Raw genomic sequence first — 57,671 nt, forward strand, 5'->3', positions numbered from 1 at the left:
GTGAAGGCAACTATTACGCCGATGCCGATACCTTATCAGAAATCGAAGCCAACAATCAAGTGGTGTTCCGCTATGCCGACAATCCTAATGGTTCCTTGAATGACATCGCCGGCTTGACCAACAAAGCAGGGAATGTCTTAGGGATGATGCCGCACCCAGAACGTGCAGTGGAAGCATTGCTTGGTGGCACTGATGGATTAGGCGTCTTTCAATCATTGATCGCTGCGACGAAAGGAGCTGCCCATGCTGCAAACTGAACTCACACCAGAACAGATCCGTGACCAAAAGCCATATTTGCAACTCGGCTTGACTGAAGCAGAATACAATTTATTCGCTGAACGGTTAGGCCGTTTGCCCAACTACACGGAAATGGGTTTACAATCCGGCATGTGGAGCGAACATTGTTCTTATAAATACTCCAAACCGATTCTAAAAACTTTCTGGACGAAAAACGATCGCGTGTTGATGGGCCCTGGTGAAGGTGCCGGCGTCATTCGCATTGGTGAAGGCAAAGCGGTGGTGTTCAAAGCGGAATCGCACAACCACCCAAGTGCCGTAGAACCTTATGAAGGGGCCGCGACTGGGATTGGTGGCATCATTCGCGACATTTTCTCCATTGGCGCTAAGCCTGTTGCTAGCCTGGATGCCTTAGCTTTCGGGGATGAATTCGATGCCCACAACAAGAATTTGATCGATCAAGTCGTCGCTGGCATCGGCGGTTATGGGAATGCGATCGGCATCCCAACTGTTGCCGGTGAAGTGCAATTCGACCCTGGCTATCAGAAAAATCCCTTAGTCAATGCCATGACTGTCGGTGTGATGGATGAAAAAGACATTCAAAAAGGCAAAGCCGCAGGGGTCGGCAACGCGATCATTTATGTCGGTGCAAAAACTGGACGTGACGGCATCAATGGCGCGTCGTTTGCTTCAGCAGAATTCTCTGATGCTGAAGACGCTGATCGCTCTGCCGTTCAAGTCGGCGATCCTTTCATGGAGAAATTGTTGACTGACGCGTGCTTGGAAGTCACCCATGATCACAAAGATGCATTAGTCGGGATCCAAGATATGGGGGCTGCCGGTTTAGTTTCCAGTTCTGCGGAAATGGCGTCTAAAGCCGGCTACGGCATGACAATGGATCTGGACTTGATCCCGCAACGTGAACCTGGGATGACGCCTTTTGAAATTATGTTGAGTGAATCCCAAGAGCGGATGTTGTTATGTATCCGCGCCGGTCACGAACAAGAGATCCTCGATTTATTCAAAGGCTATGATCTGGATGCTGTGGTGTGTGGTCGCGTTGAAGATGGCCATCAATATCGCTTGTTGCATCATGGCGAGGTGGTTTGTGATATTCCGGTCAGCTTGTTGACAGATGATGTCCCAACGTATACGACCGTGCCTGAAAAGCCTGAACGGTTAAAAAATCCTGCCCCTGATTTTGAACCGGTGATCGAAGATTTAGCAGCGACCTACAAACAATTGCTGGCGATGCCAAACATTGCGTCCAAACGTTCGCTGTACCGCCGTTATGACGCGCAAGTCCAAACCAACACGGTGATCGCACCTGGTGGGGATGCTGGCGTGATCCGCGTCCGCGACACCCACAAAGCCTTAGCGATGACTGCAGATTCTAACGGTCGCTTGCTGGCGTTAGATCCTGAAATCGGCGGCGCCATCACCGTTGCCGAAGCGGCACGTAATCTCGTGGCCACTGGTGCGGAACCGCTAGGCATTACCGATTGCTTGAACTACGGCGATCCTTCCAAACCTGAAGTGTATTACGAATTACAACAATCTGCCAAAGGCATCGTCGCTGCCACCAAGAAATTTAATACGCCAGTGATCTCCGGTAACGTCAGCTTGTATAACGAAACTGATCATCACGGGATTCACCCGACGCCAATGATCGGGATGGTGGGATTGATCGAAGACCTCACTGCCATTACCACCGTTGATTTCAAACAAGCAGGCGACATTGTCTATTTGGCCGGCAACACCGGCGATGATTACAACGGTTCAAGCTTACAATATTTGCAAACTGGTGCTTATGCAGGTCGATTGACTGGCTTTGATCTTGAAGCTGAAAAGCAAACCCAAGATCTCGTCTTGACTTTGATCCGTGAACACCTGGTCAATGCCGCCCATGATTTATCAGATGGTGGCTTAGCCGCAGCAATCGTGGAAATGGGTGCTAAACGCGAGCTCGGCTTGATTGCAGATACGACGCTGACCACCACACAATTGTTCAGTGAGACGCAAGGGCGCTTCTTGTTGACGGTAAAACCTGAAGATCAAGCTGCTTTTGAAGCCATCGCCAAAGATCAAGCCGTGCAACTCGGGGTTGTTTCCACTGGTGATTTTGATTTGAAATTAGCAGATGGCGAGCTTAACACTCAAATGTCGCAATTGACCACCATCTACTCGGAGGCCTTAGCATGTGCGCTGAAGTAAAATCGTTAAATGAAGAATGCGGGGTGTTTGGCGTTTGGGGTGACCCGCACGCTAACGTTTTAACGCATCTGGGCTTACACACTTTACAACACCGCGGCCAAGAAGGCGCTGGGATCGTTGGACTGACAGACCATGGTTTGCATCGTCACTATGGTTTCGGTTTGGTGTCTGAAGTGTTTGCTGATCCTGAATCCGTCCGCGCCCTTGCTGGGACTGCGGCGTTAGGCCATGTGCGTTATGCCACAGCCGGCGGGCGCATTTTGGAAAATATTCAACCGTTATTGTTCCGGTTCTCACATGAATCGATTGCCTTGGCACATAACGGGAATTTGACCAATGCGTTAAGTTTGCGCGATCACCTTGAACAAAGCGGCGCGATCTTCCAATCGACTTCTGATACTGAAGTGTTGATGCACTTGATCCGCCGTTCAAAAGCCGCAACGTTTAAAGGGCAAATGATCGACGCCCTCAACCAAGTGCACGGTGGGTTTGCCTTTGAAGTGTTAACGGAACATGCGTTATACGCCGCTGTTGATCCCAATGGCTTCCGCCCGTTAGTGGTCGGCAAGTTACCTAGTGGTGGCTTTGTGATCTGCTCAGAAACTGCAGCGTTGAATGCCGTCGGTGCTGAATTTGTCCAAGATGTGCAACCAGGGCAATTGATTGTGATCGATGATGCCGGCTTACACGCTGAACAATACACCAATGACACCCAACTGGCAGTGTGCTCGATGGAATACATTTACTTCGCGCGTCCAGATTCTGAAATTCACGGTGTTTCCGTCCATGAAGCCCGCGTGAAAATGGGTGAACGCCTTGCCCAAGAACAACCTGCCGACGCTGATATCGTCGTCGGCGTTCCCAATTCTAGTTTGTCAGCGGCGTTAGGTTATGCGCGTGCTTCTGGCATTCCTTATGAAATGGGTTTGATCAAGTCGCAATACATTGCGCGGACCTTTATTCAACCAACGCAAGCATTACGGGAACGTAGCGTGCGCATGAAGTTGTCACCCGTTAAAGCCGTGGTAGCAGGCAAGCGGATCGTGTTAGTCGATGATTCGATTGTCCGTGGCACCACTGCCATTCAACTGGTGCAACTGCTTAAAGATGCTGGGGCCAAAGAAGTGCATTTGCGCATCGCCAGCCCGCCATTGCGCTTCCCATGTTTTTACGGCATCGATATTCAAACGACTCGTGAATTAATGGCTGCCAACCACAGTATTTGTGAAATGCGTGACTTGCTTGGCGCTGATTCATTAGCCTTTTTATCAGTTGATGGCTTGGAACAATCAGTTGGGTTACAAACCGATGCGCCTAATGGTGGCTTATGCGTCGCGTACTTTACCGGGGTTTACCCGACTAAGCTCGATGATTATGAAAAAACGTTGCATCAAGAGTTGTCTAAGCTTCAAATCAATATTGCGGAGGTTTCAGCATGAGTTTTGATTATAAAAGCGCTGGTGTCGATGTTGACGCTGGTAACGCATTGGTGCATCGCATCGCCCCAGTCGCTAAAGCCACGCAAAATGCGAATGTCTTAGGCGATCTCGGCGGGTTTGCCGCAGCGTATCGCTTACCTGAAATTTCACAGCCGACGTTAGTGTCTGCCACTGATGGCGTGGGGACGAAGTTGTTGCTGGCGTTGCAATGTGATCAACATGACACCATCGGCATCGATTTAGTTGCGATGGTGGCTAACGACTTGCTGGCTGATGGTGCCAAGCCGCTGTTTTTCCTCGATTACTTGGCATGTGATCAACTAGATGTCGATCAAGTTGAAACCATTGTTAAAGGCATCGCTTATGGTTGTGAAATGGCCGGCATGAGTTTGATCGGTGGGGAAACTGCTGAAATGCCTGGCATGTATCCTCAACATCACTACGATCTGGCAGGGTTTGCTGTTGGCTTAGCGTCTGAAGATAAACTGTTGCCTCAAGGGGTCAAAGCAGGCGATAAGTTGATCGGTTTGCCAAGCTCTGGGGTCCATTCCAACGGTTTCTCATTAGTTCGTCGCTTACTTGCAGAAACAAACCTCGCTTCGATGCCGTTAGCTGATGGCACTGAGATCACCACTGCCTTGTTGGCACCGACCCGCATTTACGTCAAAACGGTCTTGCCGTTGATTCAAGCAGGGTTGATCCATGGCGCTGCTCATATCACTGGTGGCGGTTTTGAAGACAATGTCCCACGGATGTTGCCGAAGCACTTGGCAGCAGCATTTGATGTCGAGGCTTGGCAATGGCCTGAATTATTTACTCGTTTGCAAGAAGCCGGCGATTTGAGCCTTGAAACCATGCGTCGAACCTTTAATTGCGGCATCGGCATGGTGTTAGCAGTTGATCCTGCAGATGTTGACACTGTCCTTGCCCAAAATCCTCACAGCAAAGTGATCGGAGAGGTTATCCAACGCGATCAAGAGGCTGTGGTTTGGAGATCATGATGAAACAAATCGTTGTTTTTGCCTCAGGAAGTGGCACCAATTTTCAAGCGTTACATGATTTTTTCAAAGCCTCGACTCAAGTCAACATTGCGTTATTGGTATGTGATCATGCCGATGCGTATGTGTTGCAGCGCGCGGCTTTAGCTGGTGTGCCAACGTTAGTGGTCAACTTCCGCGACTATGCAAGCAAAGCAGAAGCCGAACAGTCAATACTGGACAAGTTGCCAACATGTGATTTAATTGTCTTAGCAGGGTATATGCGTATCATTGGCAAAACGTTACTGGCGGCTTTTCCCAATCGGATCGTCAACTTACATCCGGCATTGTTGCCGAGTTTTCCCGGTCGGACTGGGATTCAAGATGCTTACGATTATGGAGTCAAAGTCACTGGCGTCACCGTCCATTATGTCGATGCTGGTATTGATTCTGGGCAGATCATCGCCCAAGAGCCGGTGCGCATAAAATCTGGCGAATCAGTTGAGGAACTTGAAGCGCGGATCCATGCTGTGGAGCATGAACTACTGCCCCAAACAGTTGCCGCCTTACTCAAATAAAAAGGAGCGAATAGCGTGAAACGTGCATTGTTAAGTGTGTCAGATAAAAGTGGTTTAGTGGAATTTGCCAAAGGTTTGGTTGACCGAGGCTTTGAACTGGTATCGACTGGTGGGACCCACAAAGTCCTTGAAGATGCCGGTTTATCCGTTACGGCAGTAGATGCTGTGACCGGTTTTCCTGAAATGTTAGATGGTCGTGTGAAGACGTTGCATCCCAAGATTCACGCTGGGATCCTTGCCCGTCGCGATTTACCTGAACACATGGCCGCTTTAAAAGAACATGACATCACCCCAGTGGACGTGGTGTGTGTGAACTTGTATCCTTTTGCCGAAACCATCAAAAAAGCTGGCGTCACCCGCGCTGAAGCCATCGAACAAATCGATATCGGTGGACCTTCTGCCTTGCGCGCTGCGGCGAAAAACAGCGATTCTGTTTGGGCAGTGGTCGATCCTGCAGACTACGATGCGGTATTAGCTGGGATCGACGCTGACGATGCTGATCTCCGTCAACAATTAGCAGCGAAGATCTTTGCCACTACTGCGGCATATGACGCACAAATCGCGGCATACTTGAATCCTGAACCATTCCCAGAAAGCTTCACTCCAACCTACACGAAGCGTCAAGCTTTGCGTTACGGCGAGAATTCTCATCAACAAGCCGCGTTCTACGCTGCTCCTGATGCGCCTGCCTCAAGTCTGGCCAATGCCAAGCAACTGCATGGTAAGGAGTTATCTTACAACAACTTCAAAGATGCAGATGCTGCACTCACCATGGTCAACGAATTCAAGAAACCAACAGTGGTGGCGGTTAAGCATATGAACCCTTGTGGCATCGGCCAAGCTGACACCATCGAAGGCGCTTGGGACAAAGCCTACGCTGCCGACTCCATGTCCATTTTTGGTGGGATCATCGCCTTGAACCGCAATGTCGACTTAGCGACTGCGGAAAAGATGCACGCCTTGTTCTTGGAAATCATTATGGCGCCAAGCTACGATGATGATGCTTATGAAGTGTTGGCCAAGAAGAAGAACTTGCGGATCTTGATCGTACCGTTAGCAGAAGCGACTGAAGTCCCGCACATCGAATCTGTTTCCTTAGTTGGTGGCTTGTTGCGCCAAACTAGCGACGACGCGGTCGAAACGGCGGATGATTTAACCGTTGTGACTGACGTGAAGCCAACTGAAGCGCAAATCGAATCATTGCTGTTTGCCCAACAAGTGGTCAAGCATGTGAAGTCAAACGCCATTGTCATCGCTAAAGACGGTCAAACGCTAGGCATCGGCGCTGGTCAAATGAATCGCATCGGTTCCGTTGAAATTGCCTTAAAGCAAGCGCAAGAAAATCCTGAATTTGCTGGGGCAGTGATGGCGTCTGATGCCTTCTTCCCAATGGACGATTGTGTGGACTATGCCGCTAAGCATGGCATTCATGCGATCATCCAACCAGGTGGTTCGATCAAAGATAAAGATTCCATCGCTATGGCCAACAAATATGGGATCGCGATGGTCACGACCGGCGTTCGGCATTTCCGTCATTAATAGGAGGGTAGTATGGTCAGTGTGTTGGTGATCGGCAATGGGGCGCGGGAAAGTGCCTTGGGCCAAGCTTTTTTGAAATCTGACGCTGTCGATAAAGTCTTTGTGGCGCCAGGCAACGCCGGCATGACTTTGCTCGGGTTGACTGTGTTACCATTAGGGGACGATGATTTTTCCAATTTGATCCAATTTGCCAAAACCCATGTTGCCTTAACCTTTGTCGGCCCTGAAGCCCCATTAGCAGCAGGGATCGTTGATGCCTTTCAAAAAGCTGACTTACCAGTGTTTGGTCCAACGCAAAAACTTGCCCAACTGGAATCGAGCAAGCAATTTGCGAAAGCCTTCATGCAGCGGCATCACTTACCCACTGCCAAAGCTGAAGTGGTCCATAGTCAAGCTGAAGCGTTAAAGGTGTTAGGGGATTATGGCGCGCCGATCGTGATCAAAGCTGATGGTCTCGCTGCCGGCAAAGGCGTCACTGTTGCTAAAACTGCAGAAGCGGCGACCAGTGCGATCACCAATTTATACGCGGATCATCCTAACGCCCCAGTGGTGATTGAAGAATGTTTGACTGGGCAAGAAGCCTCAGTGTTAGCGTTGTTCAATGGCATGTCCCAAGTGGCGTTTCCACTAGCGCAAGATCACAAACGTCGCTTTGACGATGACCTTGGACCAAATACTGGTGGGATGGGCGCGATCAGCCCGGCACCACAATTTACCGCCGAAGAACAACAACAAGCCCAAGCGTTGATCGATCAAACCTTAGCGGGGATGGTGGTTGACGGCTTGTATGGTAACGGGGTGTTATACATCGGGTTGATGTTTACCCCTGATGGGCCTAAAATTCTGGAATACAACTTGCGCTTCGGCGATCCTGAAACCCAAGTTTTGTTGCCACAAGTTAAAAATGACTTTTATCAATTGGTCACTGACTTACTTGCAGGACACGCCGATGATCTGCAACTTGATGGTCAAACTTATTGCGGCGTCGTCGCTGCAAACCCAGGTTATCCGACTGATTCGAGTCAGCACCTTCCATTGATCGTCCCTGATGACACCCAACGCGATTATTGGTATCCAGCAGGGGTGCGTCAAGGGACCAATGGTTTAGAATCCACTGGCGGTCGCATTTTCACAGTGGTGGGGCAAGGCACTGACTTGCAAGCGGCGCAAACACAAGCGTATGCGCGGTTGAAGCCATTGGCAGGCGATCTTGCCAGTCGTTCAGACATCGGCTTCCACGCCTTGGATTAAATCAAAAACTAGCTACCACATCTTGTGGTGGCTAGTTTTTATTTTCCATATCTGGCCCATTTGTGGTATGATTGGCCTATTGAATGGCGTGGAGGTCGTGTTGAAAATGCATTTGGATGGTCAAAGTTTACAAAAAGCGGCAAAATTACCGAACAACCCTTATCCCAAGGAATGGTTAGCCGATGATCTGTCATTAGGTTATGTGGCAGATTATAAACCGTTTAACTTTGTCGATGGTGAAGGGGTGCGGTGTAGTTTGTATGTGTCTGGGTGTAAGTTCAACTGCCCAGGTTGTTACAACAAAGTCGCTCAAAACTTCCATTATGGCCATCCTTATACGCAAGCCTTAGAAGATCAAATCATCAAAGACTTGAGTCAACCTTATGTTCAAGGCTTGACGCTGCTGGGTGGGGAACCTTTTTTAAATACCCAAGTATGCATGAAGTTGGTTAAACGCATTCGTCAAGAGTTTGGCCATGATAAAGATATTTGGTCATGGACTGGCTACAAGTGGGATGAATTACTGGCAGATTCCGATGATAAGTTGGAATTGCTCAACTTGATCGATATTTTAGTCGATGGGCGATTCTTGGAAGCACAAAAAGATTTAACTTTGCAGTTCCGTGGTTCTGCCAATCAACGGATCATTGATGTCCCAGCTAGCTTAGCGGCTGGAGAAGTGAAGATCTGGGCTGGGTTAGTGAAATAAATCCTTGTTTTAACGCGAAAAACACTGGACTGGTGAGCCCCTCAGTCCAGTGTTTTTTTGAATCAAATTAAGGTTTTGGCAAATCGAGTTTTTCCCACTCAGTGCCAACAGCTAGTTTGGCAAACCCAATGGCGTTGACTTGATCATTAAAGTCATAATTGTCTTTGGCGTCGATTTTCGTGATGCCTAATGGATCAGAGACGGGGATGTCGCCGGCATGGGTGAGGATATATTGGCCGCTTAGCCCGCCTGAAAGCCATAAACTGCAAGTGAGGGTGTTAGTGGTGACAATCATTAACGTATTGTAGATCAGCCCTGGATGCACCCCCAGGCCGACTTTAGAGGAATTGTAATCATAAGGCGCAATCCCGACAACCAGTGCAGTGGGATGTAGCACTAGATCTTTAGTGTGGGCTTGATGCAACGTCAACACGCCATCATCTAAATGTGCAGTGATCCCATTCATCGCGACTTGCGTCAATTTCCCAAGGCCAGTGTGATCTGGCAAGCGCTTGTCCCCAATGGTCAAGGCATATAACTGAATCGCCCGATGATCGAGGAATTGAATCTCTGTTGGAGCCGGTAAGGCCATGACAGTTGCGTGTTGCCAATCATCCAGTTTGTGATCGAACATGTGAATTTGCCTCCAATACATTTGCTTTTACAAACAAAAGTATACGCTTTCTTTAACGTGTTGCGGCACTGTTGAGCCAAACGTTAGAAAAAGCCCGCTGAACGTCAAAAAAAGGACTTTCAATTGTTGAAAGTCCCTTTTGCATGGCATCAGCGGGATAGCGGTTGTTCGGTTAAATTGCTGGCACTTTGCCCATAATATTGTAAATGTGGGAAGTGAATGGTGACTGCGGTGCCGACATTAGGTTTTGCGGTGATCGATAAGTGATGGCCTAACCGTTGTGACAATTGATCAGCGAGATATAACCCTAAGCCTGTGGACTTTGATTCAGCGTTGCGGCCGTTGGTGCCGGTGAAGCCTTTTTCAAACACGCGATGGAGTTCGTCTTCTGCGATCCCAATGCCAGAATCAGCGACTGTTAACGTCACTTCATCATGGGCTTCAGCGATCGTGGCAGTGATTTTGCCCCCGGCAGGCGTGTATTTCAACGCATTAGAGAATAGCTGCATCAGAATAAATCGCAACCATTTGGCATCTGTCGTGACCACTTGATCATCCCCATCGAGTTCAAACTGCAAGTGGCCGGCGATAAAGGCATTGCGGTTGTCGACGACCACATCATTGATCACTTGTTTGAGGGGATAGTCATTGAGCAAGTAATCTTTGGAGAATGAATCAAGCCGTGAGTAATACATCACTTGTTCCACATAATGATCCATGCGATCCAGTTGTAAACTCAATTGTGACAACACATCTTCTGGTGCGTCGTCTTCTAGGCTGTCAACCAATAAGTTACTTGCGGCAAGCGGCACTTTGATTTCATGGACCCATGAGTCGATGAAGGCTTGTTGATCGCGTTGGGTATTGATGACATTAGAAATTGCGTGACGATGCGTTTGCAGCATTTGATTTAAGGCTTTGGCGATCAAGCTTTGCGCACGGCTGCCAGTTTCAGGCATCGGCCAGTCGAGCGCTTCTTCACCTGCTTTAAGCCGCGTTTGCCACTGGGACAACCAACGCTGTTGTTTTTTGAAATCAAGCCACAACAAACCGGCGTAAAACAAGGTGACCAAAAGCGCGATGTAGATCAGGGTATCAAGATGGACCAAATGTTTGGGATCTAGCCATAAGCCGCCGCATAGTAACAATAAGCCTAACACATAGGCCAGCAAGTGTAAGCGATGATCATATAAATAATCTCGTAATCGCATAATGTCCTCTTAATTGATGATGTAACCTGTTCCGACACGCGTTTCAATATAGTCGGGTAAACCGGCATCGGTGATTTTTTTGCGGAGGCGATTGATATTGACGGTCAACGTGTTGTCATCGACGAACCGCGCATCTTGCCACAGTGCTTTAAGCAAGTGTTCGCGCGATACCACATGGCCATGCGAGCGCAATAAGATCTGCAACAGCTTGTATTCGTTTTTTGATAAGTTGATCGGGGTGTCATTCACCAAAGCGGCACTGTTTTCAATATCAAGGGTCAACCCGTTGTGCGATAAAGTTTGGCTTTGGCCATCAGTGTAGTTGTACGTGCGGCGCAACAAGGCGTTGATTTTAGCGATCAATACTTCCATGGCAAAAGGCTTATTGACAAAATCATCAGCCCCTAAGTTCATGGCCATGACCATATCCATGTTGGTGTTGCGACTGGAAATGAAGATCACCGGCACTTGAGAATTTGCGCGGATCTGTTGTACCCAATGGTAGCCGTCGTATACGGGTAAATTAATATCCAATAACACCAGATGCGGCTGTTCTTCAACAAATTGATCATAAACGTGTGAAAAATCTGTCACTTTCACCGCGCTGAGTTGCCATTTCCGCAAGGCTTGTGCGATCAGCGTGGCAATCGTTTGGTCATCTTCAACGATCATGATTTTAAACATGGCGCCCTCCATTAAATGAATTCATTACATTAATTGTACCAGATGCCAACTTGGACACAAGTTTGGTATGATGAAAGAGTACTGGAGGTGGACAGCATGCGAATGGTCAAAGTCGATCATTTAACCAAAATTTATGGACACCGATTCAATCGGGTAACGGCGCTGAATGATTTAAGCTTCGGGGTGGATGCTGGTGAATTTGTCGGGATCATGGGGCCTAGTGGTGCCGGTAAATCGACGTTGTTGAATATATTGGCCACGATGGATACGCCCACGGCTGGTGGGGTATGGATCGATAAAACGGATCTCAGCGACATGTCCAAAGCGCAAAGTGCCACTTTTCGCCGCGACCAACTCGGATTTATTTTTCAAGACTTCGACTTGCTCGATGACTTGCCGGTGTCGGCAAACATCACGCTACCATTGACCTTTGTGCCGCCGGTGCCAAGTGACTTAGATGACCGCCTGCAAAAAGTCGGCGAGTTATTAGGGTTATTGCCGTTGATGGCACGATATCCTGCGCAATTGAGTCTCGGTCAACGTCAACGTGTCGCTGCTGCGCGTGCGATCATCACCCATCCGCGGTTGGTGTTGGCGGATGAACCGACTGGCAGTTTGGATTCACTGGCTGCAACAGAGTTATTGCGTTATTTAGCCAAAATCAATTTAGAAGCCGATACAACGATTTTAATGGTGACGCATGATGCGTTCACCGCAAGTTTTTGTAATCGGATCATTTTTATTCGCGATGGGGCGTATTTTGCTGAAGTGACGCGGCATGGTAGCCGGCAAGATTTCTTCAACAGCATTATTGACATGCAAGCATCGATTTCTGGAGGGCGGCGTCAACATGTGGCAACAGATCCGAACTGATCTCCATCGACATCGCGGCATGAATCAACTGTTCGCGATCGTGCTAGGTATTTTAGTGGCGATGATGTACGCCATCGCCGCGTTGATCGAAGCGCAACCATTGTTGAATCAAATCGGCAAAGGCAGCCAAATGACCAGTATTTTCCCTGCAGCGCTAGTCGTGGTGTTAGTAGTGATGATGCTGTTTTCCGTGATGTTCATGGTGTATCTCAACGGGTTGCTGATTGCCAGACGTGAACGCGAATTTCAATTATATCGCCGCTTAGGGATGCCGCAGTGGCGTTTAAATTCTAGTTTGATCGGGGAAACCTTGATTTCCGGTGGCGTTGGCCTGATCGGTGGGTTGCTCGGGGGGATCGTGATTTCAAAACTATTGGCAATGGTGTTGTTGCGTTTAGTTGACAGTAGCCAGTCCGTCGGCTTACTGGTCAGCCCAGTGGCAATTGCCGAAGTCGCCGGTGTGGTCTTAGTGTTGCTGTTGGCGCTAGGAGGATTACGTGCGATCAGTGCCAGTGGCCGTGACGTGATGATCAAAGCAGAAGCTTCCCCTGAAAAAGCAGTTGTCCAACCGATTACTGCAAAATTGGTGATCGGCGCGATCGGTGGTATCGGTTTATTGGGGTGGGCCACCTGGGTATTAGCGGCATTATTTTTCTGGACGACACAGTTTGTGCAGTGGTTTGGTGGCAACGCCGGCTTAGGGTTGCTGTTTGTCAGTTGGGGAATTGCTGAAGTGATCGGCGTTTACTTGGTGTATGCCTGCACCTTGCCATTGATCATTGCCATGCATTTGAAACAACAACCTCACCTGACCGCTAAACACTACTTATGGTTGGTGGCGATGTACAAGCGGTTGCGGGTCAATACCCAATCATTGTGGTTGACGACTTGGTTGACCACGGTGACGTTAGTGATGTTAGGCAGTGCGGCAATGCTTTATCAATTTGGACAAGCAGTGGTCGTCCAAGACGTGGCGCAATCGATTTTAACCACGAAAGCCGGTATGCCAACAGTGAAAAAGCAGATTCAAGTTGGCGATGTGGCGCATACTTGGGAGTTGCCGACAAAGCTCGCTGCAGGTCGTGTGCAGTTGCGGATGCGCAATCACTCTGATAAACAAGAAAATTCACTGTATCAAGTGATTGCTTTACGTGATTATCAACGAATCCGTCGCCATCAACGTGATTTACCAAAAGTCACGCTCCATTCTCATCAAACAGTGATGATCACTATCGGTCAAACCTATTATCAAACCAAAGGCATCGGCGGCTGGGACAATGCTGGGCGTCAGTTGACTTTGTCGCGGACTGGCGAGCAATTGACCCTTAAAACCATCACCAATGTTTTTCCGTTAGGTGGCGCCGGGTACTTTGATCGAGCGTTGGTGGTGTCCAATCACGTGTATGACCACTTGCAAGCGCCAGTTGATCAATTAACTGGCATCAAGTTGAAGCCGACTGCTCGCAAGCGCGTGGAATCAGCGTTGCTCAACACCAATACCGTCGATTATGTGGCTTATGATCACGCCACATTAGCAGGTCAAAAGCCGATCAAACACTTCAAACATGCCACTGACACGACCATTGATCGCGATGGCATTTCGTTGAGGCGTCCGGCCTTGCATCAAATGCGCGTCGTGTTTGGGTTTTTATTATTCACCATGACCTTGTTAGGGGTGGTGTTTATGGTGGCGACTGCAAGCATTTTACTGTTGAAGCAGCTGGTATCTGCTCATCATGCGCGACACACCAAAGTGACGTTGCGACGTTTGGGGATGCCAGCAAAAGACCTCGCCGATTTACAAGTTGCGCAGGTGGTATCGGTATTTGGGTTGCCACTTGTATTAGGGAGTTTTAATGCAATTCTTGGGATCCGGGTATTGCAAATGGCGCTAGATGGCTCGCCGAGCTCTTCGGTGATCATTGCTTTTGGCGCCTATACCTTAGTGTATGTCGGCTTTGCGTCGATCACGGCGATGCGACTAAATCAAATGTAAAAAAACTGCGAGTCACTTTTAGAAAATGTGACTCGCAGTTTTAGATTATTCATCTTTGTCATCATCGTCAGCGTCTGGCGAGATGATTTGATAGTTCGCATCATGATAACCTTGCCCTTTGGCGGCGCGCTCAACAAACTTATTAACCGGCTGCCACAGCGGTGTTGACTTGGAAGCAAACACATCTAATGTGCGTTCCCATTGACTCAGCACCAAATAATCGCGCGCTTTGGCGTCTTTGACAAATAGTCCTAAGGCTAAGTTACCTTGCAATTGGTCACGTTGCTTGAGCAACTTCTTGAACTGATCGATAAACACTGGCGCTTCATCTTCAGTTAAATGGTAATATGCCAGCTGCAAGTAGCCGCGGTTTTCGATGGTGCCGCCCATAGCCAAGGTGTCATAAGCCATCGGTGCGACGAAAGGCACCTTTGCTTCAACATCTAAAACCCCGTAATTAGCGCCTTTTGCTAAAGGTTTCATGAATAATAATGGCGTTTGATATTCCTTGAAAAAGCGTTTTAAAAAGCGCTTAGAACCTAAAACAATCTGTAACCGTTGTGTCATTGTCCCACCTCCAGTTCTATTATAACGTTTACAAAGCGGAAACGCTTGGGTTCTCACAAGGTTTTAATATTGGTCAAGTTCACGGTCATGTTGTATCCTGAAACTATCACGAAAGGATGAAGATAATGAAACTAACGATCCTAGGCTATTTAGGCGGTTATCCCGATCACGGCATTGGGACTAGTGCCTATTTGGTGCAAAGCGGAGACTTTAATTTGTTGATGGATGCCGGTAGCGGGGCGTTACTGGCGCTGGAAAAGGTGCTGGATCCCAATTTATTGGATGCTGTATTGTTGACGCATTATCATCATGATCACGTTGCGGACTTTGGCGTGTTGCAGTATTACTATCAACTACATTCAGGTGACAAAAAGCATTTGCCACTGCCAGTATATGGCCACACCAAAGATCCTTTGAACTTTGCTGCGTTGACTTTTGGTGAGTTCACGAAAGGTTACGGTTACACCCAAGACACGACTTTGGATCTAGGGCCATTCACATTGACCTTCTTAGAAACTGAACATCCGGTTCCTGCATTTGCAGTGCGCATTCTTGAAAAAGCCACTGGCAAAGTCTTAGTGAACACTTCAGATACGCGAGCATTTGCCGGACTGGCACCATTTGCTCAAGACGCTGATCTGTTGTTGGCAGACACCAATTTTTTGGCAGACAAACCAGCACCGCGTTGGCATTTAACGGCACCACAAGCAGGTGAATTAGCCGCAGCCGCCCAGGTGAAACAGCTCGTGTTGACTCACTTACCCCAAGAGTTATCGTTAACTTTATTGAAGCAACAAGCACAAGCGACTGCTGGTGAGATCCCAGTGACGTTAGCTTCAGAACAGCAGCTCTTTAATATCTAATAGTTATAAAATTAATTCTTAATAATACGTCGGATGACAAGAGGCCGACGTATTTTTATTTTATTAACACGCAATAGGCCGCGATATGGTATGTATGTGCAAAAACACACAGTTACATTATTTTTACATTAGTTCATTTTTATGAATGAAAAGTTTTTAGAAATGATTGTTTTTTCGATACCACTTCGCATATAATTATGTATATAGAAACCGCATTCAAACCTTAAGGAGTGATACTTATGGCGGTCATTTTGTACTCAACGACAGGTTGTACCTCCAGCCGCAAAGCACGCGCTTGGCTAGAAGATAACCATATTCCATTCACTGAACGCAACTTAGACATTGATCGTATCTCTCGCGCTGAAGTGCAGCATTTGTTGGTTTTGTCAGAACGTGGCTTTGATGATATTTTGTCGATTCGCTCTAAAGCATACTTGCGCTTAGGGATCGCCACTGATGAATTGACCACGGCGCAAATGATCAACTTGATCATTCGTGAACCTCATTTGTTGCGTCGACCGATCATTGTCGACGAACGTCGTGTCCAAATCGGGTTTCATCCTGATGAAATTCGCCGCTTTTTGCCGCGGGATGTTCGCGCAATGGCGTTACAACAAGCGCAATTGCTTGCAGGATTTTAGGGAGGTGAGAGTCATTATCAATACTGGACCCAGTGGCCGAGCACTTGTGCACTCGGCTATTTTTGTTGACTGCGTTGCGTGACGGTGAGGCGAATTTTTTTGCATTAAGAAACTGATTGCTGTACACTGGCGTAATGTTATAATGTCAGTAGTTGACGAAGTGATTCGTCTGAAGTGAGGTGCAGCAATCATGAAAATGGAACGCATCGACGATAACACGATCCGCGTTTTGTTAGGGAATGACGACTTGGCACAACGCGGCATCACCGTGTTGGACTTGCTCGGCAACCATGACCAAATTGAAAGTTTCTTCTATAGTATCTTGGATGAAGTGGATGTTGATCACAGCTTCTCCAGCAACGCGGCGGTGACGTTTCAAGTCATGCCGAGCCAAGCCGGCTTGGAATTGTTGATCAGCAAAAACGTCGGTGATCAAGAATCAGATGATCCAGACGGACTAGACGATCCCCAAGATGTCCCAGACTTCATTCGCCGGCAGTTGATGGCCACCGATACGCCTGATGACAAAGCCGCAGTCGATGAAGGGAGCTTTATTGACGCAGATGGGACGAAGCTTCACGAAACCGTGTTAAAGCTCGCCAGCTTTGAAGATCTCATCAGCATGGCTAAGATCTTGCGGTTAGAAGGGGCATCAAGTGATTTGTATCAATATCAAGGCGACTATTATTTGGTGTTGACCTTCTATCACAATCAAATTTCTGATCAAGAAATGCGCGACCAGCTGGCAGTGGCGATGGAATATGGTGACAAGGCTTCGGTTTCGTCAGCTAAGCTTTCGGAATACGGCAACCACATCATGGCCACCAGTGCCTTAGAAACTGCGCGTTACTATTTCAAATAAAATCATCAGTGAACGGCAAGCTTTGCAGCTTGTCATTTTTGTTTGCGGCAAAAAAAAAAACAGGCATTTGCCTGCTTGGGAAAACTTATTGAATGGTTTGCAGTTGACCGCGGAAGTCTGAAAGCTTGGTGTAACCTTTTTCAGTCATCACAGCTTCCAGTTCGCGATTTAAGCGATCAAAGCAGGCGATGCCTTCAACTTGCAATACTGTGCCAAGTTGCACCATGTCTGCACCACAAAGAATCAAATCATACACGTCACGGCCAGTCGTGACGCCACCAGTGCCGATAATGGCAATGTCGTCGCGCAGTCGTTGACGAAAGGCGCGGACGTTGGCTAAAGCGATCGGCTTGGCATAAGCGCCACCGATGCCACCAAAGCCGCCTTTTGGTCGGATCAACGCGGTATCTGTAGCGGGGTCGATCATTAAGCCGTTCCCTAAAGAATTGATCGAGTTGATGAAGGTCAATGGGAAGCGATTCAACAACGTCGCCATTTGGTCGAATTGGGCCAGATCAAAAAATGGTGGGAGCTTGACGCCAGCAGGTTTTTTGAAAATGTGGAACAAGTCAGTGAGGATCTGTTCCGTGGTTTCAAAGTCATAGGCGATTTGCGGTTTGCCTGGAACGTTTGGGCAAGAGAGATTGAATTCCGTTAAGCCGTTGAAGTCGCTAGCTTGAATTTTTTCAGCAAGCAAGGTGTAATCTGCCGGACTCATGCCAGATACCGAAATAAAAATCGGATGATCGGGGTGCTCGCTTTGAAAGGCTAACGCATAGTCGAGGTAATAATCGATCCCGTTGTTCGGCAACCCCATTGAGTTGATGCTGCCGAGTTCTAGTTGGTGGTAGCGCGGTTCAGGATTGCCGACGCGGGGTTGTGGGGTACCAGATTTGGTGACGAAGCTGCCAGCAGGGCTAGCGTAAAGTTCATCTAGTTCTTGGGTGGTCATACAATGGACTCCACTGGCGTTCATTAACACATTATCGAAGTGAAAATTCTGGATCGAAGTTGCTAAACTCGTCAATGCGGACACTCCTTTGATTGTTTGCGTCCATTTGACCTGCTGTCAAATGTAGACCTTGGCCAATATTAAACCATATCTTGACGGATTTGACTAGTAATTTGCGGATTAAAAAAGCCGTCACATCTCAAATGTTCGGCTTCTCTCTCATATTACGAATTAGCGGCTTCCCGCGCTTTGTTTTGGTGATGCACTAATTTGGCCAATTGACTGGCTTTGCGGCGAATTTCTGCTGGTGGAGCTTGTGGTAAGGTAAAGTGGGTGACCATTTTATGGGGATCAAAGTCAGGGGTGACGCTGATCAACGAATAAAACACATTGTCTTCTTTAGCAGCAGGTAATGTCGCGTGGTTATAGGCAGTCAACGCGGCTTCATCTTTAGGCAAGTGACTTAAAAAGTCGGCCAGCACGCGATAGGAGTAGTACACGGCTTCTTCGTAGGTCGCACCGACGGCTTGAGCTTGCGGGATATTTACAAAACTGATTTCGTAGCCATGCGCAGTTTCTTCATTGCGCGCGGCAAAATAATAACGTCGGGTTTTGTCTGCCATGATCATCGCTCCTTTTTATCGCTTAGCTTTTGGCATAGCGAAATGATTGTTCTTGCATACTATTATAGCACGGTTAAAATTATGAGCAAGTATATGAGTAAATTTTAATATTCACAGGAATTCTATGTTTTTAATGCAGGTGTCTATGACAGGGAAACACGGGGTGGCGACTGATTTAAAGTCCCAACACTTTCCGATGGATAGCAACTGCATGTTTTTTCAAATCAGCGAATTTGTGAAATTTCCCCTTGTCAAACTCTTGGGTGCTTGCTATACTAATAAACGTTGTTGCGGTTGTAGTTTAGTGGTAAAACTCCAGCTTCCCAAGCTGGCGTCGCGAGTTCGATTCTCGTCAACCGCTGCAGAACTGACGCGAGCATCGCGTCAGTTTTTTAATTTATCAGGAAGAGTTGGTCGATACCGGTTCAGTGAGGCTGCGGGTGGTGTGAGCAGTGACGGTCGATCAAGGCGCACCTGGGTGAACAGTTCAATATCGAGTGGACAATTTGTCAATGAGAGTGGTACCGCGGGGAAACTCGTCTCTTGCAGAATTATTTTTGCAACGAGACGAGTTTTTTCGTATTCAAGGAGGAAAAATCATGGACTTCAAACAACAAGTCGTTACAGCTTTAAGCAACGCTACTGGCGACGATCTCAGTGCTGACCAAATCGCACAATTACTAGAAACCCCAAAAACCTCTGATTTAGGGGATTATGCTTTCCCAACGTTTGCGTTGGCGAAAGTTTATCACAAAGCCCCAAAGATGATTGCCGCAGACTTAGTTGAAAAAATCGACGCCAAGCCTTTTGAAGCAGTCAAAGCAGTCGGCGGCTACGTCAACTTCTTCTTAGACAAAGTTAGCTTTGCTCATGATACCTTGACCAGCATCGCAGCAGATCCCACGCATTACGGCGACCAACAATTAGGTGCCGGCAATGTCCCAATCGACATGTCCAGCCCTAACATCGCCAAGCCAATGTCCATGGGTCACTTGCGGTCAACTGTGATCGGCAATGCTTTGGCGAATATTTTGACGAAAGTCGGCTACTCCCCAATTAAGATCAATCATTTAGGGGACTGGGGCACCCAATTCGGGAAGCTGATCGTCGCTTATCGCAAGTGGGGCTCTGAAGCCGACGTTAAAAAAGACCCGATCCACTACTTAGTGAAATATTACGTTCAATTCCACGAAGAAGCAGAAACTGATCCATCGTTAGACGACCAAGCCCGTGCTGTGTTCAAACAACTTGAAGATGGCGATCCAGAAGTTCACCAACTCTGGTCTTGGTTCCGAGAAGAATCCTTAAAGGAATTCACCCGTATTTACGATATGCTAGGCGTGAAGTTTGACTCCTTTAATGGGGAAGCTTTCTACAACGATAAAATGGATGGCGTGGTCAAGGAGCTTGAAGACAAGCATTTGTTGAAGTCTTCTCAAGGCGCTGAAATCGTCGACCTTGAAAAATACGATTTAAACCCTGCCTTGATCAAAAAGTCTGATGGCGCCACGCTTTACATGACCCGGGACTTAGCCGCAGCCTTTTATCGTCACAACGAATACAACTTTGTTCAAAGCTTGTATGTCGTCGGCAACGAACAGCGCGAACATTTCGACCAACTCAAAGCCGTCATTAAAGAAATGGGCTACGACTGGGCAGATGATATTCACCACATTCCATTTGGTTTGATCACTTCTGGTGGGAAGAAGTTGTCCACCCGTAAAGGCAACATCATTTTACTGGAAAAAGTGCTTAACGATGCCATCGAATTAGCGAAGAAGCAAATTGCCGAAAAGCATCCTGATTTAGCAAATGCCGACAAAGTGGCGCATCAAGTCGGCGTCGGCGCGGTGATCTTCCATGATTTGAAGAACGAACGTTTAGATTCTTTTGACTTCAACTTGGAAGAAGTCGTGCGTTTTGAAGGGGAAACCGGCCCTTACGTGCAATACACCAATGCGCGTGCCAACAGTATCCTACGCAAGACAGAAACGCAACCAGCTGCCGATGTGGCGTTGACTGATCCAGCTGCTTGGGATGTGCTCAAAGCTTTAGGCGATTATCCTAACGTGATCGCGCGCGCCGCGAAAGCTTACGAACCTTCCGTCATTGCGAAATACGCGTTGAAGTTGGCCAAAGCCTTCAACAAGTACTATGCCAACTCCAAAGTCTTAGTCGACGATGCCGAATTGCCAGCACGTTTGGCGATGGTGAAAGCTGTCAGCACGATTTTGACTTCTGCACTGGCATTACTTGGTGTTGAAGCCCCTGCAGAAATGTAATTTCTGCGATACCCGTTCATGGCGAACGGGTATTTTTTTGATTATTCGTGTGTTACAATATGCATAGATATTCACCAGGAGGGTCATTCATGAATAAATCCCAACGACAAAACGCATTGGCGCGTATTATTAACCAAAAAGTGATCAGCACCCAAGACGAATTGTTAACGGAGCTGAAAAATGCCGGTATCGAAGCGACGCAAGCGACGATTTCCCGTGACATTCGCGAGTTACGCATCGTCAAAGCCCAAGATGCGAGCGGTGCGTTGCGGTATACCATTTTCCGTGGGGATAGCGAATCGCAATTGGAACGGTTAGGCAACTCTATTCGCGAAGTCGGGTTGTCCATCACCCGGGTGCGATTCATGAATGTGATCAAAACCTTGCCATCTAACGGGAACCTGTTAGCGGCAATCATCGACGATATCAAATTCGCGCAAGTGGTCGGGACCTTAGCTGGGCATGACACCATCGTGGTGATCTCACCAGATGAGGAATCTGCGATTTGGTTCAATCAACAATATGATCGCGCCTTTAGCGATTAAGCTAAAGCGCCGCAGCGAAACTTATCGCTGCGGCGCTTTTTTCGACTAATTTTGACGATTACGATTGGCTTTGATACCTTGAATCAAATTCCAGATCATCCAGGCTGAGGGAATCAACCAAATCAACATGACGTCGCCAATGAGAAAATACAGGACATGATTGTCTTGATTGAGCCAAGTAGCCGTCATTGGGACCCGCACCAAGATTCCTAGTATGCCTAATATCACTTCAACAAATAGGAAGGTCACTGCAATTGGTAAGAAGCGAAATTTCTGACGATCAACATAAAATTGAAAGGCCGCTGCCAGCAAACAGGCGCCGATCACGATGAAAGCGACTGGATTGGATAGCGTCAGTTTGAGTGGCGTATTGAGTGAAACAAAACTCATGGGAATCAACGCACCGGCACCGCCGCACAAGACGATAATTATCCCAGCAGCGAGCCATTGGTGTTTGGCAAAGACAATGCGACTAAGTCCCCAGGAGAGAGCAAGTATGAAGATCCCGATGCCGACGAGTCCGATCAACAGCTTACCAATATCGACTGGTTCACTGGGAATGATCAAACTTGGTAAGCACAGGAGTAACGCATAAAAGCCGGCACCTGTTAACGCTACACGACGAATTTTGTGCCAATCATTAGGTAATGCCTGCAACATTTCTTTGGCAACGCCAGCAGGAGCAGTGCCAAAATAATCCGCCGCAGATTGGCCGTTGGCTTGGGCATCAAGCAAGTCGTTTAGCAAATCGAGCAAATCAGTTTCCATTTGAACATTATTTTTTAGCTTCCCACGCATGCGTAAATAAACGACGATATTGCCATAAAATTCTGCATTCTGCTTATTCAATAACTGACTGCGATTTTGATTCTCTTGCATCAACTCAGCTTCATTCATGGTCGTGTTCCTCCAAGTTTACGATCGATGTGACATTCGTCTCAAGCTGTTGCCATTCAGTTAAAAATTTATGTTTTGCGGTTTGTCCGGCTGTTGTCGGTGAATAATATTTACGCTTTGGCCCGTCAGCAGATTCCCTGAATTCACTTTTGAGGAGGCCTTTTTTCTCCATCGTCATCAATAGTGGATAAATCGTGCCTTTAGGAACATCGGTAAAGCCAAAGTCATCTAAACGTTGCGTGATCGCGTAGCCATATGAAGGCGACTGATCCAACAAAATCAATAAGCAACCTTGTAAGACGCCTTTGAGCATTTGACTGGTTTCGTTGCTGGCCATGTCATCACCTCTAGTTTGTTTTACCAACTAGAAGATACCACGCTCGTAGATAGTTTGCAATACATACTAGTGGAAAATAAAAATACCACTGAAGAGTTTCGCTGGCAATTAGACAATTTGTTAAAATACTGCAGGACATTCGACGGTTTGCACAAGATCGCTCAGCGGCTTTTGCCAACTGAGCTTTGCGCCGTGTAACATCAACCGCGATGCCGCGGATTCGTCGCCATACAGTGGATCGCCAAGGATCGGGAAACCGATTGATGCCAGATGCACGCGAAGCTGATGGGTGCGACCTGTTTCTAAGGTCAACCAGACGCGAGCAATCTGACCATCACGCGCGATCACACGGTAATGAGTGACGGCATGATCACCATCTTCGCGGACCATGCGTTTGCGTTTATCATTGGGATCATGGCCGATCGGCGCATCGATCACCCCAGCATCGGGGATATCACCACTAACTAAAGCGACATATTCACGGGCGACAGTTTTCTTAGCAAGTTGTTGATTGATCAAACTTTGCGTCAGCGGATCTTTGGCAATCAACGTCAAGCCACTGGTCAACATGTCTAAGCGATGGGTGATGTATGCGGGATTTGGTGCGAGATAAGCGGCGACCCAGTTCATCAAGGTGTCCACTTCACTAGGTTGATTGGGGTGGGGTTTGATGCCGGCAGGCTTATTGACGATCAAGACTTGATTATCTTCGTAGATCACATTAAGGGGATGCACTTGATGAACATAATCAGTGGGATCTGCGGCAGCTATGTTTAATTGAATGGTTTCCCCAGCATGCACCGGCAAATTGCCATAGCGATAGTCGCCATTGACGGTAACGCCTTGATGTTGCCGCAGCCAAAACCGCCAAGACTTTGGCACATGCCAAGCAGTCAATTGGTCGGTGACACTAGGATAATCATGTAAAACTGGAGCCGTAAGTGAAAATTCGGGCATAAGGCGGATTCCTTTTCATTGGATTTACGTTAAAGTTGTGAAGCTGGCCAACGCCATCACGCTAGCAATGTTACAATATGTAAGACTAATTTATAGGAGGGGTATCGTTGGCTTACCTCAAGCAATTTTGGCAGTGGGTGCGACCTTACCTGCATACCGCCTGGGCGGCAGTACGCTGGTTCTTCCGGCGTTTTCAACTGATCCGCTGGATAATTTTGATCGGGTTGACCATTATTTTGATCGCGAGTGCTTGGTTTACTTATCAAGCCAAAACCGCCGACGTTCAAAACATCAAATCAACCCTGCAAACCAAAACCGTGATTTACGATCGTAAAAACGAAGAAGCCGGGACCCTTTACGGACAAAAAGGGACTTATGTGACCTTAGATAAGATCTCGCCGCAAATTCAAAATGCGGTGTTGTCGACAGAAGATCGCACCTTTTATTCTAACTGGGGGTTTTCGATTAAAGGGATCTTGCGGTCATTGGTGAACTTGATCATTCATCATGGCCAAATCACCGGTGGGGGGTCGACCATCACCCAACAGTTAGCTAAGAACACTTTACTGACGCAACAACAATCCTACTTACGCAAAGCTCAGGAATTATTTTTAGCGATCCAGTTAACTAAAGTGTACTCTAAATCAGATATTTTGACGATGTACTTGAACAATGCCTACTTCGGCAACGGGGTATGGGGCGTTGAAGATGCTTCAGAAAAATATTTTGGTAAACATGCGTCAGAACTCGACGCTTCAGAAGGCGCAACTATCGCCGCGATGTTGCGTAGTCCCAGTTATTATAACCCGATCGACAACATGCAACATGCGGTCGATCGTCGGAACTTAATTTTAGGGTTGATGGTGGACAACGACAAGCTGACGCAAAGCGAAGCCGCGACGGCAAAGTCTGAAACCTTGACACTGAAAGATAATTACACCGATGGCAATGCCAACAAGTATCCTTACTTCTTTGATGCGGTGATCGAAGAAGCCCAAAAAGATGGCATCTCCCAAGATGACATCATGAACAAAGGCTACAAGGTTTACACGACTTTGGACACGACTTATCAAAGTGAAATGCAATCGACTTTTGATAACGATACGAACTTCCCAGACAACGCCTCTGACGGCACCAAAGCGCAAGCCTCAAGTATTGCTGTGGATCCTAACAACGGTGGGGTACTCGCAGTGGTCGGCGGGCGCGGTGAGCATGTGTTCTTAGGCTACAACTACGCAACGCAGCTGCAGCGCAGCCCTGGTTCGACAATCAAACCGTTGATGGTGTACACGCCAGCGCTTGAACATGGTTATGACTACGACTCCACCGTTCAAGATAAAAAGCAAAGTTATGGCGCCAACAACTACACCCCAACCAATGCCACTGGCACTTATACTGGTAGTTTGCCGATGTATATGGCGTTAGCCAATTCTGTCAACACTTCTGCCGTATGGTTGCTCAATAAAATTGGCGTGCAAACCGGCGTCAAAAGTCTCGCCCGCTTTGGCATCGACTTGAAGAAAAAAGATCAAAACTTGGCCGCAGCGTTAGGTGGGGTGACCACCGGCTTCAGCCCGTTGATCATGGCTCGCGCCTATTCCGCTTTTGCTAACGGCGGCTACTTACCGCAAACGCATTTTATTCGCAAAATTGTTGATGCCACTGGTAAAACTGTCGTCGACAACAGCGAAAATACGAAGAAGCGGATCATTTCAGCATCGGTCGCCAAGACGATGACCTCGATGATGCTTGGGACCTTCAAATATGGTACCGGCGTTTCAGCGGCACCATATGGTTACACTGTCGCTGGGAAAACTGGATCAACTGAAGTGCCATCTGATTGGGGCTACGGGACGCGAGATCAATGGGTCGTCGGCTACACCCCAGACATGGTGGTTGCGACTTGGACTGGTTTTGCGACGACGGATAAAGATCACTTCTTAGTCGGCACCAGTGAATCTGGCGTCGCCCCAATTTTTAAAGCAGAAATGGCTTCGATGTTACCAAGTTCGCCACAAAGTGCCTTTGACACCAAAGATGCGAAATCTGAAGCAACCTTGCAAACACCGGCGACAAGTTCTAGTGGTAGCGATGTTTGGTCGAATATTCAAGATGGCGTCCAAAGCGGCATCGATTCTGCTAAGAATACGGTTAATCAATGGTATAATGACATTAAAGGGTTATTCAATTAACCTAAAACAACGAAATGAGGCGCCTATTTATGGCTAACGTATACGACACCGCCAACCAACTGGCATCAGATTTAAAAGAATCCCAACAATTCAAGGAAATGCAACATGCCTTTGATATGTTGAAACTCGATGCTGTCGCTTATGCGATGTTCCAACAATTCCAACAAAAACAAATGCAATTGCAACAAATGCAAATGCAAGGCCAACAACCTACCGAAGATGACATCAAAGAAATTCAAACCCTCGGTGAAAAAATGCAAAACATGCAACCGATCAACGATTTGATGGTCAAGGAACAAGCTTTATCCCAAATGATGGATGAACTCAACCGCGCCATCACCCAACCAATCGTCGATATCTACCAAGGTAAATAATCATCATGGGACTCAGACAAGTGTCTGAGTCCTTTTTATATGTTTGAGGCCGAGTCATTTGAAATGGGGACTCCATCTGGCCGCCGCCACATGGTGAGGGTCCAAGGGGTTGTCTAGCCGAGGTGTGTCGCTGCGCTCCCTACTCGCCGGATCTTTCCCCACGGCTTTTCGTGTCGGATAGCAAGCAGGTAAAAGGCAGGTGTCGTGATTGCGTTTTGAGGGAAAAATCGCTATCATGAAACATAGCAATGCATCGTAGAAAAGGTGGCCCATATGGCAAAACAACTATTTGATTTTCAAAACGGCGCAGATCTCACGATTCCAGTGTTGATTAAGTCTGCTGAAGTGCGTTTAGCAAAAAACGGGAAGAAATTCATCGCGTTCAATTTCCAAGATGCGTCTGGTCACATCTCAGCGAAGTTCTGGGATGCTCAGGAAGCGGATATTGATCAATACAAAGCTGGCGTTGTGGTATTGCTCCACGGCAAACGTGAATTGTATCAAGGCAATCCGCAGATCAAGATCTACAATATGCGCTTAGCCACGCAAGAAGAAGGCAATAATCCTGCCAACTACCAAGAACATGCGCCTGAATCTGCAGATAACATGGGCGATGAACTCAATGATTTCATTTTTAAGATCACTAATCCCAACTGGAATCGCATCGTCCGCAAGCTGTTGGCTGATCACAAAGAGGCCTTTTTAACTTATCCAGCAGCGAAGTCCAATCACCATGCGTTCACTGGTGGGTTGGCTTTCCATACGTTGAGCATTTTACGGTTAGCGCAAAGTGTTGCGGATCAATATCAAAGCGTCAACAAGTCGTTGTTATTTGCTGGGGCAATTTTACATGACTTGGGCAAAACCATCGAATTGTCTGGCCCAGTGTCCACTGAATATACGATGGAAGGCAACTTGATCGGCCACATTGTTTTAGTCGATGAAGCGTTGGTGCAAGCTGCACAAGAGTTGAAAATCGATATTCATCAAGAAGATATGATCATGTTGCGGCACATGATCTTGTCACATCACGGGTTGTTGGAATATGGTTCTCCTGTGCGTCCAGGGTTGCTAGAAGCGCAGATCTTGCACAATCTTGATGATATGGACGCCCAGATCAATATGTTGACCACCGCTTATCAACATATTGAACCAGGGACATTCACCGAGCGGTTGTTTGGGATGGATAATCGCCGATTCTATCGTCCAGAACATGGGAAAAGCTACGCCGATCCTAAATAATGAACTAGAAAGCTCGCTGGCAGCAAATGTCAGCGGGCTTTTTGATTGGGTTCAGGCGGGAAAAAACACATTACAAAATTCTGGGCACCAAAAAAGCGCAACGCCTAAACGTTACGCTTCAAGATTGATTTAGTTAGCGGTGCTGGAACCAGTGCTGCTTGCGCTAGATGGGTTCAAGTAAACGGAAAGCACGTTCTTCAAGTCAGAATCCTTGATAGAAACATTAGCCTTCTTCAAGACTTTCTTGATCACACCAGTCATGACCGTGGTGTCAGATTCCCACTTGGTGTAAAGTTGCTTCTTAAGTTCTGCCGTGTGATCCGCTTTCTTGCCTTTGGCAGGAACCTTGATGGCACGGATGATGTGGTAACCATAGCTAGTCTTCACAGGTGTTTGCGTGAAGTCGCCAGCTTTAGTCAACTTGAAAGCAGCTGCTTTGAAGGTAGCATCCAAGCTTGTGTCAGTGTTGTCAAAAGGACTCAACTTACCAGCATCAGAAGCCGTGGCAGTATCGGTGGAGTTGGCCTTGGCCAACTTCTTGAAGTTTGCTTCAGAATTGTCTTTCTTTAAATCAGCGATCAATTCGTCAGCTTTGTCTTTCTTGGCAACCAAGATGTGTTGCACCGTGATCTTTGGTTGATACTTCTTCCATTGCGCATCGATTTGCTTTTGCGTTGGCTTCTTCAAGTCTTTCAACGCAACAGATGACAATAAGGAAGTCTTGATTTGTTCCTTGAAGGTCTTGGTGGTCAAACCGCTTTGTTGTAATGCAGAAGAGAAGCTTGAGCCGTATTGCGACTTAACCTTGTTATATTGGGCGGTGACTTTCTTGTCAGAAACCTTCTTGCCGTATTGTTGTTCCAACGCCTTTAAGACGATCATGCTACGCAAGGTGGATTGACCACTGGTGGTGGACTTCATTTCTTGGTAGTAATCATCTTTGGTGATCTTGGCGCCTTTCATGTTGGCAACCGTACTAGAACCGCACCCAGCTAAGGTTGCAGCCAGCACAACGCCGGCAATGCCGAGGATCCATTTCTTCATTGTGTACACACATCCTAATTTAAGTATTTGGTACATTCGCACGTGTTCTAATATACCACAGTCCAAAAGTCTTTGCCCAATGTTCACGAAATCGTCAAACTTTTTCCTAAAAAAGCATGTATATCAAGGGTTCAACTTGGGTGGTGTCACAAAAAAACGCCTCGCGCTAGGCGAGACGTTCAAAAGTTTAATTAGTTGCTAGAGGAAGTGGTGGAGGAACTGGAACTCAAGTAAACGGAAAGTACGTTCTTTAAATCGCTATCTTTAATGGAGACATTGGCTTTCTTCAAGACTTTCTTGATCACATTGGTCATCACCGTGGTGTTAGATTCCCAGCTGGTGTAAAGTTGCTTCTTCAATTCAGCAGTGTGATCAGATTCTTTGCCTTTGGCAGGAACATTGATGGCGCGGATGATTTCATAACCACTGGAAGTCTTTACCGCAGTGGTGGTGTAATCGCCAGCTTTAGTCAACTTGAAGGCTGCAGTTTTGAAGGTGGAATCTAAGCTAGTGTCAGTGTTGTCAAAAGCCGTCAGTTTCCCAGCAGTCGAGCTAGTGGCAGTGTCTGTGGAATACTTCTTGGCGAGTTTCTTGAAGTTAGCGGCACTGGAGTCTTTCTTCAACTCAGCTAAGACAGTGGTGGCAGTGGCTTTCTTCGCGACTAAAATGTGTTGCACCGTGATTTTTGGTTCATATTTCTTCCATTGGGCGTCGATTTGCTTTTGCGTTGGCTTCTTTAAATCTTTCAACGCGACTTCAGAAAGCAGCGAGGTTTCGATTTGTTCTTTGAAGGTTTTGGTGGTCAAACCGTTTTGTTCAAGGGCGGAAGAGAAGCTTGAACCATATTCTTTTTTGACTTTGTTGTATTGGGCGGTGACTTTCTTTGACGAAACTTTATCGCCATATTGTTGTTGCAAAGCTTTAAGGACGATCATGCTACGCAAGGTGGATTGTCCGCTAGAAGTGGACTTCAATTCTTCGTAGTATTCTGATTGCGTGATTTTGGCGCCTTTCATGTTGGCGACAGTACTGGAGCCACACCCTGCTAACGTGGCAGCCAAGGCGATGCTGGCGATCCCAAGAATCCATTTTTTCATAAATACACATCCTATTTCGATTAATTGATTGCGTGACCTAATATAGCATGACCTCAACGTAAAATTGCCGATTTCACAAAAGCATCATAAAAGCCTCAAGGTTTCATCGACTGCGGCATCAAATCTTCTAAGTTTCCCGCACGAATGTCAGATTTGACCATGATTCACGATAGGAATGCCTCTCATGACTTTGTGAAAATTACGCTACAATAGTCACCGTAAGCGTTTACAAAATATTTGAGCAAAGGGCGCGATAAAATGAAGTCGCCATATATCGAATCATATATTCAATTTCCTACTGGGCGGTTGACGTTATTAGAAGTACAACAAATTTTCAGTACGATTCCTTTTGAAGTGGATCTGATCGATCACACCGATCACTTCAGCTGGTTCTCCAACAAACCAAACCGCGAACATGTGCGCTCAACCAAGGCTTTAGGTGAGCATGTCCAAACTTGTCATCCTGCTAAAGCTTGGCCGATCGTCAAAAAAATCATCGATTCGTTTAAAGATGGGTCGCGTGATTCTGTCAGTCGGCCACTGACGATGAATGGTCATCGGGTCTTTATTCAATATTTTGCCTTGCGTGATGTCGACGGTGAATACTTAGGCACTATCGAATTTACCGGCAGCGCAGAACCGATTTTGCAAGCCTTTGAAGCAGGCGGCTGGTCAGATTCAAGTACTGGGGCGTCACAAGCTGATGGGAAAACTGGCATGCCTGATGCCACCAGTGGCGCTTCAGAAGATGCACCAGTTGGTACGCCGGCAGATGCGACATCTGCTGCAAGTGAACATCCGAATGTTGGGGTGGCGAGCGATGCTGGCGATCAAGCCGCGGATGCTGATTCAGGTGCGTCACAGTCTGATGAAACTGGACCATTTCCAGATTCTGGACAAACCGTTGACGGCATGACTGGGGCATCGGAATATTAATGGGGGACGCACAATGGCACAAGTAGATTTTGGCAACGTCACCAACATTGACGTCTTAAATTTAAAGAGTTTGGAAAAGCGCGCCGAAGCGGTGATCGGCCGCGGGGAATTTGGGTATATTTCTGAAGGGTCAGATGACGGCTACACCAAGTGGCGCAACACCAATGCGTTCAAAGATGTGCACATGCTACCACGAGTGTTACAAAACGTTGAAAATCCTGATCAAAGCACCACGTTCATGGGTGAAAAACTCGCTTCACCATTGATGACCGCACCGATCGCCGGGAACAGCCTAGCGCATACGAGTGGGGAGATCGGTTTAGCTAAAGGTGCTAAAGAAGCAGGCATTATGATGTCGCAAAGTACTTTTGCCAGCAAAACCATCGCGGAAACTGCAGCTGTTTCTGACGGCGCACCATACATGTTCCAACTTTACATGCCAAAAGATTGGGGTTACTGCACGTATTTGCTTGATGAAGCGAAAAACGCTGGTGCCCGCGCTATTATTCTGACCGCCGATTCAACACTTGGTGGCTATCGTGAATTAGATGTCATGAATCATTATCACTTGAAAGGCAAAATTGCCAACTTAGCGGGTTATAACACTGGTGAATCTGGTGCTGGCGCTGGTAGCTTGTTCAAAGAATCGATGCAAAAGCTCAACTTAGGCACCATCGAAAAACTTGCAGATTACTCCGGGTTGCCGATCATTGTCAAAGGCATTCAAGATGCTCGCGATGCAGACTTAGCGATTCAACATGGTGCCAGTGGCATTTATGTCTCCAATCACGGCGGTCGTCAACTTGATGGTGAACCAGGGAGCATTGAATGTTTACCTGCAATCGCTAAAGTGGTTGATCACCGCGTGCCGATCATTTTTGATGGCGGGGTGCAACGTGGGACTCATGTCTTGAAAGCTTTAGCTTTAGGTGCTGATTTGATCGGTGTTGGTCGGCCATTCTCCTACGGCTTAGCGTTAGGTGGTTGGGAAGGCGTGAAAGCCGTTGCCGATCACCTGAAGATGGAAATTTACATCGCGATGCAATTGACTGGTTGTCAAACTATTGAAGACGTCAAGAAGATGCACGTCTCAACTGATTTTCAAATTTGAACCAACAAAAAACCCCAGCGAGTTCGCTGAGGTTTTTGATGTTGTGGTTAATGTTCATCGATGGTGGTATTTAAGCTGTCGGCAGCTTTAGAAATCGCATCGAGATGTTCATTGATTGCGTCAACTCGTGGTTGGGTTTGAAAATTGAAATCATCAACGCTTGCTTGAATATCATCAACTGCCGGCTTTAACGTGGTATCAAGTTCATGACGTAAGTCTTTCATCGCGTTGCCAAAGCGGGTGACTGCGTGTTGCACGCCGTTAGTCGCTTCAGTCAATGAATCGACATATTGACTTGCTGAAGCAACCCGCTGAGCACCTGTTTTCTTCGCGGTAAGCAACGCATAAGCCGTGCCGACTGCGGCACCGAGCAAGAAGCCAGTGGTAAATTTTGCCATTAGTCTTGTACCCGCTTTTTGATGTTGTCAGCGATGGCTTGCAACTGAGCGCTGTCGTATTGATCGGTGTGATCGCCAAAGTGAATGTTGAAGTCGTCGTCATCTGAGTAGCGAGGGATCAAGTGAATATGAGAATGGAAGACACTTTGGTAAGCGACTTCGCCATTGTTGTTTAAAATATTCAAGCCTTTGATCTTGGGGTCGCTGGCTTTGATGGCTTTGGCAATTTTAGGGATTCGGGAGAATACTGCTGCTGCTAAATCAGCATCGTATTCGAAAATATCGGCAACATGTTTCTTTGGCACAACTAAAGTGTGGCCTGGGGTGGCTTGAGAAATATCTAAGAATGCCAAGACGGTATCATCTTCATAAACTTTGACGCTAGGGATGTCGCCGGCGATAATTTTGCAAAAAATACAATCTGTCATGGTCAATTCCTCTTTCTTGATGAAGTTTTGCTTTGCATTCATGCTATCATAGATGAAAGCGAGTTTAAATCCAAATTCTGTGGAGGCACCAACTATGTTAGACATCCAACAACTTACCGGCGGCTATGGAACGGTACCGGTTTTACAAAATGTGAGCTTCACTGTTCCTGATCAAAGTATCGTCGGCTTGATCGGCTTAAACGGCGCCGGGAAATCCACGACCATTAAACACATTATCGGTTTATTGAAACCTTTATCAGGGAAGATCTTAGTTAACGGTCAAAGCCTTGATGACGACGCCAATGCCTATCATCAAGCTATCGCCTATGTCCCAGAAACTCCAGTGCTTTATCCAGAACTCACGCTTCAAGAACACATCGATTTAACGATCATGGCTTATGACCTTGATAAAAAAACCGCTTGGGCGAAAGCCAATGACTTATTAGCAAAGTTTCGCTTGGATAATAAGTTGGCATGGTTCCCAGACAATTTTTCCAAAGGCATGAAGCAAAAGGTGATGATCGTTTGTGCCTTTATCACTGATGCCAAGTTGTTTATTATCGATGAACCTTTCACCGGCTTGGATCCATTGGCGGTACATGACTTGCTAGACTTGGTGCAAGCAAAAAAAGCCGCCGGTGCTTCAGTGTTGATGTCCACGCATATTTTAGCGACGGCGCAACAATATGCTGATGAATTTGTGTTACTCAAAGCCGGTCAAGTCCGTGCGCAAGGTGATTTAGCAACCCTCAGTGATAAGTTTGGGATCGCTGATGCCTCATTAGATGACATTTATATGGCGATGAGTGAAGAAGGAGCGCGCGCATGAAACACCTTTGGCAAACGCGCTTAAAACAACATTCACAAGCGCAATTTAAATATTTGAAATTGGTGTTCAACGATCACTTTGTGTTGGTGTTGATCATTATGCTTGGGGCACTGCTTTATGGCTATTCTCAAGTGGTTAAATCAATGACGGCTGCTTGGTGGTTACCAGGGGCATTAGCGATCGTCTTCACTGCATTGTTGGGGATCGGTCGTTTAGCAAGCCTCGTCCAAAAAGCCGATGCGACTTTTTTGCTCCCGAAAACCACAGAATTTCCGAAATATTTGAGCAAAGCACGGCGCTATAGTCTTGGGTTACCGTTAGTGGTATTGACCTTTGCCACAATCGCCGTGATCCCGATGTTGAAAGTGTTAAACTTACAAGTCTTTGATGCCATTGCGTTAGGGGTATCGTTATGGGCCTTTAAAGATGCGGATCTGTGGTTGCAAGTGTTGAGCTTTTATCAAGGAGCGCCGAAGTGGGCCAAACGGCGGTATTTGTTTGGGATCGCGTTGATTGCTTTAGGGTTTGGTTTTTACATTCATCCAGCGATTTCGTTAGTGGTCAGCTTAGTGGTGGCGCTTGGTTTGCGTTGGCAACTTGGGGTGTGGCTCGATCCTGCCCATTTAGACGGGTTGCAGTTAGTGGCGGCAGAAGCTAAGCGGATGGGGCAGATCTATCGCTTCTATAACTTGTTTACTGATGTGCCAGGTTTACAAGGCACCGTCAAACGTCGCAAGTATTTAGATGGGATCGCAAAAACTGTCTTTAAAAAGCAAAAAAATACTTGGGCATGGCTTTTGATCCGCAGTTTCTTGCGGCGCACTGAATTCTTAGGGTTATATTTGCGGTTAGTGGTGATCGGCGCCTTGTGCTTAGTGTTTGTCCAACAGTGGTGGTTAGCACTGTTGTTGTCAGCATTGTTCGTTTACTTGATCGGCTTTCAATTGTTGCCGATGTATCAAGTACATGACGACATTGTTTTCAGTTATTTATATCCGCTGCCAGCCAGTCAAAAGCCGCAAGCCTTTAAAGCCTTGATCGGGAAATTATTAAGTTTAGCAGCAGTGGTATTAGCCCTTGGCGCGTTGGCAGGTGGTCACTGGCTTGCCGCGATCGCGGCACTAATTGGCGGTTTAGTCATTGCCATAGGCTTAGCAGTATGGTATTTGCCGATCCGTTTACAACAATTTGCTAAAGCCCGCTCTTGACTGGAATGTCTGCAGTTAGTACACTGATTCTAGATGTGGCGTTAGCCCACAATACGGACAATTGCGAATTTTGTAACGATTGTAATTAGGAGTTGTGCCTATGGATTTTGATCTTGACCCAGGGTGGTCGCTGAGCCCTGTCGGTGGCACTACCGGCGGTGCGTTTTTAGGCGTTCATGCCCATGAGAAATTCTTTTTAAAACGAAATGCGTCCCCATTTTTGGCGGCCTTATCCGTTGAGGAGATCACTCCGAAATTGATTTGGACCAAACGCATGACTACAGGTGATGTGCTGACTGCGCAAGAATGGCTCAACGGCCAGACTTTGACGCGCGCACAAATGAATACGCCGATGGTGGCAAAGCTTTTAGCACGCGTTCATCATTCGCAATTGCTCCACCGCATGCTCAAAAAAGTCGGTGCCCCAATGCCGACGCCGGCGCAACTGCGCGATCGCTATGTCGCCGACTTACCAAAGCCTTTGCGACAACATCCGTTAGTGGCAGCAACGGCAAAACGTCTGAAGTCACTGCCGCCGCATGTCGCTTCAACTGTGTGTCACGGTGATCTCAACCATAAAAATTGGTTGTTATCAGATGCCCACAAGTTATATCTTGTGGATTGGGATCAAGCTAGCCTCGGCGATCCAGCGTTTGATTTGTCAGTTGTTTTGATCAACTATGTGCCTCGCGCACAATGGGGGACGTGGCTTGAAGCTTATGGGACGCATTTGACTGATGATTTGTTGGCTCGCATTATGTGGTACGGTCAATTGCATTTGTTAGAAGCCGTGCGCTTTGGTTACAATCAACAACGTTACACAGAAATGAATCAAGCGTTGATCCGCTTGCAAGCGTTAGTGGATGACAATTAAAATCGATGACCCGGCGGTATCCGCCGGATTTTTTATGGCAACGAGTGAATAATTGGAGGAATTATGCGTTTACGAAACAAACCTTGGGCGACCCCTTTGATCGCTGCTCACCCTGAATACATCATGACCAAACCGGAAAACATGCAAGGCAAGTGGCAAAGCCGCTTTGATACACCGCGGCCATTGTATTTAGAAGTCGGCTCTGGTAAAGGCCAATTCATTGTGAATATGGCGCAACAACATCCCGATCAAAACTTTATCGCCTTAGAAATTCAAGAAGTGGCGATCGCCTATATTTTACGTAAACAAGTTGAATTGCAGTTGCCAAACTTGCAATTGATCTTAGGTGATGGCGCTGACCTGACTGATTACTTTGAACCTGAAGAAGTGACTGGGGTGTTCTTGAATTTCTCTGATCCATGGCCAAAAACCAAGCACGAAAAACGTCGCTTGACTTACAAGACCTTCCTTGATCAATACAAGGCGATCATGAAGCGCGGCGGCGTTTTACAATTTAAAACTGATAATTTAGGGTTCTTCCAATTTTCATTGGTCAGCATGAACAACTATGGCATGCATTTTGACTTGGTGTCACTCGACTTGCATCATGATGATCGCGTCGTCGGCAATGTGGAAACGGAATATGAACATAAATTCGCCTCAAAAGGTGGGTTGATCTACCAACTCACTGCCCGCTTTGACGTGTTGGCGTGACCAATGCAACACCGTGCCATTCTCAGCGACGGTGAAGGCATACATCACATCATCAATGATCAACCCGCCATCATAAGCGGTCATGTACACATCACCAGCGGCAGTTTGATGCGGGTGATGATCGATGTAGCCGCCTGAAACTGTGCCGCCGTCTGAGAAGCGGCGGACGAGTTGCGCATATCGCCGTTTAGGTAGCCAAGTGTGGTAATAGTAGTAATGGCCCCAAGCACTGATAGCACCAACTGCTACTAAAGTCGAAATTGTGGTCGCAGTATTTTTCTTCATAAGCGATCCTCCCATGGCTTAAATATACCGCGGAATTCATGGGTTGCCAAATAGCAAACAGTTATGTATAATATGCTTATCTAATGTAAGTGAAAGGATGTTGTCTCATGAAAGTATTTGACTCAGATGATCAGATCCGCCAAGCCGTAAAAGGCGATGGCAAACAAATGTTGTTCTTCACTGCCGGCTGGTGCCCAGATTGCGCTTTTATCAAACCAGAAATGCCTGCGATCGAAGCTGAATATCCAGACTTTGACTTCATCCAAGTGGACCGCGATGAAAACATCGAAGTCGCCCAAGATTACGGTGTGATGGGGATCCCAAGTTTTATCGCCATTGAAAACGGCAAAGAGATCGGCCGCTTCGTCAACAAAGATCGCAAAACCAAACAAGAAGTTGAAAGCTTCATCAATGGTTTGCCTGCTTAGTCACTGAAAGGAACGTCAATTGTTAGTCACCACTTATAATCCCAAAGCTTTAGGCGATGTCCTCATCGCTGTAGTCGGCCCTGATGATGTTAACCAAACCAGCCAAAAAGCTGGCAATATTGTTGGAATCTACAATGCCAAAGGCGACGCCACTGGCTTTAATTTCTTCAATATTCACGATTTGTTGCCAGAACTTGATGGCAATGGGCAAGTCCAATTGTCAGAAACTGACTTGAAGACCTTGAATGCAGCGATCGCTGAAGCTGGTTTGAAGGGCGCTTTGCCATTGAATAACCCAGCGCGTATCGTCATCGGCAAAATTGTTGAATTCGAGGCCCATCCAGATTCTGATCACTTGCATGTGACCAAAGTCGACCTCGGTGCTGAAGGCATCAAACAAATCGTTTGTGGCGCGCCAAATGCTGAACTTGGGCAAACAGTGGTTGCTGCATTGCCTGGTGCGATGATGCCAGATGGCAAATTGATTTGGCCAGGGGTGTTACGTGGGGTCGATTCATACGGGATGTTATGTGCCGCTCGCGAATTGGCATTACCCAACGCACCACAAAAGCGTGGGATCTTGATCATGCCTGATGACTTGAAAGCTGGTCAAACTTTTGATTTCGATCAAGCAGTAGCTGTGGTTGCTGCCCAGAACTAAATGAAACTTCTTCACCGTGAACTGTTAAAGGTTCACGGTTTTTTTGTGTAATTGGCGGAGTGGCGGCTTTGATATGGTAAAATAGAGGCTATTGAGTAATCGGAAGGGATGAAATTCATGGCGCATTATGATGGCCCGCCGTTTTTACGCGGCGAAGCAGAACCACCTGCTGAAAAATATCCATTACCACCTAAACCTGAGCGCCAAGCACCAAAGCCAAAATCAGTGACACCGGCACCCAAGCCGATCGCGCCAGCTGCTGAAACAGTTGGTCGGCACTCGGTTGATCCACTGGCGGCGTTAAGTACCCCGAAATCTGTGGTCCGTCGCGATATTCAGCGACCGCAAATCGATTATCGATTGATTTTGACCCAGATGCAGCGCCGCGATGATCAAGTGTATTTGTTCACTGATGATAACGACACGGTTCGCAAACCAGATGCTGAGGTCGAATCGACTGAAACCCAGATGCCAACCGCAGATCTTGATGCACAACGTCAAGTTGACGATACGCACCAAGCGGCAGATGACGACGCAACTGGCGAAACGACAACCAATGAAAATCAGTTGCCTGTCGAAGATTCAGCAGTTGAGGCTCAATCACAATCGGTAGATGCACAGACGCCAACTGTTGCTGACAGTGATGTGGTCGCACCAACGGCACCCATGGCTGGTGCTGAAGCGCAAGAGTCACCAGCGGAGACAATAGGCGATGCGACTGAGACCATCGATGATGAAAGCTCGGATGTTAGGGATGTTTCAAAAGCTGATGAAGTCGAACAAAGCAGTGAATCAGATGCTGAGGCCTCAGCAGCGGAACAGCCAACTGAAAAGTCTTCAGCTGCAGCAACTAACACACAATCACCAAAGCCAGCGACGACAAAGCTGATCCCTAGCCAAGTTGATCCTTTGAAAGCGGCACAACAAGCGCAACTTGAAGCAGCGTTAGCCAAACAGAAAAAAACGGTTTATGCCAACTGGCGACCGATTCAATTGCCTAAGCGCAATGACTTACACCACGCCGTCGGGGATTACAAAGCGCGGCATAAAGACTTACCAAAGCCGGTTGCGCAAGTGAGGGCTGACCAAGCAAAAGCCTCGCAGCAAGCGACGCCAAAACCTGAAGTGGCATCCTCAAAGTCTGCAGTCGAAGTGTCAAAGCCTGAAGCGGTGGCACCACAACCTGAACCGACAGCGGCAAAGTCAAAGCCTGATTTCAATCCTGATACCATCGCCTTGCATTCAGAAGCTTCAAAGCCGGAATCACCTTACGTTTTCCCACCATTGGACTTGTTGCCAAAGCCTGTGATCACCACAAGCGATGAACAAAATGATTGGGTCGAAGCGCAATCGCAACGTTTGGATGAAACGCTTGAAGCCTTTCATGTCGGGGCGCATGTCGTCGCCCACACCATTGGCCCTACCGTCACACAATTTCAAGTCTCGCTAGATGCAGGCGTCAAAGTCAATAAGATCACCAACTTAAATGATGATTTGAAGTTGGCTTTAGCGGCTAAAGATATTCGCATCGAAGCGCCGATCCCTGGCAAAACCACTGTCGGCATCGAGATCCCGAACTTGCATCCCCGTCCCGTGATGTTGCGAGAAGTGTTGCAGTCACCCGCTTTTCAAGATGCAGAATCACCGTTGACGATCGCACTAGGGGTCGATTTATTCGGACAACCCGTCGTCACCAACATTAACAAAATGCCGCATGGCTTGATCGCTGGGGCAACTGGCTCTGGTAAATCAGTGTTCATCAACTCCTTGCTCACGTCGCTGCTTTACAAAGCGACCCCAGAACAAGTGCGATTATTGTTGATCGATCCTAAAGCAGTTGAATTAGCGGTTTACAACAACTTACCTCATTTGGTATCGCCAGTGATCTCAGATCCTAAAGCTGCTGCCGAAGCGTTGAAGTGGGCAGTGGAAGAAATGGAAAACCGTTATCAGAAAATGGCCGCAGCTGGTGTGCGTAATCTTGCCCAATTCAATCGCAAAGCCAAAGCTCATGGTGATTTCGGCTTAGTATTACCATATGTCGTGATCATTATTGACGAATTAGCAGACTTAATGATGGTGGCAGCCAGTGAAGTGCAAGATTACATTGCGCGGATCACCCAAAAAGCTCGCGCAGCAGGGATCCACTTGATCGTCGCGACTCAGCGGCCATCAGTGGATGTCATCACTGGTACCATCAAAAACAATATTCCGACGCGGATCGCCTTTATGGTTGCCAGCCAAACGGATTCCCGCACAATTATTGATGCCAACGGCGCAGAACGCTTGCTTGGCCGTGGGGATATGTTGTATCTTGGTAGCGGCGCCAGTCAAGCCTTGCGTTTGCAAGGGACGTTCATCGATGAAGATATCGCGACTGTGGTGGATTTTGTTAAAAAAGAACGCCCAGCACAATATTTATTTAAACCAGATGGCTTGTTAGCCCAAGCTGAGGCATCAGATTCTCAAGACGAACTGTTCCCGCAAGTGTTGGAATATATCGCCCAAGAAAAACATGTCTCAACGTCGAAGTTGCAACGCGTCTTTTCAATTGGCTACAACCGTGCGGCTAACTTGATCGATGAGTTAGAAATGCGGCATTACATCAGTCCAGCTAACAGCTCGAAACCTCGAGACGTGTACTTTACTAAAGAAGATCTGGCTGACGATTAATATGATGATTAAGGGGAAAACAATGACTCAAACGTATTATTTTATTGGTATTAAAGGTTCTGGCATGTCTGCATTAGCATTGATCTTGCATGACATGGGAAACGTTGTATTAGGTTCTGATATCACCCAGTACACGTTCACCCAACGTGGCTTAGCCCAAGCCGGCATCGAAATGTTGCCATTTGATCCTGCAAACTTAAAGCCTGGCTACACAGTGATCTGTGGGAATTCCTTCACAGACGAGCATCCAGAAGTCGTCAAGGCACATGAACTGGGCTTGAAGTTCTATCGCTACCACCAATTCGTCGGTGAATTGATGAAGCCTTACACCTCCATCGGGGTTGCCGGCGCTCATGGTAAGACTTCCACCACTGGTTTGCTGGCCCACACTTTAAGCGGGATCGACAAAACTTCTTATTTGATTGGCGACGGCACTGGTAAAGGCACCCCTGATTCCAAGTTCTTCGTGTTTGAAGCTGATGAATATCGCCGTCACTTCTTAGCCTATTCCCCAGATTACTTGATCATGACCAACATCGATTTTGATCATCCTGATTACTACACCGGTATCGAAGACGTCTACTCTGCCTTTCAAACTGAAGCCGAACAAGTACAAAAAGCGATTTTTGCTTGGGGGGATGACGAATGGTTGCGGAAGATCCATGCTGATGTGCCTGTATATTACTACGGGACTAAAGACACTGATGACTTCATCGCTAAAAATGTCACCCGCACCACCACTGGTTCAAGCTTTGATGCCTTCCATCACAATGAATTGATCGGTCACTTCCATGTGCCATTATTTGGGGAACACAGTGTCCTCAACGCCTTGGCAGTGGTTGCCGTTGCCTATACTGAAAAACTCGACGCCGACTTCATCGCTCGCGAACTCGCCAGCTTCTCAGGCGTCAAACGCCGCTTCTCTGAAAAGAAAATGGCCAACGCTGTGATCATTGACGATTACGCGCACCATCCATCAGAAATCAAAGCCACATTAGATGCCGCCCGTCAAAAGTATCCTGATCAACAAGTCGTTGCCGTCTTCCAACCCCATACGTTCTCACGCACCATCGCTTACTTGGATGAATTTGCGGAAACGTTAAGCAAAGCTGACGCCGTTTATGTGACCCCAATTTTCACCAGTGCCCGTGAAACCTCTGGCTCTGTGTCTGCTGAAGACTTACAAGCCAAAGTCACCAAGCCTGGTGCAGTGATCAAGTTAGACGACATGTCTGCATTGCTAGACTATGATAACGCCGTGTTTGTCTTCATGGGTGCCGGCGATATTCAAAAGTATGAAGTCGCGTTTGAAGACTTGTTATCCCATGGTGAACTTAAATAATTTATGACATCAAGCGATATCGGTCTTAAGTCCAACTGACAAGTTGTCATTTTATCGCTATAATGTTTTTTAAAGCTAAGACGAAAGGAGACGATTCGATGCAAGAACGTCGTGTTGTCAATGATACTGGGCTTTCCACTTTCTTTGCGAAAGTCTACAGTACCATGGGCGGTGGTTTATTGATCACTGCTTTGATCAGTTATTTATTAGGAAATGTGTTCCAAGTCCAATATGGGAACTTCATTGCTTCTAACCGCATTTTGTTCCTGGTGGCAACTTTCTTACCATTGATCTTAATGTTTATGATCTCCGGTCGCCGCGGTCAAGAATCGCCTGCTTACGCCCGCGTGATGTTTGGGTTGATGGCTGCCAGCTATGGGTTCACGTTAGCGTCGGTGTGGATCATTTATCCAGCTGCTAACATTGGGATCTCACTGGTGGTCACTGCCGTCATCTTCTTCACGATGTCCGCAGTTGGTCGCACCACTCATCAGAACTTGTCGATGGTCGGGCGCTATGCCTTAGCCGCATTGATCGGTGCCATCGTGTTGACCATCATCAACATGTTCATGGGCTCCAGCATGATGTCCATGCTGATCTCATATGTGATCTTGATCGCCTTCATCATCATGACTGCTGCTGATACGCAAGCATTGAAGCGCATTTACATGACCGCTTCTGGTGACGGTAGCTTTGCCGTTAACACCTCAAGTTTGGCCGTTCAAGGGGCTTTGATGTTGTACTTGGACTTCCTCAACTTGTTCATGGTGATTTTACAGATCTTCGGAGTTTCTGATAATCGTTAATCAAATCAACACTTTCATCATGAGATGAAGGTGTTTTTTTGTGGCGTAAGCGCCGCCGAGGAAAAATCACCAAGTCCACGGCCGACAAGGGAATGCTTGGATTTGGTTGATTCGCTGATTGAAAATTGTGGCGTTAAATTAGGGTCACACCACCCATGCGATTACACTGAAGCCGTCACCAGTGAAAGTTTTTTTCTGGGAGGGGAAGGTTATGGCAAACTCAGTGTTAGAAGCCAGTGTGGAACAAACGCTACCAGCGTTTAATCAAGTCCCAGCGCTGTTGGCGTTGCGGTTTTTAAATGTGTCAGATGCCGAAATCGACTCGGCAATCAGAGATTTTGCGCAGGCATTAAGTCAGATCCAAGATGTGGTGATTGAACAAGTTCCAGCTTATCAATTCCATCAAGCGATGGCAGTATTAAATCCTGACTGGGCAGAGGGAAGTCCCACGGCAGATCATGAAGCGTTCATTCGCTTGTTGTGCATCAGCTTGTATTTACGGTTTATGGCCCATAGCGGACATTTGAGTTTAACCGAGACTCAAGTCCTAGATCAATTCAACCGCTACATGCCACCGCGGACGTGAGCGTTGTCGCGAGTCTCAGACATAATTCGTCTGAGGCTCGTTTTACTATCGTTGTCCGGCATCGATAGTGTTTTATGCTGCCACCAGGCGACAGTGGGCTAGCTCCGTTGCGGAACTGAAGTCATCTCACGTGGCATGCCTTTCCGGCGTAGAGATCGGCAAAAAGCGCCGATGCTACGTTTTTACACCGCATTTCAAGCCAAGAAAACCGCTTGTCTTGAAATTTACCTGAAATATTAGCTAAGCCAGAAACCCGCTGTCTTAGCTAAAATTTCTGCCACGTTCGATGATTTCAGTTCCTCCACTACGCTAGCCCACTGTCACCTGACGGCTACGTAACACGCTATACTTCTTTGATACAATGTTTGATTTTGTGAACGGCGCTGCAAAGTCAGCATATTGGCATAGTTTGCTGAAACACTCACGCTGCCGGACATCATTTCCACGGTCAAAGATGAAATTGAGTTATGTCACAGCCTAGTTTTGTTAGCTCTTAAATCTGGTACAATAAGCGTAGGACTTTTGAGGAGGACTATCATGGCCGACAAAACAAAATTGTTGCTGATCGACGGCAATTCCATGGCATTTCGCGCGTTTTATGCGTTATATAATCAACTTGATAAATTTACCAACAAAGATGGGGTGCATACCAATGCGGTGTTCACCTTTAACAACATGTTGGATTCGCTGATTGATCAATTCCAACCAGATAACATCATGGTGGCCTTCGACCGCTCTGGTGGGACCTTTCGGACGAAAAAATTTAGTGATTACAAAGGCAACCGCGATCGCGCGCCGCAAGAATTGTTGGAACAATTACCATTAGTCAAAACCTTGCTTGATGATCACGGCATGGCGCATTACGAATTGCAAGATTGGGAAGCTGATGATATTATCGGCACCTTGGCCAAGCAAGCAGAAGCTGCCGGTTGGGAAACCACTGTCATCACTGGCGATCGTGATTTAACGCAACTAGCGACTGATCATGTCACCGTTCAAGTGACAAAAAAAGGCGTCAAAGAACTAGAAGCCTTCACGCCTGAATATCTCAAAGAAAAAGTCGGTGTCACGCCAAAACAATTCATCGACATGAAAGGGTTGATGGGTGACACTTCAGATAATTATCCCGGGGTCCAAGGCATCGGCCCCAAGACAGCATTGAAGTTGCTCGATCAATTCGGTTCGATCGAAGGGTTATATGACAACATCGATGACCTAAAAAAATCGAAAATGAAAGACAAATTGATTGCAGGCAAAGATGATGCTTTCATGAGCAAAGACTTGGCGACGATCAGACGAGATGCGCCGATCGCCGTGGGGTTGGATGATACCAAGTACACTGGCCCTGATATCGATAAATTGCGGACCTTTTACACGGACTTGGACATGCGCCAAGCATTGAATAAGCTCAACAAACAAGCACCTGCCGTGCAACCAAAAGCCCATTATGTGGTGATTTCTGATGCCAACCTCGATCAATTGTTAGCAGTCGATGAACCGATCGCATTTGAAATTGAAATGTTGACCGAGAACTATCACACCGCAGAGCCGATCGGTTGGTTTGTCGGCACTGAATCTGAAGTATACGTCTCTGCTGATGCGACGTTGTTGTCGTTGCCACCAGTGCAAACCTGGTTGAATGCCCGCGATCACATCACGGTGTTTGATTTAAAACGGAATTTGATCGCCGCCAAGAAGTTTAACCTAGATCTCGATCCCGTTGATTTCGACGTGTTGCTGGCATCTTATTTGTTGAATCCTGATCAAAATGCCAACGACCTCGGCCAAATCGCCCAAGATCACGACTACACCTTGGAATTTGACGAAGATGTATATGGCAAAGGCGCTAAACTCGCGGTACCTGATGAAGAACAACTCTTTAGTCATTTTGCCCGCAAAGCTCAAGCATTGTTGAGTTTGCGGCCGCATTTGACGCAAGACTTAGCTGATCATGATCAATCAGGGTTATTTACTGATATGGAAATGCCCCTGGCTCGCGTACTCGCAGCCATGGAAGCAGTCGGCATCACCCTTGAAGCCAAGACACTGCAGGCGATGGGTGAACAATATGAACAATCGATCAAAGTTTTACAAGAAAAAATCTATGGTCAAGCAGGGCTAGAATTCAATTTGAATTCACCAAAGCAATTGGGTGAAGTGTTATTTGAAAAACTCGGCTTGCCAGTGATCAAGAAAACGAAAACTGGCTACTCCACCAGTGTCGATGTGTTGGAACAACTCGCGCATGATTATCCGATCGTTAAAGACATTTTAGATTATCGCGCAGTGTCGAAGTTGCAATCCACTTATGTCAAAGGGTTGCTGAAAGCACAACTCCCTGATCAAAAGATCCACACCCGCTATTTGCAAACCTTGACGCAAACTGGTCGCTTGTCTTCAGTTGACCCGAACATGCAAAATATTCCGGCACGTGGGGATGGCAAGTTGATCCGCAAAGCTTTCGTCCCATCACATGAGGGCTGGCAGATCTTCAGTTCTGACTATTCACAAATCGAATTGCGGGTGCTTGCGCATATTTCTGGTGACGCGAATATGCAAGAAGCCTTTAAAGAAGATCGCGATATTCATGCCAACACGGCGATGAAGATCTTCGGCTTGGAATCGCCAGATCAAGTGACGCCTGACATGCGCCGTCAAGCCAAAGCGACGAACTTTGGGATCGTGTATGGGATCTCCGATTTTGGATTGGCTAAAAACATCGGGATCACCCGCCGTCAAGCTAAAGCCTTTATCGATGGCTATTTTGAACAATATCCAAAAGTGCGGGAATACATGGATAAAATGGTGGCCCAAGCGCGTGACACCGGTTTTGTGGAAACCTTATTCCATCGTCGCCGCTACCTCGATCAAATTCACTCTCGTAACTTCAACTTGCGGCAATTTGCTGAACGTACCGCGATGAATACCCCAATTCAAGGCTCTGCCGCAGATATCATCAAAGTGGCGATGATCCGCATGCAACAAATGCTTAAAGAACAAAACTTGCAAAGTCGCATGTTACTGCAAGTCCATGATGAATTGATCTTTGAAGGGCCTGAAGAAGAAATGCCGATCCTCGGCAAGCTGGTACCAAAAGTGATGGATTCTGCTGTTGACTTGGATGTGCCGTTGAAAGTGGAAAGTTCATATGGTCCCACTTGGTTTGACGCCAAGTAGAAAGGAGTCATATGCCGGAATTACCAGAAGTTGAAAATGTCCGCCGTTCATTATCTGAACTTGTGGTGGGTAAAACCGTATGTGGTGTCCACACCAACTGGGAGAAAATTTTAGTTGGTGGCTTGTCGACGTTTACCAAAGCCCTAGACGGCGCAACAGTGACCGCAGTGGATCGGCGCGGGAAATATTTGTTGCTGCGCTTTGATAACGACGTAACGTTAGTGTCGCATTTACGGATGGAAGGCAAATACCAACTGGCACCCACGGCAGACGAGCCACCGGCAAGATTTTTGCATGTGTGGTTTGACTTTACCGATGGCAGTCAGCTGCGGTATTTGGATATGCGGAAGTTTGGTCGCATGCAGTTGTGTGACACTGGTTCTGAAATGCAGGTTGGCGGCTTGAAAACGATGGGGCCTGAACCCACTGTGGAAACTTTTGACGCTGACGACTTTTACCAAACGTTGCAAAAACACAAAAAGCCGATTAAATCCGTGATCCTCGATCAAAACGTTGTCGCTGGTGTCGGCAATATATACGCAGACGAAACCTTGTGGCGGGCCAAGATCAATCCGATGCAGCCGGCCTGCACCTTAAAACGTTCAGAAGCAAATGCGTTGCATGACCAAATCATCGCAGTGCTTGGCGAGTCGATCAAACTCGGCGGCACCACGGTACATACTTTTGTTTCAGCAGATGGCCGGACTGGTGGATTTCAAGATAAGTTACGAGTTTACGGCAAACAAGGCACGCCTTGTCCGCGTTGTGGGACTGAGATCGTAAAAACAAAAGTCGGCCAACGTGGGACGCATTACTGCCCGCAATGTCAAGTTTTGAGAAAGCGTGTGATCCATTGACGTATAAATTAGGGTTAACTGGCGGGATCGCCAGCGGTAAAAGTACCGTGTCTGAATTATTTGAACAAGCAGGGTACCCAGTGATCGACGCAGACGTGATTGCCAGACAAATCGTGGAACCGAATTCCTTAGCGTTGAAAAAAATCGCTTTGCGCTTTGGTCGTGATGTGATCGAAAGTGACGGCTCGTTGAATCGCAAAGCGTTAGGGACGAAAGTTTTCGGACATCCCCAAGCTTTGGCGGATCTCAATGCCATCGAACATCCTTACATTCGCGTGGCGCTGACTCAAGCGTTAGACGAAGCCGTGGCCAGCGGCGTTGATTTGGTGGTAGGCGATATTCCGTTGATGTATGAAACCCAGTGGGAAGATTACTTTGACGGGGTTGCGGTGGTGAACATTACGCCAAAACTGCAATTACAACGTCTAATTGAACGCGACGGGTTAACGGTTGACGAAGCACAAGCACGGATCGCGTCACAAATGCCGTTGCCACAAAAAGTCGCCAAAGCGGATTTTGTGATCGACAATTCGCTGGGGCAACAAATGCGTGAAGTGCAAGTGACCCAGCTGATCAAACATTTAACTGGGAAGTAGGCTAAGTGCGGTTTAGTTTGCAGCCTTAGTGAAACTGCCGGTAAGGCTGTGTTATAATAATTGAAAACGGATAAGAGGTGTTTTGCGTGCAGTGCCCACATTGTCATCACAATAGTAGTCGCGTCGTTGACTCACGGCCAACCGACGGCGGCAAAGCGATCAGGCGGCGGCGTGAATGCGAAAATTGCGGTTTTCGTTTCACGACTTTTGAGCGCGTTGAACAAACGCCGTTGCTGGTCATTAAAAAGAACGGGACCCGCGAAGAATTCAACCGTGAGAAGATCCTTAAAGGGTTGATCCGTGCCGCTGAAAAGCGTCCTGTGACCATGGAGCAAATGCAAGGCATCGTTGAATCAGTCGAAAACAAGTTGCGCGCCATCGGGGAAAATGAAGTTTCAAGCCAAGCCATCGGGGAATATGTGATGAGCAAACTCTCAGATGTCGACGATGTGGCTTATATTCGTTTTGCCAGCGTGTATCGCCAGTTCAAAGACATGTCGGTGTTCATGCAAGAACTTCAAGACATGATGAACAAAGAAAAATCTTCAGACGAAGACAAGTAATTTTTGCGACATGCGCTCGCCTTGCAGATCCTGATCTCAGGGTCGACTAGGCGGGCGTGTTTTGTTGAAAGGAGGCGTGAATATGGAACGTCCACAAAATTTTATGGCCCAAGACGACTATCTCGTCGCCCAAGCCACATATTTTAGCAACGTCGACCAACACGTCGCCGTCAGCTTGTATCAACCGCTAGTCGGACCTGTGGCGATGGCGTTGTATTTAAGTTTGTGGCAAGAAGCTAAGCCGCGGCCGCTGGTGTCTGATCGTCGCTCGCAAACGCGATTGTTAGATTTATTGAACATCGGCGTGGACACTTTGTATGACGCGCGGGTGCATCTTGAAGCGGTGGGTTTAATGAAAACTTACACCACGACTGATGCCATCAGTCGCTATTATGCCTATGAGTTATATGCACCAGTGTCACCGCAAGCCTTTTTCAATGACGATTTGTTAGGGATGTTGTTGTATGATCGCGTCGGGGATGCCCGTTACACGGAACTTGCGCAAGAATTTGCCTTGCATCCAGTCCGCCGCGATGATTGGCAAGAAGTGTCCGCGAATTTCTTAGATGTGTATCATTTGACCAATGTGCTGGCAACCCCAAAGGCTGCGATCCAAGCGCAACAAGCTTTAGCGTTGAAGGCGACACCTACAGTTAGCTTAGATGATGATGGTGGCTATGATTGGGAGTTGCTGGCATCAACGTTGGCCCGCACCACCTTGCAAGCCGGTGAACTCGATAAAAATCGCGCTGCGTTATATGAAATGGCGCGCTTTTACGGGTTGGAAGTGCCAGAATTCTCGCTTCAAATTCGCAAAGCCATCGAGCCGATGACTGGAAAACTCAACATGAGGCAACTCCGGCAGTTTATCGAACAATCTTATCGAAAAGCTGACAAACCAGCGTTTTCAGATCAAAAGACCCAACAACCAGCCGCAACCCCGGCACCACCGACGATCAAAGACCTGACGTCGCAAGAAGCAGATTTGTTGAAGCGTGCCAACACCCAAGCGCCACGGACGTTTTTGGAAAATACCAAAAAGGCGAAAAACTCTCGGGCTTATGCCGCCAGCAACGAAACTTATGCGTTGCGGGAGTTGTTGACGCGGCATGTGTTCCCAGATGCAACAGTGAATATTTTGATCGATTACGTATTGCGTAGTTACGATTCGCTAAGCCAAGCACTCCTCAATGGTTTTGTACAACGGTGGATCACGGCGAATGTCACGACCCCTGAGTCAGCGATTTTGCAAATTCGCAAAGAAGCGCAACAGCCAGTTAAAAATACGCGAGGTAAGCGGCCAAATCGTCAAGAAGAAACCCCTGATTGGATGAAGCCAGATTATCAACCGGTGTCCAAACCAGTATCGGTGCAAAGCAAACAATCGATCCAAGCGGGATTGGATCGCCTCAAAGCCATGCGGAAGAAAGGATCTGAATCCTGATGAAAGACATGCATGCAGAATTACAAAAATTAATGGATCAACGTCATTTGACTGGCGCCTTTCACGACACCATCAATAAAGCGGCGGCAGATCCTGAAGTCCAAGCGTTTTTGCGGGAACACAAAGACGAACTCGCCGCAGATGCAACGCGGCGTGGGGCGGCGAAAATCTATGAATTTGTCAATGAACGCGACAAACGATTGAAAGGGATCGCGAGCTTTGCCCCTGGCTATCAACCAGAACTCGTCGTATCTAACGGTCAAATCGATTTGGCTTATGAACCGACTGCCGAGAAACAAGCTTTGGATAAACTTGCCGATCAAAAGCGGTTGATCAATGCCATCAATATGCCTAAAGCGATTCAACATGCTAACCTTGCCATGTATGATGACAAAGATCGCGCAGACGCCTTACAAGCAGCGGTGCAATTTACCGTCGCCGTCGCCGATCAACCCCATGATTTTCACAAAGGGTTGTATTTGACTGGACCTTTTGGCGTTGGGAAAACTTATTTGCTTGGCGCCATCGCTAATGAACTTGCGGAACAAGGCGTCGGCTCGACATTGTTACATGTCCCAACTTATGCAGTGGAAATGAAAAATGCGATCCAATCAAATTCAGTGTTGGCGAAAATTAATGCGATCAAAGTGGCACCAGTGTTGATGCTTGATGATATCGGTGCTGAAGCGTTAAGCCCATGGTTCCGCGATGAAGTGTTGGGGATCATTTTGCAATATCGCATGCAAGAAGAATTGCCGACGCTGTTCTCCAGCAACAAAACCATGGCCGAGCTCAATCGCTTTTTAGCTGGCGCCGATCGCGGCGACAATGAAGCGATGAAAGCGTCACGGATCATGGCGCGGATCCAATTTCTCGCCACTGAAATTGCTGTCGGCGGCATTGACCGTCGTAACGGCTAACCATCATTTTTTGGAGGAGTTATTATGCACGCAAGTTTAACCAATGATTCAACGCACCAAGTCAAAGATGTCAAAATCGGATGGTCTTGGACCACGTTTTTCTTCGGGTTCTTCCCAGCGTTATTCCGCGGGGACTGGAAGTGGGCGTTGATCGTCGCGGTGTTACAAATTGTGACTGGGACTTTCACTTGGGGGATCTCGGTGTCGATCATTTCGATTATTTTTGCGATCATTTACAACAAGATCTACATCAATGACTTGTTGAAACAGGGTTATCGGCCGACGGATCAAACCAGCGCTGATTTGCTTCGTCAACGGGGTTTCATCGGGTAATGTGACCACTTTTTCAAAAAGTTTTTCAATTTAGGGTTGTCACCACCGCTTTATCGTGGTTTAATCTAAGTATCGAAGACAGGAGTTACAAGGATCATAAACAGAGAGCTGGCGCCCATCTGAAAACGCCACACGACCTGATCCGCACCGCTTCTCGGATTTCTTTCGACCCGTGCTGGGATAACGCACAAAGAGGAAAGCATTTTGCGTGCTTTCAAGTCGGGTGGAACCGCGATTAGTGTAATCGTCCCGGATGTCAGTAATGACGTCCGGGACTTTTTTGTACTTCTGAATAATTCAAAGGGGAAAATCATATGTCAATTGCAATTACGTTACCAGACAAATCCGTACGTGAAGCCGAAGCCGGCATCAGCGTATTAGATTTTGCCAAGTCCATCGCCATCAGCCTCGGGAAAAAAGCCGTCGCCGGCAAACTCAACGGCAAGCTTGTTAACTTAGATACAGCGTTAAACGAAGATGCTGAACTGGAAATCGTCACCAAAGATTCTGAAGACGGCTTAGAAGTGCTTCGCCAAACGGCTACTTTCGTATTAGCTTCAGCGATCAAAGACTTGTTCCCAGAAGTCCGCTTAGGCCAAGGCGAAGCACAAGTTGATGGTTTCTTCTACGACACTGACAAAGACAACGGCCAATTGACTGTTGACCAATTGCCAGCGATCAAAGCCAAAATGGCTGAAATCGTTAAAGCTAACGCCCCAATTGCTTCAAAGACGTTATCCCATGACGAAGCTTTAGCTTACTTTGCTAACGAACCTTTCAAAAAGCAACTGGTTGAAGCTTTAGATGGCGACGTTAAAGGCTTCCAACTTGGTGATTTCTTCGACTTTGAAGAAGCGGCTTTGTTGCCATCTTTGAAAGACTTGAAGCATTTTGACTTGTTAAGTGTTGCTGGTGCTTATTGGGAAGGCAAGTCTTCCAACCCAATGTTGCAACGGATCTATGGGACCGCGTACTACAAAGCTGCTGATCTTGAAGAAGATGCCAAGCGTCGTGCTGAAGCTAAAGAACGTGACCACCGTAACATTGGCCGTGACTTGGACTTGTTCTTCGTTGATCCTAAAGCTGGTGCTGGCTTGCCATACTGGATGCCAAATGGTGCCACCATCCGTCGCGTGATCGAACGCTACATCATCGACAAAGAACTTGCCGATGGTTACCAACATGTTTACACCCCAATTTTAGCAAACTTGGACTTGTACAAGACTTCTGGTCACTGGGATCACTACCGCGAAGACATGTTCCCACCAATGGACATGGGCGATGGCGAAATGCTTGAACTCCGCCCAATGAACTGCCCATCTCATATCCAAGTTTACAAGCATCACATCCGTTCTTACCGCGAATTGCCACTGCGGATCGCTGAACTTGGCATGATGCACCGTTATGAAAAGTCCGGTGCCTTGTCTGGTTTGCAACGTGTTCGTGAAATGACGCTTAACGATGGCCACACTTTCGTTGCGTTAGACCAGATCCAAGAAGAATTCAAGAAGATCTTGCGTTTGATCATGGATGTTTACGAAGACTTCAACATCAACGATTACACGTTCCGCTTGTCTTACCGCGATCCTAAGAACACGGAAAAGTACTTTGATGATGAAGAAATGTGGACCCGTTCTCAAACCATGTTAAAAGGGGCCATGGACGATCTTGGTTTGGACTATTACGAAGCAGAAGGCGAAGCTGCTTTCTACGGTCCAAAGCTTGATATCCAAACCAAGACTGCTTTGGGTAACGACGAAACTATGTCGACGATCCAATTAGACTTCATGTTGCCAGAACGCTTTGGCTTGACTTATGTCGGCAAAGACGGTCAAGAACATCGTCCAGTTATGATCCACCGTGGTGTTGTCGGCACGATGGAACGCTTCATCGCTTACTTAACTGAAATCTACAAAGGTGCCTTCCCAACTTGGTTAGCCCCAACTCAAGCCATCTTGATCCCTGTTGCAGACGCTCATCAAGCATACGTTGAAGACTTGAAGAAGAAGATGCTGCATGCCGGCTTACGGGTTGAAATCGACGATCGCAACGAAAAAATGGGCTACAAGATCCGCGAAGCCCAAACTCGCAAAGTACCATACACTATTGTTGTCGGCGACAAGGAATTAGCTTCTGCGACAGTTTCAGTTCGTCGTTATGGTGAAGCTGATTCTGAAGAAGAACCTGCTAACATGTTCATCGATTCTGTGGAAGCAGAAGTCAAGAACTACTCTCGCGATGGTTCCCGCAAACCTAGTGAAGCCAAGAAAGTTTTAGGCGACTAATTTTAGTTTGATCAAGAAGCCAAGCCTCGTGCTTGGCTTTTTGCTTGCAGTGATCTCGGCGATTTGCGATACTTAAATTAATCACTGAAAGGAAATATGCTTATGTTGCCAATTGTAAAAGGTGTTGTCTCGTTACTGGAGGACGGCATAAAGTAGCCTTCCTCCGCGTTTTGGAGGAACACACATTGAATTTATCTGAATATGGAAATACTGAATCACAAGTTGTCACTGCGGGTTTGAATTTAGGTCGCGTCATCACCGTCAGTCATCAAACGTTCACCGTGGTCACTGAATTTGGGCGTTTTCACGCCGAAATCTCAGGGCGCTTGCGGAACCTCGCGATGACGGCAGAAGACTTGCCAACTGTTGGCGATTGGGTACAATTGCGGCTCCCAGCAAATCGCGAAGACGTTGCCTACATTGAACGATTAAATGAACGTCACAGTGTCTTTTTGCGAAAGACGGCGGGACGTCAAATTGATGCACAACTGGTGGCGGCTAATATTGATTGGTTGTTGTTATGCATGGCGTTGGATCATAATTTTAATGTGCGGCGTTTAGAGCGTTATTTGGCCGTTGCCGCAGCTAGTGGTGCCAAGCCGTCAGTGGTATTGACCAAAGCCGATCAAGCCCGTGACCTGTCTGCACAACTTGCCGAAGTTGATGCAGTGTTGCCGCCGCAAACGCCAGTGATCATTTGTGATGCGACGCGTGCTGATGGGTTAGCTGAGTTAGCGAATTTCATGCAGCCGCGTCAAACTTATGCGTTGATCGGGTCTTCTGGTGTTGGGAAAACCACCTTGATCAATCACTTAAGTCATCAAGTGGTCGGTGAAACGCAAGCTGTGCGGGCCAGTGACTCACATGGGCGCCACACCACCACTACTCGGCAATTAATGGTTTTACCCAATCAAAGTATTGTGATCGATACACCGGGGATGCGGGAACTCGGATTAATGGATGCCGACGTAGCGGCCACGTTTGACGATATTGTCCAGTTGGCACAACATTGTCGCTTCAGTGACTGCACGCATCAACAAGAACCAGGCTGTGCGGTGCAAGCGGCAATCGCGACAGGTGAAGTCGATGCGACGCGGTTGAGAAGTTACCAAGAGTTGCAACAAGAAGCCTCAGTTAATACTCAGTTGCGTGGCAAAGCCCGTGAACAAGCAAAAATCAAGCGGATGTTTGGTAGCAAGAAACAAATGCAAGCTGTCCGCAAAGCCAGTCGTCATCATCAAAAATACTGAAGTTTTGTGAAGTCAGGCCCAGTGCCTGGCTTTTTTGGTGGGGTGGACTCAGTGAATAAATGCAATAATATTTCATAAAACTATTTCATACGATTAAATATCGAAAAATCGTTGCAAATATAACCGCTTTCATTTATACTGACGGTGTCGATAAATTCCATTATTCATTTTTTGAGGAGGACTCAACATGGTCTCAATAGTTGTGATTTTTGCATTGAGTCTGTATGTCGCGATCGCGGTACTTGACCAGATCTCGATACAGATTGGCCCTTATTCTCCAATTTTTGGTGGTGCAGTGACCGGTTTGATCATGGGTGATTTAAAAACCGGGTTGATCGTCGGGGCGACGTTGCAATTGATGACGTTAGGGGTGGCAACTTATGGTGGGGCAACGGTGCCAGATTTCTTGACCGGCTCGATCATGGGGACCGCTTATGCGATCATCGCTGGCAAAGGCGCAGAATATGGCATCGGGTTAGCGGTGCCGATCGGTTTGTTGTTGACGCAATTAGATATTTTAGCGCGGATGGCGAACATGTTCTTCCAACATCGCGCTGATCACTTCGCCGCTGAAGGGAACTATCGCGGCGTTGAACGGCAAAATATTTGGGGCATGGTGCCTTGGATCTTGTCACGGGTCATTCCAGTGGTGGTCGGTTTAGTCTTTGGCCAAGCCGTGGTCAATGCGATCAACACCTTCATTCCAGCATGGTTCATGATGGGGTTGAAAGCTGCCGGGATGATTTTACCAGCAATGGGGATCGCGATTTTAATGCGGTACTTGCCACTGAAGTCTTATTGGCCATTTTTCATTATTGGATTTGTGTTGATGGCGTATTTCTCCAAGACATTCTCCATTCTTGGCGTCGCCTTATTAGGGTTAGCGGCTGCTGGTGTTTATATGATGAACGCCAACAAAACGCAACCGGCAGCGCCAGCACCAAAACCTGCAGCCAAAGCCGATCCAAGTGATCTCTACGCAGATGAGGAGGTAGAAGTCAATGACTAAACTCGATGCCAAAGATATTAAAAAGGTTTATTGGCGTAACATCTTCGGTTTACAATGGGGATGGAACTACGAACGGATGCAAGGGCTGGGGTATTCATGGGTCATGATGCCAGTCCTCAAAAAACTTTATGGCGACAAACCTGATGAAATGAAAAAGGCGTTAAAGACTCACTTAGGCTACTTCAACACTTCACAACCCATGTCACATTTGATCATTGGTGCGGATATCGGGATCGAAGAAGCGACTGGGATGCAAGATGAAGAAGCTATCGTTGGGTTGAAAACCGGGTTAATGGGCCCACTTGCTGGGGTCGGTGATACCTTATTCTTAGCGATTTATCGGACGATCATTTTCTCCATTGCCGCATATATGGCATTGTCAGGTTCACCAGTTGGGTTGTTGTTGCCAGTGGTTGGCGGGATCTTACTGTTGGTATTGCGTTATTGGTTTACTGGCGTCGGCTACAAGCAAGGCGCGCGGTTGGCAACAGAATTCGCGGAACAAATGAAGACCTTGACCAATGCGGCATCGATCCTTGGGTTGTCAGTGGTCGGTGCGTTGATCCCATCAGTGATCACGTACACCCTTGATTTGAAGTACACCATGGGTAAAGTGACCTTGAACGCCCAAGATATGCTCAATCAAATCATGCCAGGGCTGTTGCCACTGGGGATCGTGTTGTTGTCTTATTGGTTATTAGGGAAAAAGTCAATGAATTCCACCAAGTTGATTTTTGTATTGATCGCCTTGGGAATGGTGTTAGGGAATTTGACTAATATCGTTAACGGTATCGCAGGGTTGTTTTAAGCGAAAGGAGCAGTCACATGGCAATTATTCATGCACGCGTGGATCAACGGTTGATCCACGGGCAAGTGGCGACAGTGTGGTCGCGATTGACGAAAGCCGATCGCATTGCGGTGATCAATGACGATGCGGTTCACGACGACATGCAAATCGCTGCTTTAAAATTAGCGCGGCCCACTGGGGTGAAATTGGTGATCATGTCCATCAGAAGGGCGTTGATCAGCTTGACCAATGGGAAGTATGACGACGAGCGCGTCTTTTTACTGACCCAAAGCATTCAAGATATGCGGGCGTTGATCGATGGTGGCATTAAAGTGGACGCCTTAAACATCGGCAACATTGCTAATCACGACGGCGCTAAGGCCATCAAGCCCTCGGTTTATTTAAACGCCCAAGACATTGAAGACATTAAGGCCATCAAAGCCCATGGGGTCAAAGTCACGGCCCAAATGGTCCCAACTGAAAGCGACGCTGACATCGAAACATTAATTAAGTAGGTGAAAAATTATCATATTCGATCGTGTTCAACAACAATACAAAACCATGAGTAAAAAACAGCAGCAGATCGCCGATTATTTATTGGCCGACCCGCAAGCGTTCATCAATTCTTCTAGCCATGAGTTAGAAGCGCGCATCGGCGTATCGGCGGCGACGATCATTCGTTTTGCCCAATGTTTAGATTACAGCGGCATGGATGAAATGCGGGTTTATGTCGCCCAACAAATCGCCCATAACGAACACTCAGTCGAGTTGGTGGTGGACGCTGCTGACACTGGGGCGTCACTTGAACAAAAGGTTTTGCAATTGTATCGGGATGCGACTGAAAGTTTAAAAGAAACCTTGGAGACAACAGCGGTGGATCATGCGATCGCCTTGTTGCAGCAAGCCAAGCGGATCTATATCCTCGGCGTTGGGACCTCAGGCTTAGTGGCGTATGACTTGTATCATCGCCTGAATCGCTATGGCAAACCTACCGTATATGAAACGGATGCCCACATGAATTTAGAATTTGTGTCACAAAGTACCCCTGATGATGTGGTATTGGCGATTTCATATTCTGGGTTGACCAAAGAAGTGGTGCTTGGGGCTCAGTCTGCTCAAAGCCGTCACACACCAGTGATCAGCTTGACCAGCGACGGCAAGTCACCATTGGCTCAAGCCACTGATGTTGCGTTAATGATCCCGCAAACTGAACATTTGGTGCGCCTAGCTGCTTTAGCGTCGCGTGCGCATACGCAAATCGTTTGTGACATTTTATTTGCTGGGGTCGTGAAAGTTGCTTTGCCAAAAATGCAGCAAACCAGTATCGCGACGAACCAATTAGTCTCCAAATTAA

The 57,671-nt window shown here is 47.3% G+C and carries 57 protein-coding genes and 1 tRNA gene (2 of these 58 cut by a window edge); 44 read left to right on the forward strand and 14 right to left on the reverse strand.

Going from position 1 to position 57,671, the window contains the following annotated elements:
• From purQ to nrdG, 8 genes are all read left to right on the forward strand, one after another.
• Positions 1-257, forward strand: the end of a protein-coding gene (gene purQ / locus EKM92_RS02580; protein ID WP_125707589.1) for a phosphoribosylformylglycinamidine synthase subunit PurQ. It extends 427 nt beyond the left edge of the window; only the last 257 of its 684 coding nucleotides appear in the window; the start codon falls outside the window, past its left edge; the stop codon is at positions 255-257.
• On the forward strand, positions 244-2,451 hold the full coding sequence (gene purL / locus EKM92_RS02585; protein ID WP_125707591.1) for a phosphoribosylformylglycinamidine synthase subunit PurL: 2,208 nt from the start codon (positions 244-246) through the stop codon (positions 2,449-2,451). Before purQ ends, purL begins: the two co-directional genes overlap by 14 nt.
• Positions 2,436-3,890 (forward strand): amidophosphoribosyltransferase, encoded by a 1,455-nt coding sequence (gene purF, locus EKM92_RS02590; protein ID WP_125707593.1) that lies wholly within the window; start codon positions 2,436-2,438, stop codon positions 3,888-3,890. The genes purL and purF overlap by 16 nt, the downstream gene beginning before the upstream one ends.
• Complete coding sequence (gene purM / locus EKM92_RS02595) at positions 3,887-4,891, forward strand: phosphoribosylformylglycinamidine cyclo-ligase (RefSeq protein ID WP_125707595.1); 1,005 nt, start codon at positions 3,887-3,889, stop codon at positions 4,889-4,891. Before purF ends, purM begins: the two co-directional genes overlap by 4 nt.
• On the forward strand, positions 4,891-5,445 hold the full coding sequence (gene purN, locus EKM92_RS02600; RefSeq protein ID WP_125707597.1) for a phosphoribosylglycinamide formyltransferase: 555 nt from the start codon (positions 4,891-4,893) through the stop codon (positions 5,443-5,445). The genes purM and purN overlap by 1 nt, the downstream gene beginning before the upstream one ends.
• Positions 5,446-5,460: 15 nt before the next feature.
• Positions 5,461-6,984: a bifunctional phosphoribosylaminoimidazolecarboxamide formyltransferase/IMP cyclohydrolase gene (gene purH, locus EKM92_RS02605; protein WP_125707599.1), complete on the forward strand. Its 1,524-nt coding sequence runs from the start codon at positions 5,461-5,463 to the stop codon at positions 6,982-6,984.
• A 12-nt stretch (positions 6,985-6,996) separates the two neighbouring features.
• Positions 6,997-8,235 carry a phosphoribosylamine--glycine ligase gene (gene purD, locus EKM92_RS02610; protein WP_125707601.1) on the forward strand — a complete coding sequence of 413 codons (1,239 nt, stop codon included), beginning with the start codon at positions 6,997-6,999 and terminating at the stop codon, positions 8,233-8,235.
• A gap of 106 nt (positions 8,236-8,341) precedes the next feature.
• A complete protein-coding gene (gene nrdG / locus EKM92_RS02615) occupies positions 8,342-8,944 on the forward strand; it encodes an anaerobic ribonucleoside-triphosphate reductase activating protein (RefSeq protein WP_125708005.1) in 603 nt (200 codons plus the stop codon).
• 67 nt (positions 8,945-9,011) lie between these two features.
• On the opposite strand, the gene EKM92_RS02620 is transcribed toward nrdG, so the two are convergent.
• The 3 genes from EKM92_RS02620 to EKM92_RS02630 all read right to left on the reverse strand — a co-directional run bounded on the left by EKM92_RS02620 (position 9,012) and on the right by EKM92_RS02630 (position 11,473).
• Positions 9,012-9,578, reverse strand: a complete 567-nt coding sequence (locus EKM92_RS02620) for a hypothetical protein (protein ID WP_125707603.1) — start codon at positions 9,576-9,578, stop codon at positions 9,012-9,014.
• A 149-nt stretch (positions 9,579-9,727) separates the two neighbouring features.
• Positions 9,728-10,789: a sensor histidine kinase gene (locus tag EKM92_RS02625; protein ID WP_125707604.1), complete on the reverse strand. Its 1,062-nt coding sequence runs from the start codon at positions 10,787-10,789 to the stop codon at positions 9,728-9,730.
• Positions 10,790-10,798: 9 nt separating this feature from the next.
• A complete protein-coding gene (locus tag EKM92_RS02630; protein ID WP_125707606.1) occupies positions 10,799-11,473 on the reverse strand; it encodes a response regulator transcription factor in 675 nt (224 codons plus the stop codon).
• 96 nt (positions 11,474-11,569) lie between these two features.
• Between EKM92_RS02630 and EKM92_RS02635 the strand changes: the two genes are divergently transcribed.
• The gene (locus tag EKM92_RS02635; RefSeq protein ID WP_164509871.1) at positions 11,570-12,346 is read left to right on the forward strand and encodes an ABC transporter ATP-binding protein; all 777 of its coding nucleotides are present in this window, start codon (positions 11,570-11,572) and stop codon (positions 12,344-12,346) included.
• Entirely contained in the window at positions 12,324-14,342 is a 2,019-nt protein-coding gene (locus tag EKM92_RS02640; RefSeq protein WP_164509872.1) for an FtsX-like permease family protein, read from the forward strand. The genes EKM92_RS02635 and EKM92_RS02640 overlap by 23 nt, the downstream gene beginning before the upstream one ends.
• 45 nt (positions 14,343-14,387) lie before the next feature.
• Here EKM92_RS02640 and EKM92_RS02645 read toward each other — a convergent pair whose 3' ends face one another.
• Positions 14,388-14,909, reverse strand: coding sequence for a hypothetical protein (locus EKM92_RS02645; protein WP_125707610.1), 522 nt, complete (start codon positions 14,907-14,909; stop codon positions 14,388-14,390).
• 125 nt (positions 14,910-15,034) lie between these two features.
• Here EKM92_RS02645 and EKM92_RS02650 point away from each other — a divergent pair, with 125 nt between their 5' ends.
• The 3 genes from EKM92_RS02650 (at position 15,035) to EKM92_RS02660 (ending at position 17,275) form a co-directional block, all read left to right on the forward strand.
• Positions 15,035-15,772 (forward strand): MBL fold metallo-hydrolase, encoded by a 738-nt coding sequence (locus EKM92_RS02650; protein WP_125707612.1) that lies wholly within the window; start codon positions 15,035-15,037, stop codon positions 15,770-15,772.
• A 239-nt stretch (positions 15,773-16,011) separates the two neighbouring features.
• A complete protein-coding gene (gene spx, locus EKM92_RS02655) occupies positions 16,012-16,413 on the forward strand; it encodes a transcriptional regulator Spx (protein WP_125707614.1) in 402 nt (133 codons plus the stop codon).
• Between the two features lie 190 nt (positions 16,414-16,603).
• Positions 16,604-17,275, forward strand: a complete 672-nt coding sequence (locus EKM92_RS02660) for an adaptor protein MecA (RefSeq protein ID WP_125707616.1) — start codon at positions 16,604-16,606, stop codon at positions 17,273-17,275.
• Positions 17,276-17,360: 85 nt separating this feature from the next.
• On the opposite strand, the gene EKM92_RS02665 is transcribed toward EKM92_RS02660, so the two are convergent.
• On the reverse strand, positions 17,361-18,302 hold the full coding sequence (locus EKM92_RS02665) for a dihydroorotate oxidase (protein ID WP_125707618.1): 942 nt from the start codon (positions 18,300-18,302) through the stop codon (positions 17,361-17,363).
• 149 nt (positions 18,303-18,451) lie between these two features.
• Complete coding sequence (locus tag EKM92_RS02670; RefSeq protein WP_125707620.1) at positions 18,452-18,850, reverse strand: hypothetical protein; 399 nt, start codon at positions 18,848-18,850, stop codon at positions 18,452-18,454.
• Between the two features lie 290 nt (positions 18,851-19,140).
• Between EKM92_RS02670 and EKM92_RS02675 the strand changes: the two genes are divergently transcribed.
• The 3 genes from EKM92_RS02675 to EKM92_RS02685 all read left to right on the forward strand — a co-directional run bounded on the left by EKM92_RS02675 (position 19,141) and on the right by EKM92_RS02685 (position 21,677).
• Positions 19,141-19,211, forward strand: a tRNA-Gly gene (locus EKM92_RS02675).
• A 238-nt stretch (positions 19,212-19,449) separates the two neighbouring features.
• Entirely contained in the window at positions 19,450-21,132 is a 1,683-nt protein-coding gene (gene argS, locus EKM92_RS02680) for an arginine--tRNA ligase (protein ID WP_125707622.1), read from the forward strand.
• Between the two features lie 89 nt (positions 21,133-21,221).
• The gene (locus tag EKM92_RS02685) at positions 21,222-21,677 is read left to right on the forward strand and encodes an arginine repressor (RefSeq protein WP_125707624.1); all 456 of its coding nucleotides are present in this window, start codon (positions 21,222-21,224) and stop codon (positions 21,675-21,677) included.
• Between the two features lie 45 nt (positions 21,678-21,722).
• Here EKM92_RS02685 and EKM92_RS02690 read toward each other — a convergent pair whose 3' ends face one another.
• From EKM92_RS02690 to EKM92_RS02700, 3 genes are all read right to left on the reverse strand, one after another.
• Entirely contained in the window at positions 21,723-22,574 is an 852-nt protein-coding gene (locus EKM92_RS02690) for a DUF1129 domain-containing protein (RefSeq protein WP_125707626.1), read from the reverse strand.
• Positions 22,567-22,911, reverse strand: a complete 345-nt coding sequence (locus tag EKM92_RS02695) for a PadR family transcriptional regulator (RefSeq protein ID WP_125707627.1) — start codon at positions 22,909-22,911, stop codon at positions 22,567-22,569. The genes EKM92_RS02690 and EKM92_RS02695 overlap by 8 nt, the downstream gene beginning before the upstream one ends.
• Positions 22,912-23,031: 120 nt before the next feature.
• Complete coding sequence (locus EKM92_RS02700) at positions 23,032-23,868, reverse strand: RluA family pseudouridine synthase (RefSeq protein ID WP_125707629.1); 837 nt, start codon at positions 23,866-23,868, stop codon at positions 23,032-23,034.
• 137 nt (positions 23,869-24,005) lie between these two features.
• On the opposite strand from EKM92_RS02700, the gene EKM92_RS02705 reads away from it, so the two are divergent.
• The 3 genes from EKM92_RS02705 (at position 24,006) to EKM92_RS02715 (ending at position 27,676) form a co-directional block, all read left to right on the forward strand.
• Positions 24,006-26,060, forward strand: a complete 2,055-nt coding sequence (locus EKM92_RS02705) for a PBP1A family penicillin-binding protein (protein WP_420812555.1) — start codon at positions 24,006-24,008, stop codon at positions 26,058-26,060.
• A 29-nt stretch (positions 26,061-26,089) separates the two neighbouring features.
• Positions 26,090-26,434, forward strand: a complete 345-nt coding sequence (locus tag EKM92_RS02710) for a YlbF family regulator (RefSeq protein WP_125707631.1) — start codon at positions 26,090-26,092, stop codon at positions 26,432-26,434.
• Between the two features lie 273 nt (positions 26,435-26,707).
• On the forward strand, positions 26,708-27,676 hold the full coding sequence (locus tag EKM92_RS02715) for a 3'-5' exoribonuclease YhaM family protein (RefSeq protein ID WP_125707633.1): 969 nt from the start codon (positions 26,708-26,710) through the stop codon (positions 27,674-27,676).
• 129 nt (positions 27,677-27,805) lie between these two features.
• Here the strand turns inward: EKM92_RS02715 and EKM92_RS02720 are convergent, their stop codons facing one another.
• A complete protein-coding gene (locus tag EKM92_RS02720; RefSeq protein WP_125707635.1) occupies positions 27,806-28,720 on the reverse strand; it encodes a peptidylprolyl isomerase in 915 nt (304 codons plus the stop codon).
• Positions 28,721-28,911: 191 nt separating this feature from the next.
• Positions 28,912-29,817, reverse strand: a complete 906-nt coding sequence (locus tag EKM92_RS02725; protein ID WP_125707637.1) for a peptidylprolyl isomerase — start codon at positions 29,815-29,817, stop codon at positions 28,912-28,914.
• Positions 29,818-30,075: 258 nt separating this feature from the next.
• Between EKM92_RS02725 and EKM92_RS02730 the strand changes: the two genes are divergently transcribed.
• On the forward strand, positions 30,076-30,753 hold the full coding sequence (locus EKM92_RS02730; protein ID WP_125707639.1) for a PAS domain-containing protein: 678 nt from the start codon (positions 30,076-30,078) through the stop codon (positions 30,751-30,753).
• 13 nt (positions 30,754-30,766) lie between these two features.
• Complete coding sequence (locus tag EKM92_RS02735) at positions 30,767-31,864, forward strand: alpha-hydroxy-acid oxidizing protein (protein ID WP_125707641.1); 1,098 nt, start codon at positions 30,767-30,769, stop codon at positions 31,862-31,864.
• Between the two features lie 47 nt (positions 31,865-31,911).
• Here the strand turns inward: EKM92_RS02735 and EKM92_RS02740 are convergent, their stop codons facing one another.
• Complete coding sequence (locus tag EKM92_RS02740) at positions 31,912-32,262, reverse strand: YtxH domain-containing protein (RefSeq protein ID WP_125707643.1); 351 nt, start codon at positions 32,260-32,262, stop codon at positions 31,912-31,914.
• The gene (locus tag EKM92_RS02745; protein ID WP_125707645.1) at positions 32,262-32,690 is read right to left on the reverse strand and encodes an HIT family protein; all 429 of its coding nucleotides are present in this window, start codon (positions 32,688-32,690) and stop codon (positions 32,262-32,264) included. Before EKM92_RS02745 ends, EKM92_RS02740 begins: the two co-directional genes overlap by 1 nt.
• A 94-nt stretch (positions 32,691-32,784) precedes the next feature.
• Between EKM92_RS02745 and EKM92_RS02750 the strand changes: the two genes are divergently transcribed.
• From EKM92_RS02750 to trmB, 4 genes are all read left to right on the forward strand, one after another.
• Complete coding sequence (locus EKM92_RS02750; protein WP_125707646.1) at positions 32,785-33,519, forward strand: ABC transporter ATP-binding protein; 735 nt, start codon at positions 32,785-32,787, stop codon at positions 33,517-33,519.
• Positions 33,516-34,727: an ABC transporter permease gene (locus EKM92_RS02755; protein ID WP_125707648.1), complete on the forward strand. Its 1,212-nt coding sequence runs from the start codon at positions 33,516-33,518 to the stop codon at positions 34,725-34,727. Before EKM92_RS02750 ends, EKM92_RS02755 begins: the two co-directional genes overlap by 4 nt.
• A gap of 100 nt (positions 34,728-34,827) precedes the next feature.
• Positions 34,828-35,601: a phosphotransferase family protein gene (locus EKM92_RS02760; protein ID WP_125707650.1), complete on the forward strand. Its 774-nt coding sequence runs from the start codon at positions 34,828-34,830 to the stop codon at positions 35,599-35,601.
• A 63-nt stretch (positions 35,602-35,664) separates the two neighbouring features.
• Positions 35,665-36,315, forward strand: a complete 651-nt coding sequence (gene trmB / locus EKM92_RS02765; protein WP_125707652.1) for a tRNA (guanosine(46)-N7)-methyltransferase TrmB — start codon at positions 35,665-35,667, stop codon at positions 36,313-36,315.
• Here trmB and EKM92_RS02770 read toward each other — a convergent pair.
• Positions 36,262-36,600 carry a hypothetical protein gene (locus EKM92_RS02770; RefSeq protein WP_125707654.1) on the reverse strand — a complete coding sequence of 113 codons (339 nt, stop codon included), beginning with the start codon at positions 36,598-36,600 and terminating at the stop codon, positions 36,262-36,264. The genes trmB and EKM92_RS02770 overlap by 54 nt on opposite strands.
• Before the next feature lie 107 nt (positions 36,601-36,707).
• On the opposite strand from EKM92_RS02770, the gene EKM92_RS02775 reads away from it, so the two are divergent.
• The 19 genes from EKM92_RS02775 to EKM92_RS02865 form a co-directional block, all read left to right on the forward strand.
• Positions 36,708-37,028, forward strand: coding sequence for a thioredoxin family protein (locus tag EKM92_RS02775; RefSeq protein WP_125707656.1), 321 nt, complete (start codon positions 36,708-36,710; stop codon positions 37,026-37,028).
• Positions 37,029-37,047: 19 nt separating this feature from the next.
• On the forward strand, positions 37,048-37,689 hold the full coding sequence (ytpR, locus tag EKM92_RS02780; protein WP_125707658.1) for a YtpR family tRNA-binding protein: 642 nt from the start codon (positions 37,048-37,050) through the stop codon (positions 37,687-37,689).
• A 117-nt stretch (positions 37,690-37,806) separates the two neighbouring features.
• Positions 37,807-40,362 carry a DNA translocase FtsK gene (locus EKM92_RS13840; RefSeq protein WP_164509874.1) on the forward strand — a complete coding sequence of 852 codons (2,556 nt, stop codon included), beginning with the start codon at positions 37,807-37,809 and terminating at the stop codon, positions 40,360-40,362.
• 22 nt (positions 40,363-40,384) lie between these two features.
• A complete protein-coding gene (gene murC / locus EKM92_RS02790) occupies positions 40,385-41,704 on the forward strand; it encodes a UDP-N-acetylmuramate--L-alanine ligase (RefSeq protein ID WP_125707660.1) in 1,320 nt (439 codons plus the stop codon).
• Between the two features lie 98 nt (positions 41,705-41,802).
• Positions 41,803-42,510, forward strand: a complete 708-nt coding sequence (locus tag EKM92_RS02795) for a Bax inhibitor-1/YccA family protein (RefSeq protein WP_125707662.1) — start codon at positions 41,803-41,805, stop codon at positions 42,508-42,510.
• 211 nt (positions 42,511-42,721) lie between these two features.
• A complete protein-coding gene (locus EKM92_RS02800) occupies positions 42,722-43,096 on the forward strand; it encodes a hypothetical protein (RefSeq protein ID WP_125707664.1) in 375 nt (124 codons plus the stop codon).
• A 537-nt stretch (positions 43,097-43,633) separates the two neighbouring features.
• Positions 43,634-46,273: a DNA polymerase I gene (gene polA, locus EKM92_RS02805; protein WP_125707666.1), complete on the forward strand. Its 2,640-nt coding sequence runs from the start codon at positions 43,634-43,636 to the stop codon at positions 46,271-46,273.
• Positions 46,274-46,284: 11 nt separating this feature from the next.
• A complete protein-coding gene (mutM, locus tag EKM92_RS02810) occupies positions 46,285-47,130 on the forward strand; it encodes a DNA-formamidopyrimidine glycosylase (RefSeq protein ID WP_125707668.1) in 846 nt (281 codons plus the stop codon).
• Positions 47,127-47,726, forward strand: a complete 600-nt coding sequence (coaE, locus tag EKM92_RS02815) for a dephospho-CoA kinase (protein ID WP_125707670.1) — start codon at positions 47,127-47,129, stop codon at positions 47,724-47,726. The genes mutM and coaE overlap by 4 nt, the downstream gene beginning before the upstream one ends.
• A gap of 86 nt (positions 47,727-47,812) precedes the next feature.
• Positions 47,813-48,289 carry a transcriptional regulator NrdR gene (nrdR, locus tag EKM92_RS02820; RefSeq protein ID WP_125707672.1) on the forward strand — a complete coding sequence of 159 codons (477 nt, stop codon included), beginning with the start codon at positions 47,813-47,815 and terminating at the stop codon, positions 48,287-48,289.
• A gap of 82 nt (positions 48,290-48,371) precedes the next feature.
• Entirely contained in the window at positions 48,372-49,733 is a 1,362-nt protein-coding gene (locus tag EKM92_RS02825) for a replication initiation and membrane attachment family protein (protein WP_125707674.1), read from the forward strand.
• Complete coding sequence (dnaI, locus tag EKM92_RS02830) at positions 49,733-50,653, forward strand: primosomal protein DnaI (protein ID WP_125707676.1); 921 nt, start codon at positions 49,733-49,735, stop codon at positions 50,651-50,653. Before EKM92_RS02825 ends, dnaI begins: the two co-directional genes overlap by 1 nt.
• Positions 50,654-50,677: 24 nt before the next feature.
• Positions 50,678-50,986, forward strand: a complete 309-nt coding sequence (locus EKM92_RS02835; RefSeq protein ID WP_125707678.1) for a DUF2628 domain-containing protein — start codon at positions 50,678-50,680, stop codon at positions 50,984-50,986.
• Between the two features lie 314 nt (positions 50,987-51,300).
• The gene (gene thrS, locus EKM92_RS02840) at positions 51,301-53,271 is read left to right on the forward strand and encodes a threonine--tRNA ligase (protein WP_125707680.1); all 1,971 of its coding nucleotides are present in this window, start codon (positions 51,301-51,303) and stop codon (positions 53,269-53,271) included.
• A 185-nt stretch (positions 53,272-53,456) separates the two neighbouring features.
• Positions 53,457-54,521: a ribosome small subunit-dependent GTPase A gene (rsgA, locus tag EKM92_RS02845; protein WP_125707682.1), complete on the forward strand. Its 1,065-nt coding sequence runs from the start codon at positions 53,457-53,459 to the stop codon at positions 54,519-54,521.
• 187 nt (positions 54,522-54,708) lie between these two features.
• Positions 54,709-55,530 (forward strand): PTS mannose/fructose/sorbose/N-acetylgalactosamine transporter subunit IIC, encoded by an 822-nt coding sequence (locus EKM92_RS02850; protein WP_125707684.1) that lies wholly within the window; start codon positions 54,709-54,711, stop codon positions 55,528-55,530.
• A complete protein-coding gene (locus EKM92_RS02855) occupies positions 55,523-56,338 on the forward strand; it encodes a PTS system mannose/fructose/sorbose family transporter subunit IID (protein WP_125707686.1) in 816 nt (271 codons plus the stop codon). Before EKM92_RS02850 ends, EKM92_RS02855 begins: the two co-directional genes overlap by 8 nt.
• Positions 56,339-56,355: 17 nt before the next feature.
• On the forward strand, positions 56,356-56,832 hold the full coding sequence (locus EKM92_RS02860; RefSeq protein WP_125707688.1) for a PTS sugar transporter subunit IIB: 477 nt from the start codon (positions 56,356-56,358) through the stop codon (positions 56,830-56,832).
• Positions 56,833-56,845: 13 nt separating this feature from the next.
• Positions 56,846-57,671: the 5' portion of a MurR/RpiR family transcriptional regulator gene (locus tag EKM92_RS02865; RefSeq protein WP_225420711.1), read on the forward strand. 11 nt of this gene lie beyond the right edge of the window; only the first 826 of its 837 coding nucleotides appear in the window; its start codon is at positions 56,846-56,848; its stop codon lies off the right edge, out of view.

Source organism: Lacticaseibacillus porcinae (genome assembly GCF_003946305.1).
Lineage (GTDB): Bacteria > Bacillota > Bacilli > Lactobacillales > Lactobacillaceae > Lacticaseibacillus > Lacticaseibacillus porcinae.

What these genes read in the sequence shown, in the direction of transcription:
- purL (WP_125707591.1), top strand. Translation starts at nt 244, where the DNA reads ATGCTGCAAACTGAACTCACACCAGAACAGATCCGTGACCAAAAGCCA.
- purF (WP_125707593.1), top strand. Translation starts at nt 2,436, where the DNA reads ATGTGCGCTGAAGTAAAATCGTTAAATGAAGAATGCGGGGTGTTTGGC.
- purM (WP_125707595.1), top strand. Translation starts at nt 3,887, where the DNA reads ATGAGTTTTGATTATAAAAGCGCTGGTGTCGATGTTGACGCTGGTAAC.
- purN (WP_125707597.1), top strand. Translation starts at nt 4,891, where the DNA reads ATGAAACAAATCGTTGTTTTTGCCTCAGGAAGTGGCACCAATTTTCAA.
- purD (WP_125707601.1), top strand. Translation starts at nt 6,997, where the DNA reads ATGGTCAGTGTGTTGGTGATCGGCAATGGGGCGCGGGAAAGTGCCTTG.
- nrdG (WP_125708005.1), top strand. Translation starts at nt 8,342, where the DNA reads ATGCATTTGGATGGTCAAAGTTTACAAAAAGCGGCAAAATTACCGAAC.
- EKM92_RS02620 (WP_125707603.1), bottom strand. Translation starts at nt 9,578, where the DNA reads ATGTTCGATCACAAACTGGATGATTGGCAACACGCAACTGTCATGGCC.
- EKM92_RS02625 (WP_125707604.1), bottom strand. Translation starts at nt 10,789, where the DNA reads ATGCGATTACGAGATTATTTATATGATCATCGCTTACACTTGCTGGCC.
- EKM92_RS02630 (WP_125707606.1), bottom strand. Translation starts at nt 11,473, where the DNA reads ATGTTTAAAATCATGATCGTTGAAGATGACCAAACGATTGCCACGCTG.
- EKM92_RS02635 (WP_164509871.1), top strand. Translation starts at nt 11,570, where the DNA reads ATGCGAATGGTCAAAGTCGATCATTTAACCAAAATTTATGGACACCGA.
- EKM92_RS02640 (WP_164509872.1), top strand. Translation starts at nt 12,324, where the DNA reads ATGTGGCAACAGATCCGAACTGATCTCCATCGACATCGCGGCATGAAT.
- EKM92_RS02645 (WP_125707610.1), bottom strand. Translation starts at nt 14,909, where the DNA reads ATGACACAACGGTTACAGATTGTTTTAGGTTCTAAGCGCTTTTTAAAA.
- EKM92_RS02650 (WP_125707612.1), top strand. Translation starts at nt 15,035, where the DNA reads ATGAAACTAACGATCCTAGGCTATTTAGGCGGTTATCCCGATCACGGC.
- spx (WP_125707614.1), top strand. Translation starts at nt 16,012, where the DNA reads ATGGCGGTCATTTTGTACTCAACGACAGGTTGTACCTCCAGCCGCAAA.
- EKM92_RS02660 (WP_125707616.1), top strand. Translation starts at nt 16,604, where the DNA reads ATGAAAATGGAACGCATCGACGATAACACGATCCGCGTTTTGTTAGGG.
- EKM92_RS02670 (WP_125707620.1), bottom strand. Translation starts at nt 18,850, where the DNA reads ATGGCAGACAAAACCCGACGTTATTATTTTGCCGCGCGCAATGAAGAA.
- argS (WP_125707622.1), top strand. Translation starts at nt 19,450, where the DNA reads ATGGACTTCAAACAACAAGTCGTTACAGCTTTAAGCAACGCTACTGGC.
- EKM92_RS02685 (WP_125707624.1), top strand. Translation starts at nt 21,222, where the DNA reads ATGAATAAATCCCAACGACAAAACGCATTGGCGCGTATTATTAACCAA.
- EKM92_RS02690 (WP_125707626.1), bottom strand. Translation starts at nt 22,574, where the DNA reads ATGAATGAAGCTGAGTTGATGCAAGAGAATCAAAATCGCAGTCAGTTA.
- EKM92_RS02695 (WP_125707627.1), bottom strand. Translation starts at nt 22,911, where the DNA reads ATGGCCAGCAACGAAACCAGTCAAATGCTCAAAGGCGTCTTACAAGGT.
- EKM92_RS02700 (WP_125707629.1), bottom strand. Translation starts at nt 23,868, where the DNA reads ATGCCCGAATTTTCACTTACGGCTCCAGTTTTACATGATTATCCTAGT.
- EKM92_RS02710 (WP_125707631.1), top strand. Translation starts at nt 26,090, where the DNA reads ATGGCTAACGTATACGACACCGCCAACCAACTGGCATCAGATTTAAAA.
- EKM92_RS02715 (WP_125707633.1), top strand. Translation starts at nt 26,708, where the DNA reads ATGGCAAAACAACTATTTGATTTTCAAAACGGCGCAGATCTCACGATT.
- EKM92_RS02720 (WP_125707635.1), bottom strand. Translation starts at nt 28,720, where the DNA reads ATGAAGAAATGGATCCTCGGCATTGCCGGCGTTGTGCTGGCTGCAACC.
- EKM92_RS02725 (WP_125707637.1), bottom strand. Translation starts at nt 29,817, where the DNA reads ATGAAAAAATGGATTCTTGGGATCGCCAGCATCGCCTTGGCTGCCACG.
- EKM92_RS02730 (WP_125707639.1), top strand. Translation starts at nt 30,076, where the DNA reads ATGAAGTCGCCATATATCGAATCATATATTCAATTTCCTACTGGGCGG.
- EKM92_RS02735 (WP_125707641.1), top strand. Translation starts at nt 30,767, where the DNA reads ATGGCACAAGTAGATTTTGGCAACGTCACCAACATTGACGTCTTAAAT.
- EKM92_RS02740 (WP_125707643.1), bottom strand. Translation starts at nt 32,262, where the DNA reads ATGGCAAAATTTACCACTGGCTTCTTGCTCGGTGCCGCAGTCGGCACG.
- EKM92_RS02745 (WP_125707645.1), bottom strand. Translation starts at nt 32,690, where the DNA reads ATGACAGATTGTATTTTTTGCAAAATTATCGCCGGCGACATCCCTAGC.
- EKM92_RS02750 (WP_125707646.1), top strand. Translation starts at nt 32,785, where the DNA reads ATGTTAGACATCCAACAACTTACCGGCGGCTATGGAACGGTACCGGTT.
- EKM92_RS02755 (WP_125707648.1), top strand. Translation starts at nt 33,516, where the DNA reads ATGAAACACCTTTGGCAAACGCGCTTAAAACAACATTCACAAGCGCAA.
- EKM92_RS02760 (WP_125707650.1), top strand. Translation starts at nt 34,828, where the DNA reads ATGGATTTTGATCTTGACCCAGGGTGGTCGCTGAGCCCTGTCGGTGGC.
- trmB (WP_125707652.1), top strand. Translation starts at nt 35,665, where the DNA reads ATGCGTTTACGAAACAAACCTTGGGCGACCCCTTTGATCGCTGCTCAC.
- EKM92_RS02770 (WP_125707654.1), bottom strand. Translation starts at nt 36,600, where the DNA reads ATGAAGAAAAATACTGCGACCACAATTTCGACTTTAGTAGCAGTTGGT.
- EKM92_RS02775 (WP_125707656.1), top strand. Translation starts at nt 36,708, where the DNA reads ATGAAAGTATTTGACTCAGATGATCAGATCCGCCAAGCCGTAAAAGGC.
- EKM92_RS13840 (WP_164509874.1), top strand. Translation starts at nt 37,807, where the DNA reads ATGGCGCATTATGATGGCCCGCCGTTTTTACGCGGCGAAGCAGAACCA.
- murC (WP_125707660.1), top strand. Translation starts at nt 40,385, where the DNA reads ATGACTCAAACGTATTATTTTATTGGTATTAAAGGTTCTGGCATGTCT.
- EKM92_RS02795 (WP_125707662.1), top strand. Translation starts at nt 41,803, where the DNA reads ATGCAAGAACGTCGTGTTGTCAATGATACTGGGCTTTCCACTTTCTTT.
- EKM92_RS02800 (WP_125707664.1), top strand. Translation starts at nt 42,722, where the DNA reads ATGGCAAACTCAGTGTTAGAAGCCAGTGTGGAACAAACGCTACCAGCG.
- polA (WP_125707666.1), top strand. Translation starts at nt 43,634, where the DNA reads ATGGCCGACAAAACAAAATTGTTGCTGATCGACGGCAATTCCATGGCA.
- mutM (WP_125707668.1), top strand. Translation starts at nt 46,285, where the DNA reads ATGCCGGAATTACCAGAAGTTGAAAATGTCCGCCGTTCATTATCTGAA.
- EKM92_RS02825 (WP_125707674.1), top strand. Translation starts at nt 48,372, where the DNA reads ATGGAACGTCCACAAAATTTTATGGCCCAAGACGACTATCTCGTCGCC.
- dnaI (WP_125707676.1), top strand. Translation starts at nt 49,733, where the DNA reads ATGAAAGACATGCATGCAGAATTACAAAAATTAATGGATCAACGTCAT.
- EKM92_RS02835 (WP_125707678.1), top strand. Translation starts at nt 50,678, where the DNA reads ATGCACGCAAGTTTAACCAATGATTCAACGCACCAAGTCAAAGATGTC.
- thrS (WP_125707680.1), top strand. Translation starts at nt 51,301, where the DNA reads ATGTCAATTGCAATTACGTTACCAGACAAATCCGTACGTGAAGCCGAA.
- EKM92_RS02850 (WP_125707684.1), top strand. Translation starts at nt 54,709, where the DNA reads ATGGTCTCAATAGTTGTGATTTTTGCATTGAGTCTGTATGTCGCGATC.
- EKM92_RS02855 (WP_125707686.1), top strand. Translation starts at nt 55,523, where the DNA reads ATGACTAAACTCGATGCCAAAGATATTAAAAAGGTTTATTGGCGTAAC.
- EKM92_RS02860 (WP_125707688.1), top strand. Translation starts at nt 56,356, where the DNA reads ATGGCAATTATTCATGCACGCGTGGATCAACGGTTGATCCACGGGCAA.